The organism is Brevundimonas sp. GW821-FHT10A07, from assembly GCF_059415785.1.
Genome location: NZ_JBWKNX010000002.1, coordinates 1 through 54,403 on the forward strand (window position 1 = coordinate 1; position 54,403 = coordinate 54,403).

A 54,403-nucleotide genomic window follows, 5' to 3' on the forward strand; every position below is an offset into this window, starting at 1 on the left:
ACCTTGCGGTCCCGCCCTTCTGCATTCTCAGCCGGGTTGGCTTGGGCTTAGAAGTCCATGCCGCCCATGCCGCCCATTCCACCCATGTCGGGGGCCGAGGAGCCGCCCTTTTTGGGGGCGTCGGCGACGGCCGCTTCGGTCGTGATCAGGATCGAGGCCACCGAGGCGGCGTCGGTCAGGGCGGTGCGAACCACCTTGGCCGGGTCGATCACGCCCATGGCGACCAAGTCGCCGTACTCTTCCGTCTGGGCGTTGAAGCCGTAGGTGGCGGAGCTGTTTTCCAGCACCTTGCCCACGACGATCGAGCCTTCGACGCCGGCGTTTTCCACGATCTGGCGGATCGGGGCCTGGATGGCGCGACGGATGATGGCGATGCCGGCGGTCTGGTCGGCGTTGTCGCCGGTCAGGCCGTCAAGCGCCTTGGTCGCCTTCAGCAGGGCGATGCCGCCGCCGGGGACGATGCCTTCTTCAACGGCTGCACGCGTGGCGTTCAGGGCGTCGTCGACGCGGTCCTTCTTTTCCTTCACTTCGACTTCGGTCGAGCCGCCGACGCGGATGACGGCGACGCCGCCGGCCAGCTTGGCCAGACGTTCCTGCAGCTTTTCCTTGTCGTAGTCCGAGGTGGTGTCCTCGATCTGGCGCTTGATCTGGCCGATGCGGGCCTCGATCTCTTCCTTGCCGCCGACGCCGTCCACGATGGTGGTGTCGTCCTTGGTGATCGTGACCTTCTTGGCCTTGCCGAGCATGTCGATCGTGACGTTCTCAAGCTTGATGCCCAGGTCCTCCGAGATGACCTGGCCGCCGGTCAGGATGGCGATGTCTTCCAGCATGGCCTTGCGGCGATCGCCGAAGCCCGGAGCCTTGACGGCGGCGACGCGCAGGCCGCCCCGCAGCTTGTTGACCACCAGGGTGGCCAGGGCCTCGCCTTCGATGTCCTCGGCGATGATCACCAGCGGACGGCCCGATTGCACGACGGCTTCCAGGATCGGCAGCATGGCCTGCAGCGACGACAGCTTCTTCTCGAACAGCAGGATCAGGGGCTCTTCGAGTTGAACCTCCATCTTGTCGGCGTTGGTGATGAAGTAAGGGCTCAGGTAGCCGCGGTCGAACTGCATGCCTTCGACGACGTCCAGCTCGGTCTCGGCGGTCTTGGCTTCTTCAACCGTGATGACGCCTTCGTTGCCGACCTTGGCCATGGCCTTGGCGATCATTTCGCCGACTTCAGCGTCGCCGTTGGCCGAGATGGTGCCGACCTGGGCGATCTCGGAGTTGTTCTCGACCTTCTTGGCCGAGGCCTTGATGTCGGCGAGGACGGCGGTGACGGCCTTGTCGATGCCGCGCTTCAGATCCATCGGGTTCATGCCGGCGGCGACGGCCTTGAGGCCTTCCTGCACGATCGATTGCGCCAGGACGGTTGCGGTGGTGGTGCCGTCGCCCGCCTTGTCGTTCGTCTTCGAAGCGACTTCGCGGATCATCTGGGCGCCCATGTTCTCGAAGGCGTCTTCCAGCTCGATCTCTTTGGCGACCGACACGCCGTCCTTGGTCGAGCGCGGGGCGCCGAAGGACTTCTGGATCACGACGTTGCGGCCCTTGGGACCGAGCGTCACCTTGACGGCGTTGGCGAGCACGTTGACGCCGCGCAGCATCTTGTCGCGCGCGTCGGTGTTGAACTGTACGATTTTAGCGGCCATGCGGGCAGCTCCTTGAATGAGTGGTTAGTGACGAGTGGCGAGTGGCGAGTGAAGTGCAGAGTCGCGGGACAATGAGCCGGTATCGGCTCCTCTCGTCACTCGCCACTCGTCACTCGCCACTGGCGTTCTGAGCGTCAGCTCAGGACGCCGAGGACGTCCGACTCTTTCATGATGATCAGGTCGTCGCCGTCGATCTTCACTTCCGTGCCCGACCACTTGCCGAACAGGATGCGGTCGCCGGCCTTCAGTTCCAGAGCGTTGACCTTGCCGGATTCGTCACGAACGCCGGGGCCGACGGAGACGACTTCGCCTTCCTGCGGCTTTTCCTTGGCGGTGTCGGGGATGATGATCCCGCCCTTGGTCTTGGATTCTTCTTCAACGCGCTTGACCAGCACGCGGTCGCCGAGCGGACGAAACGCCATCGGTTCTCTCCTTGTGTTCCCCCAGACGGGGGCGACTTGAAAACGGTGGGCCAGCCTCCCCTCGATCACCGCTTTGGCAGCCGACCGATGAGAGTGCTAACGCGAGCGGGAGTTAGTCAGAGCCAAGGCCAGCGTCAAGGCGACCCGCCCCATCGGGCGTGCGAAACTTCCGCGACAGGTGAACCCCAAATGAACGGCCGGCTCCGGGCCTGTTCAAGCGGGGGCTGGCAGAACCGTCTCAACGCTGGAGCCCGTCCACATCCGGACGCGCGAAACCCGGCCCGAAAATAAAAGGAGACGACCATGTCCAAGATGCTGAAGATCACCGCCGTCGTCGCCGCTCCGGTCGTGACCATGACCCTGATGGCCGCCCCTGCCTCGGCCCAGTCCTACCGCGACCGTGATCGCGGGGAAGACAACTCCGCCCGCAACGCCTTGATCGGCGCCGCGGTGGGCGGCCTGGCCGGCGCCCTCTACGGCAACGGCGACGGCAGCTATATCGCCGGCGGCGCCCTGGCCGGCGCAGCCCTGGGCGCCGTGGCGTCCAATCGCGGCTCGGGCTGCGAATATTATCGCGGCGGCCAGTGCTACCGGAACCGGGGCCACTGGGAACGCGAGCACGGCATCAACAGCCGCGACCCGCGCTGGGAGCAGCGCCGCGACTATCGCGACTATCGTCGGGACCAGCGTTATGACCGCCGGGACGAACGCCGCGACTACCGCTACGACCGCCGCTGGTAGACGACGGATCGGATAAGGAAGGGGCGTCCTGAGGGGCGCCCTTTTTTGTTACGCCGCGTCCTGGCGGGGTCCCCAGTGTGGGAAGGGATCCTCCAGCTTGGCCCAGCCCTTCGGGCCGCGCTCCATCTCGAACCGGGTCAGCAGGGCGGCGTCGAACATCGAGGTCAGCAGATCGCGGTTCATGTCCTTGCCGATCAGGACGATCTCCTGGCGGCGGTCGCCGTACGGCTGACGCCAGACCGCCTCGATCGCCTTCAGCCATTCGAGATTGTCGTCCGGCCAGCGCTCGCGCGGGGCCGAGGCCCACCACAGCCCGCCCCACTCATGCTCCGTCACCGCCCCGGCCTGGCTCCAGGAGCCGACGTAATCCATCCGGCTGGCCAGCCAGAAGAAGCCCTTGGAGCGCCAGACGCCGGGCCATTCGCGGTTGAGCAGGTCGTAGAAGCGTCGGGGGTGGAAGGGTCGCCGCGCCCTGTAGACGAAGGTGGAGACACCGTATTCCTCGGTCTCGGGCGTCACCTCGCCGCGCAGGGCCTGGGACCAGCCGGCGGCCTGTTCCGCCCGCTCCATGTCGAACAGGCCCGTGCCGATGACCTGGTCCAGAGGCACGACGCCGCGCACCGCCTCGAGGATCCGGGCGCGGGGATTGAACTGGGTCATCATCGCCTTCAGCGTTCCGAGTTGCACAGCGTCGAGCAGGTCGCACTTGTTCAGCAGGATGACGTCGGCGAACTCGATCTGGTCGATCAGCAAATTGGCGACCGTGCGTTCGTCGTCCTCGCCCAGATGTTCACCGCGGGTCTTCAGCCGGTCGGTCGAGGGATAGTCGCGGTGGAAGTTGAAGGCGTCCACCACCGTGACCATGGTGTCGATCCGGGCCAGGTCCGACAGGCTGAAGCCGTCCTCGTCGCGGAAGTCGAAGGTGGCGGCGACCGGCATGGGTTCGGAGATCCCGGTGGATTCGATCAGCAGGCAGTCGAACCGACCCTCGCGCGCCAGCTTGCCGACCTCGGTCAGCAGATCCTCGCGCAGGGTGCAGCAGATACAGCCGTTGGACATCTCCACCAGCCGTTCCTCGGTCCGCGACAGGTCCGCCCCGCCGCCGTCCCGCACCAGGGCGGCGTCGATGTTCACCTCGCTCATGTCATTGACGATCACCGCCACCCGCAGACCGTCGCGATTGGCCAAGATGTGGTTGAGCAGGGTCGTCTTGCCGGCCCCGAGGAAGCCGGACAGGACGGTGACGGGCAGTTTCTTGAACTCGGACACGAAGGCGCTCCACGGATGCTGCGCCGAGCTTGACCACAGCCGGGCGATTGTGAGAGTTACGTTATAGTATAACATACACAGTCAGCAAGGTTCTCCATGGCGGTCGGCGCAGTCGTCCAAGGGCTTGCGCCCACGGTCTTCACCACATTGTTCGAGCCGCAGGTGCGGATGGCGATCTGGTCGCGGCCCAGCCCCATGCCGCCCGACGCCCCGCCCCCGGCCGACTTCACCGCCGAGTGCGACGGGCGCTGGATCGCCCTATCGGGTGCGGCGCCCGAGTGGTTTCTCCAGGATATCGAGAGATTGGCGGAGATCGTGGCGGCGATCAGCGGATGCGACGCCTGGCGCGCGCGGTGCGAGACCGTGACCCGGCGCGCCTGTCCGCGCTTCCACCAGGACGCCGTGCCGGTGCGCCTGATCGTCGCCTATGAGGGGCCGGGGCCGGAATGGGCCTTCGCCGGCGAGATCGGCGAGGATCTGGACGGGCGCAACATCAGCACGCGCCGCCGGGTCCGCACCCTTCACCCCGGCGATGTCGCCGTCATGAAGGGCACGGCGCCGGGCTGGGAGGCCTGGCCGGAGTTTCCGGTGGTTCTGCACCGCTCGCCGCCGGCCGGGAGACGATCCCCCCGGCGTGTCTTGACGATCGACGCCGCGCCGGCGTGAGCCTCAGCCCATCAACCGCGTCATCAGGCCCGCCGTCGAGGGGTCCAGATCGGCGGACGGGCCGCCGGCGTGGACATCCTTCAGGATCGCCTTGGCCAGGACCTTGCCCAGTTCGACGCCCCATTGGTCGAAGCTGTTGATGTCCCAGATCACGCCCTCGACGAAGGTCTTGTGCTCATAGAGGGCCAGCAGGGCACCGAGGGTCTCGGGCGTCAGACGGTCCATAACGATGGCGGTCGAGGGGCGGTTGCCGGTGAAGGTGCGATGGGTCGCCAGACGGGCGGCCTCTTCCTCCGACAGACCCTGGGCCAGGCCTTCCGCCTTCGCGGCTTCGGTCGTCTTGCCCAGCATCAGGGCCTGCCCCTGGGCCAGGGCGTTGGACCAGAGCGGCGATTCCGGCGCGTCGGCATGGGTTTTGGCGACGATCACGAACTCGGCCGGGACGATCTGCGGGCCCTGGTGGATCTGCTGGAAGAAGGCGTGCTGGCCGTTGGTGCCCGGCTCGCCGAACACCACCGGGCAGGTCTGGCGCGTGACGGGGGTTCCGTCGCGATGCACCCGCTTGCCGTTCGACTCCATCTCCAGCTGCTGCAGGAAGGACGGCAGGCGGCGCAGGGCGTGGGCGTAGGGGGCCACGGTGCGGGCGGGCCGGTTCAGACCGTCGACGTTAAACACCTGGGCCAGGGCCAGCAGGATCGGGGCGTTCTGCTCCAGCGGAGCCGAGACGAAATGGTCGTCCATGGCCGCCGCCCCGGCCAGCATGGCCTCGAAGGCGTCCCAGCCCAGGGCGATGCCACAGGACAGGCTGACGGCCGACCACAGCGAATAGCGGCCGCCGACCCAGTCGCGGAAGGCGAAGGTGCGGCCGCAGCCGAATTGGGCCGCCTTTTCAGGCGCGGCGGTGACCCCGATAAAGTGTTCGGTCATGCCCTCGGCCGGCAGGGCGGCGGCCAGCCAGGCCTTGGCGGCCTCGGCGTTGGCCAGGGTTTCCTGGGTGGTGAAGGTCTTGGACACGACCACGACCAGGGTGGTTTCGGGGTCGAGGCCGGTCAGGGCCTCGGCCATGTCGCGCGGGTCGATATTGGCGACGAAGCGCAGATCGATAGAGGGGTCCAGCGGGCGCAGGGCGTCCCAGACCACGCGCGGGCCCAGGTCCGACCCGCCGATGCCGACATGGACGATGGCCTCGAACCGCTTGCCCGTGGCCCCCGCCTCTGCGCCCGAGCGGACGGCGTCGGCATAGGTCTTCATGTCCGCTCGCACGGCGTCCACCTCAGCCGAGACCGGTTCGCCCAGGGCCTTGAAGTCGGCGCCGGCGGGGGCGCGCAGGGCGGGGTGCAGCACCGCCCGGCCCTCGGTCAGATTGACGGCCTCGCCCGCGAACAGGGCGGCGCGGCGGCCCTCGACGTCGCAGGCGCGGGCCAGATCCAGACAGGCTTCGAAGCCGGCCTTGGTCCAGCTCTGTTTCGACAGGTCCAGATAGAGCCCCGCCGCCTCGACCGACATCCGCGCCAGCCGGTCGGGATCGGCGGCGAACTGCTGGTCGATACGGGTCGCGCCGGCCTCGGCGGCCGTGCGGTCGAAGGTCGTCCAGGCGTCGTCACGGGTCATCGGTCGTCCTCTGGGAGAGAGAAGAAGGTAAACACTCGTTTACGGGTCGGGCGTATGTCGGTTCAACGTCCTAGCCGACGCTGAAACAGGAAGTCACCCTCATGTCCTGCGGCCTTGCTCTCACGATCGCCCTGGCCCTGTCCAATCCCGCCGTGGCCCTGGCGGCCGAACAGCCCCCTGCGGCGGTCGGGGCGCCGGTGTCGGTGGCGACCGAGCCCCTGTTCGCCGACATCGTCGCCCGGTCCGGCGCGCTGAAGGCTCTGGTCGACGGCTGGGCGGCGGCCAAGGCGGCGGATCAGGCGGACTTCTTCACCAGCCAGGCCTTCACCGGCTTCAAGGCCCAGGCCGAACAGCTGGCCGCGCTCGACATGCAGGGCCACCTGATCCTGAAGGAACGCGGCACGGACGGCGATCTGAAATGCATCCTGCGCGGCATTTCCGAGGACATGCCGAAAAAGGTCCAGGCGGTTCAGGCGGCGGCCACGCCCGCCGACCGCGCCGTCGCCCTGTCGGACCTGTCCTATCTGCTGAACGACAATGTCGAGGTCATCACCGCCCCGCCGCAGCCGGAGGTCTAGGCTTCCTCGTCACCCGGCGAAGGCCGTCACGTCCCCTTCAGAGCCTCGATGACCACGCCTTCGGTCAACAGTTGCGGCAGAATGCGCGGTTCGCCGCCGTTCGCCGGATAGAGCAGATACAGGGGCACGCCCGACCGGCCGTGACGCTCCAGTTCGCGGGTGATGGCGTCGTCACGGCGGGTCCAGTCGCCGACCAGATAGACGGCGTTCGTCGCCTTCAGGGCCTCGGCGACGCGGGGCGAAGACAGGGCGGCGCGCTCGTTGATCTTGCAGGTCACGCACCAGTCAGCCGTGAAATTGACCAGGACCGGACGGCCTTCGGCCTGGGCGGCGCGGACGGATTCGGCGGACCAGGGCGCGGAGGCCAGGGGACCGGACTCGGCGACCGAGGCCGCCCCCAGAACCGGCGCGCGACCGGCGATCACGGCCAGGATCAGGGCGGCCCCGAGCGCGATCAGGCTGGATGCGCCGGACAGGCGGGCGGATCGGCCCAGGGCGCGCTGGGCCTGGGTCAGGCCGAACAGCCACAGGGCGAAGGCGGTGGTCAGGGCGGCCGCCATCAGCAGGGCCAGTCCCTCCGCGCCGGTCTGACGCGAGAAGACCCAGACCAGCCACAGGGCCGCGCCGTACATGGGGAAGGCCAGCAGGCCCTTCAGCCGATCCATCCACGGGCCGGGCCGGGGCAGGCGCCGCAGCAGGCCGGGCGACAGGCTGACGGCCAGATAGGGCAGGCCCAGGCCCAGGCCCAGCATCAGGAAGATCAGCAACGCCGCCGGCCAGGGCATGAGCAGGGCCGCGCCCAGGGCGGCGGCCATGAAGGGGGCGGTGCAGGGGGCGGCGACGACCACGGCCAGAACCCCGGTGAAGAAGGCGCCCGCGCCGCCCGGCAGGCGCGACAGAGGACCGGCGCCCGCGCCCTGAAGTCCGGCGCCGACATGGAAGACACCCGACAGGTTCAGCCCCACCGCCAGCATCAGCAGGGCCAGGCCCGCGATCACCGCCGGCGACTGAAGCTGGAAGCCCCAGCCGACGGCCTCGCCCCCGGCGCGCAGGGCCAGCAGGACGCCGGCCAGGACCAGGAAGGTCGCCAGAACCCCGGCCAGGAACAACAGGCCGTCGCGCCGCGCCTCGCGCGGCTTATGGGCCGAGGCGGCCAGGGCGGCGGCCTTCATGGCCAGAATGGGAAAGACGCAGGGCATCAGGTTCAGGATCAGGCCGCCGACCAGGGCGAACAGGGCCGATTGCAGGATCAGGCCCAGGTTGAGCCGGGTTCCGGCGCTGGGGGTCTCGACCTCGCCGGACAGGGCCTTGCCGCCGGTGGTTCCGGCCAGGACCGCGCCGGGCTGGGCCGTGATCTCCCAGGCGCCGGCGTCGGTGGCCAGGACGCCCGAGATCGGACCGTTCAGACCCTTGGCCGTCAGGTCGCCGCCGGGGGTCAGGGTCAGGCTCAGCCCGTTCGGGCCGCTCTGGCCCGACTGGGGGGCGGCGTGGTCGATGATCCCGCCCTCGAACGGATAGAAATAGGCCCGGCTCAGGCCCGCGCCGGCCGTCAGGTCCGCCAGGGGGCCGCCCGTCGCCGACAGGGTCAGGACGCCGTTCTGCAGGGTGGCGCGGGCGTCCAGACCCGCCGGTCGCGGCGCGGCCTCCAGCACGGCCTGGATGGCGGCGCCGTGGTCGGGATCCAGCGGCGGGGCCCCTTCGCGGATCGGCAGGTCCAGACGCAGGCTCATCTGCACCGGCACGCACATCTGGTCGCTGCACACCAGGAACAGGGCGTCGACGGTCAGGGGCAGGGTGGTTCCCGGCCGGGCCGAGGCCGGAACCTCGATCGGGACGGGCAGATAGACCTCGCCGGAATAGCCGTAGTTGACCAGGCTCATCAGCCGCTGGCGCGTGGGCAGGGGCCAGACGATCTCGCCGGCCTTGACCCCGGCCGGCAGACGCCAGTCCAGGGTGGTCGGCCCTCCGGAATCGCCGGGATTGCGCCAATAGGTGTGCCAGCCGGGCGCGATGGTCTGATGCACCGCCACCACGACGGTCGACCCCGGCGCGGCCCAGCGCGACAGGGGAACCAGTTCCGCCTCGATATTGTCGGCCCGTCGCGGACCGGGCGGCACGGCCGCCGCCGCCTCGGCCGGACGGCTGACCGGCTGGGCTTCGGCGACGGACGGAACGCCCGGCAGGATGGACAGGCTGAGGCAAAACAGCAGGGCGTACAGGAAGGCGGTCGGGCGCATGACCTGCTTCTAGGCCCTGCGACCCGCTCTGTCAGCGTGTCCGATCAGCCGAGTTTTCAGCGGCGCGGGTGGGCGTCCACGACCACTTCGGTGCGCCGGCGCAGGGGCTCGGCCGCCCCGCCCGCCGTGGTCGCGCCCGCGTCCCCTGCGGCGCCCACATCGAACACCGGCGACGGTAGGCCCGCCGCGTTCAGGGCCTGGGCCACGGTCCGCGCGCGGCGCTGCGACAGGCTCAGATTGGCCTCGCTCGCTCCGGTCGCGTCCGCCAGACCCACCACCTGGATGCTGCGCACGTCGCAGGTGCGCAGCACGCCCGCCGCCGCATCGATGGCCTGATCGGCCGCGTCGGTCAGCCGCGCCTCGTTCTCGCGGAAATAGATGTCGAACCGCACCGGCATGCACAGGGAACCGCTGGTCACGATCTGATCCCGCCGCATCGGCGTCGCACAGGCCCCCACCGCCAGCAGCCCGCCAGCCAGAGCCAGAATTGTTATCGTTTTCATGACTATCCCCTGTGTCACACCATCGTCCTGCGCACGAAAAAGGCGGCCCGTCCACGACGAACCGCCCTTCCCGAAACTCAAACCGGTCTCGAACCGGACCAGGGCCCGGTTCGAAGTCACGGCTCAATAACGGCGTTGGCCGTTATCCCAGTAGCACTCGTCCTGGCGGTTGTCGTAGCAGTAGTAGGTGCGGCCTTGGCTGTCGCGGTAACGCTGCTGGTTGTTGCGGTCCTGGCTCGAACCGCGGATCGCGCCCGCTGCGCCGCCCAGGGCGCCGCCGATCAGGGCGCCGGTGGCTGCGTTGCCGCCGCCGACATTGTTGCCGATGACGGCGCCGGCGACAGCGCCGAGGCCGGCGCCGATGGCGCCCTGGCGCACGGTCTGGTTCGAGTTGCCGTAAGGGTCGCTCGCGCAGGCCGAAGCCAAAAGACCGGCGCCGGCGATCGCGATGATGGCCTTGTTCATGATGAAATCCTCTATCCTGGGTTCGCCCCGAAGGCGATAACGCTGGAGTACGGCTCCGGTTCCCCTGTCTATCGTCGTTCTACCGAAACGACTATGCTTAACCGGCGTGGGTCAGCCTGCGCAGTCCTTGGGGGGAAATGATGCGGTTTTCTGATGTGACGCGCGCCACGGCCGGCGCTGAAGGCCCGATCTGGGCGCGCAGCAAGAAGCGCAAGGCCTCGGCCGCGCCGCTGGTCAATCTGCTGGTGACCCTGCTGGCCCTGATCGGCGCCCTGACCCTGGTCTTGTCCATCAAGGAAGGATCGGTCCAGGCGGCGGGCCGGATGATGGACGGCTGGATCATGACCGGCTGGACCGGGGCGCAGAGACTGGCGGGACGCGCCCCGGAAGCGGCGGGGGTCGCGGCCGACAAGGCGGGGCAGGCGACCGAAAGGACCGGCGACGCCCTGAAGGCCGGCGCCTCGACCGCCCGCGACGAACTGAAGCAATAGTCACGCTTGTCGGGAACGGGCGGGCCGCCTGAACGTTCGGCGGCCATGACCGACACCCTGAGTTCAGAACCCGACGCCGACGCCGGCGAGCCGCGCGACGAGGCCCCGCGTCGTCTCACGCCCCATGCGTCGCTGGGCCGGGCGGTGATGCTGGTCAATCCCTTGTCCGGCAGCGTCGGCCCGCGCGCCGAGGCCGAGGCCGAGGCGATCCTGGCGGACTATGACCTGCAAACCCAGGTCGTGGTGCTGGAAGCCGGCAATTTCGACCAGGCCATCGCCGACGCCTTCGCCGCCGCGCCGGACGTGATCTTCGTCCTGGCCGGCGACGGCACGGCGCGGTCGGTGGCGGCGAAGGCCAAGCCGAATGGTCCGATGATCGCCCCCCTGCCGGGCGGCACGATGAACATGCTGCCCAGGGCCCTGTACGGCACGGCCGACTGGAAGCTGGCCCTGCGCCGCGCCCTGGAGGAGGGCGAGCCCCAATCGGTGTCCGGCGGCGAGGTGTCGGGGGAATATTTCTACTGCGCCGCCATCCTGGGCTCGCCGGCCCTGTGGGCGCCGGCGCGCGAGGCGATGCGGACCGGCAAGGTGAGACTGGCCTGGGCCTATGCGCGGCGGGCGTTGAAGCGGGCCTTCACCGGTCGGTTGAGGTTCAGTCTGGACGGCGGCCCCCGGCGTCGGGCCGAGGCCCTGGTGCTGATCAGCCCGATGATCTCCAAGGCCATGGAAGAGCCGGACGGGCTGGAAGCCGCGGCGATGGACCCGTCCGACGCCAGCCAGGCCTTCCGCCTGGCCGCCAACGCCCTGTTCAGCGACTGGCGCCATGATCCCGCCGTCTCGACTCGCCCGGCCAAGCGGATCGACGTCCGGGCGCGCTCCAAGATTCCCGCCGTGATAGACGGAGAGCCCGTCCTGTTGAAATCCGAGGCCACCGTGCGATTCATTCCCAAGGCGTTCCGCGCCCTTGCGCCCCGGCCCCCCGCGGCCGAGGACAGTCTCTGATGGGGCGTGTTCTCCAGTTTTCGGACGTTCATTTCGGATGCGAGCACAAGGGTGCGGTGGCGGCGGCGCTGGAATACGCCCACGCCACGCCCAATGATCTGGTTCTGATCACCGGCGACATCACCCAGAAGGGCTATCCGGTCGAGTTCCGGGCGGCGGGGGAATGGATGCGGGCAATGCCGGAGCCGCGCTTCGTCATCGTCGGCAATCACGACGTCCCCTACTGGAGCCCGGTCGCCCGCCTGTTCCATCCATGGCGCGCCTTCGAGACGGCGACGGGTTTTCCGGCTCACGACGGTCAGTTCTGCAACGACACGGTGATGGTGCGGGGCGTCGTCACGGCGCGCGGCTGGCAGGCGCGGCCCAACTGGTCCAAGGGGGTCATCGACCTGGACCAGACCCGGCGCGCGGCCGAGGCCCTGCGTCAGGCGCCCATTGGGGCGTTGCGCATCCTGGCCTGTCATCATCCCCTGGTCGAGATGATCGGCACGCCGATGACCGGCGACGTCAAGCGCGGCGACGAGGCGGCCCTGATCTTCGCCGAGGCCGGGGTGGATCTGATCATGACGGGCCATGTCCATGTGCCCTTCGCCTTGCCCATCGATCTGGCGGACCGCTGCTCCTACGCTGTCGGCTGTGGAACCCTGTCGCACCGCGAGCGGGGCTCGCCGCCGGGCTTCAATCAGGTGGACTGGGACGCCAGGACCATCACGGTCACGGCCCTGGCCTGGGACGGGCGGGACTACAGCCCGCATCAGGTCTGGCGGCTGCCGCGTCGTCAGGACACCCGCAAGGCCGCGACCGCGCCCAGCCCGAACAGGCCGGGCGAACTGGAGAAGGCGGCGGTCTGAGCCGTCGCGTCTCTATTCCCGGGCGACGCCGCCAATAGAAAAAGGGCCGGAACTCGCGTTCCGGCCCTTCTGCATTTCGCCGGAGCGGCAGCCCTATAATCGAGGGGCGCCGCGTCCGCGGAGTCCGCCGGCCACGAGGGCGATGACGAACAGGATGATGGCGATCACGGCGATGAATTTGGCGATCTCGAACGAGAAGTTCGCGATGCCGCCGAAGCCGAGAACGGCTGCGATCAAGGCCACGACCAGGAAGATAATTGCCCAGCGAATCATGGGTTTAGCTCTCCTGCGTTGATGTTTCCGACGGCGGCCTTGCAGCCGTTCGTCCCGTCGGAAGATCAACGGTCACGGACGCAGGGTGTTCCGTGGCCTTCGCAGAATCCTCAGCGCCGACGGCGCCTTTTGGCGTAGCCGCCCTGATCCATCTTCCGCTCGGCCACCATGCTGGCGACAATCGCGGCCAGGGCCGGATTGCGCAGCAACAGGAAGGCCGCGCCCAGTCCGCCGACCGCGCCGATGATCGGGCGTTCGCGAACGATATGGATCAGCTTGCCGATCAGACCGTCCGGCGCATCCTCCTCGTCCTCCTCGTCGTGACTTTTGCCCTTCAGGAAGACGAGTGCGACGACCAGGGCGACCAGGGCGAACAGGGCGAAGGTGATGGCCGAGGCGCCCAGGGGCGTCGTGACCAGGCTGATGGCGTGGAAGATGGCGACGCCGAGAAACACCACGGCCAGAAAGACGCTCGCGGCGGCCACGCTGGTCGCCACGATGCGTTTGACGATGCCCTTGAACATCAGCGGCGACGGCCGGCCAGAAGCAGGCCCAGAACCACGCCGACGCCGAGGGCGATGGCGGTCGACTGGACCGGACGTTCCTGCACCCGCTCGACGATATAGCGCTGGGCCTCGTCCAGGCGTTCGGCGGCGTCGTCGTAATATTCGCGGCCGCGCACCCGGGCGGTGTCGTAATAGCCGCGCGCCTGGTCGCGCACTTCCTCGCTCTTGGCCCGCAGCTTGGCCTCGGCCTCCTCGGCCTTTTCGCGCAGACGCTGGGTTTCTTCGCGGGCGCCGATCTTCAGATCCTCCTTGAGGGTCTTCAGGTCGGCCTTGATGTCTTCTCTAGCCTTGGTGGTGGCCATGGTGCGCGCTCCGGTTTCAAGCTTGGCAATAGAATAGGGGACCCCGTTTCGGAACGCTACACCCGGCGCGAGGTTCCCTTCGCCCACCCGTGATCCCCGGCCTCGTCAGGCGCGTTTCGCCGTTCTAGATTGGGGAAATGACCGACCTGCTGTTCGCCCCCCGCCCCGCCCCCACCCTGCCGATCACCGGCGACGCCCGGCGCTTCCCGGTTCGCCGCATCCTGTGCGTCGGCCAGAACTACGCCGCCCATGCGCGCGAAATGGGGTCGGACCCGGACAAGCAGTCCCCCTTCTTCTTCTCCAAGCCCGGCGACGCCCTGGTGTCGGACGGGGCCGACCCGGCCTATCCGTCGGCGACGGACAATCTGCATTTCGAGGCCGAACTGGTGGCGGCCATCGGCGAGGGCGGGCGGATCGTGGGCTGGGCGGTCGGCTGCGACCTGACCCGTCGCGATCTTCAGGCCGAGGCGAAGGCGGCCGGGCGGCCGTGGGATGCAGCCAAGGGGTTCGACCAGTCGGCCCCCTGCGGCGCCCTGACCCTGGGACCGCTTCCGGCCCCGGCGGGGGTGATCGCCCTGAGCGTAAACGGCGAGACGAAACAGTCCAGCACCCTGGACGACATGATCCTGAACCCCGATCAGATCGTCGAGGCGGCCGGGAAACTGTGGTCGCTCCAGGCGGGCGACCTGATCTTCACCGGCACCCCGTCGGGCGTCGGACCCCTGGCGCGCGGCGACGCGGTGGTCGTGACCATCGACGGCCTGGCGCCCCTGAGCTTCAAGATCGTCTGATGATCCTCCACGGCTATTGGCGCTCGGGCGCCAGCTACCGGGTCCGCATCGCCCTGGGCCTCAAGGGCCTGGCCTATGAGACGGCGACGCATGACCTGCGCAAGGGCGAGCAAAAGGCGGCCGATTATCTGGCCCTGAACCCCCAGGGCATGGTGCCGGCCCTGCAGGACGGGGATCAGGTCGTCACCCAGAGCCCGGCCATTCTGGAATGGCTGGAAGAGGTTCATCCCGAGCCGGCCCTGTTGCCGAAGGGATCGGCCGACCGGGCCCGTGTCCGGGCCATGGCCGCCCTGATCGGCTGCGACATTCATCCGCTGAACAATCTGCGCGTTCTCAGGTCGTTGCGCGAGGATTTCGGGGCGGACCAGGCCGCCGTGGACGCCTGGGCCGCGCGCTGGATCGCGCCGGGTTTCGACGCCCTGGAGATCCTGGTGGGCCGCCACGGCCAGGGGTGGAGTTTCGGCGACCGGCCGGGCCTAGTCGACTGCTATCTGATGCCGCAGCTCTATTCCGCGCGGCGGTTCAACATGGCGCTGGAAGCCTGGCCGGGGCTTCTGGCGGTGGAGGCGCGGGCGCTGGACCACCCCGCCTTCGGGGCGGCGCACCCGGATCGGCAGCCCGACGCCGACGCCTGATCCGCCATACCGACGATCTCCAGGTAAGACTCGCGTAACGTCTCGCTCAACCTCCTTTAAGCTTTGGAGGTGCAAGATGGGAATGTGACGCATTCCCCCGCCACCCCTTCGGCGCCTTCGCCCATAGATCGCCTGGCTCTCGCCGTGGTGACAGAGCCGGGACGCGCCCTGAATCCGTTCATGGCCGCGCCGTCGGGCGCGCGCGAGGACGCCATGCGCTTCCTGTTGCAGACGGGCGCGGACGCCGGCGTGAAAATGATCGCGACCAAACCGGGCGGCGACGGCGAACGGCTGCTGGGCCAGGCCTGGCCCTTCCCCTCGCCCTTCCGCGTGACGGTTCAAACCGTGGCCCTGAGCGAAGGCCTGGATCGGGTCGAGGCGCGGGCGCGCCGGTCGCTGGAACGCATGGGCCTGCCGCGCGGCGAGGCCCTGCTGGTCAATAACGCCGCCGACCTGGCCGGGGCCGAGGGCCGCGCCCTGTGGGACCGGCTGCAATCCCTGAAGACCCGCGGCCTGTTCCGCAGCATCGGCTTCTGCGCCACGGTCGAGGACGGCCCGGCCCTGCTGGCGCGCCGGCTGGAGGCCGACGTGGTTCAGATTTCCTGCAATCTGCTGGACCAGCGGGCCGCCGCCGAAGGCGTGCTGGACGAGATCAAGGCCGGCGGCGCCGAGGTGCACCTGGCCTCGGTCTTCGCCGGCGGGCTTCTGTTCGCGATCGGCGATGAATTGCCGACCCATCTGGCCAACTACGCCCAGGCCCTGTCGCGGACGCGCCGGCGTCTGGCCGAACGGCGCTGCGATCCGATGCAGGCGGCCCTGGCCTATGCGTTTTCGCTGAAGGCGGTGGACCGGGTGGTCGCCAGCGTGGCCTCGGCGGCCGAACTGCGCGCCATCCTGGCCGCCGCCCACGCGCCCGGCCCCGATCTGAGCTGGCCGGAACTGGCGCTCGAGGCGCCGGCGGCCTTCACCGCCGACGCCCGCGCGCGGATCAGTAGCGCAGCCTGACCCCGACATAGCCGGACCGCCCCGGCTCTCCGTAACCGAACACCTGCTGATAATGTTCGTCGGCCAGGTTCTCGATCCGGGCCGTCAGCGTGACCTTGTCCGTCAATTCGTAGGCGGCGTTCAGATTGGCCGTGACGAAGCCCTCGCGGGCCACGGTCGAGAAGCCGCCGGAATCGTCCTGGTCGCCTTCCGCCCGCACCGTCAGCGCGCCCGAGACCCGGTCGCCCGTCCAGCCCAGGGTCGCCGAACCGGCGTGCTCGGGCACGCGCAACAGGCGGGCGCCCGTCGTGCGGTCCTTGGCGTCGGTCCAGGCATAGGCCAGCGTCAGGTCGAAGCCGGCGCCCAACAGCGCACGGCCTTCCAGCTCGAACCCGTCCGAACGGGTCTTGGCCACATTGATGTAGCGACCGGCCGTATAGGTGATCTGGTCCTCGACGTTCAGGCGATACAGGGTCGCGCGACCGTCGAACCGACCATCGGCCGAGGTCCAGCCCAGGGCGATCTCGACGCTGTCGGCCGTTTCCGGCTTCAGTTCCGGCCAGGGCTGCGGCGCAAAGCAGAAGTCGCAGACCGCCTGGCTGACCGTCGGCGACTTGAAGCCCGTGCCATAGGCGCCCGACAGGATGAAGCCGCCGGCCAGATCATAGGCCGCCGAAACCCGACCCGTCGTCTTGGATCCGAAATCGTCGGTGTCGTCGTAACGCAGCCCCCCGGTCAGGTTCAGTGCGCCGACGTCATACTGGGCCACGCCGAACACCGAGGTGATCGACAGGTCGCGCGACAGGCCCGACGACAGGGCCGCCGACGCCTCGTTGCGTTCGACGCCGAACGCATAGTCGATATCCTGTGTCGCGCCATTGGCCTGCCAACGATAGGCTTGGCGGTCGCCGGTGAAGGTCGAGCCGAAGCCGTCGCTGACCGAGCTGCGATCCAGATCCGACGCCGAGACGCTGAACTGATGGTTCAGGCCGAACGCCTTGGCGGCCACCCGGCCAAACCCCGACCATTGCTCGCTTTCCTGCGTATCGTCGGTGTCGGCCAGCGCGTAGTTCGGCGCCGGGAAACCGTCCAGGTCGGCCTTTGACTTGTTCCAGCGCACCGAGCCGTCGACCTTGACCAGGTCCGAGAAGGCGTAGCGGCCCTTGGCGCCCAGGGTCGTGCTGCGGAAACCGTCGGCTTCGGGATTGCCGTCGGCCTCGTCTGCGGCGGAGATCCCGTCGGTGTCGAAGCGCGAAACATAGGCGCTGACGGCATAGGTCTCGTTGGCGACGCCGGCGGCCAGGCGGCCGCGCACGGTGTCGAAACTGCCGGCCTCGGCCTCGGCGCGCAGGCCCTCGATCTCCTTGGTGGTGAAGGCGATCACGCCGCCGATGGCGTCCGATCCCCACAGCGACGACTGCGGGCCGCTGAGCACTTCGATGCGCTCGATGTCGGCCAGCTCGAAGCTGGAGAAGTCATAGGCGCCGTTGGGCTCGGCCGCGTCGTTGACGGGCGCGCCGTCGACCAGGACCAGGGTCTTGCCGGGCGTCGCGCCACGCATGCGGACCTGAGCCACGCCGCCGAAGGCGCCGGAACGGGTCACCGACAGGCCGGGGACGTCCGACAGGATGTCGGCGGCGAAGATCGCGCCGCGCTGTTCGATGGTCTTGCCGTCGATGACGCGGGCGCCGGGCGTATCGGCGACGATGGCCGGGATGCGGGTGGCGGTGATGACGACGTCGTCCAGCTGGGTCGCCTCGTCAAAGGCGAAGGCGGGCGCGGCGAAGGCGGCGGACAGGGCCGCCGTGGAGAGAAGAATGGAGCGCTTCATTGAGCGAGAATCCCCGATGTCGGCTCCGCGAGTGCGCGCGAGGAACCGGTATGAGCGAGCCGATCCGCCGGGCCTGAAAGGTCCGGACGGCGCAAGATCGGGTCGCTGCGACGAGAATAGTCCCCGCGCCTCTGTCTGGTCCCGGACAGCGGACGAGCGACGTCAGGCGGCCAGATCTCCTGGCTTGCGGGTCATAAACCGCCGTCCTCGCCTTCCCAGTCACCCAGTGGCGCCGGGGTCGAGACCCCGGACGGACGACGCTCTCGCCGCCTACAGTTGCGGGCACAGCCACGGTGTCTCACCGTGTTCCCTTAACCGCCTGACACGGCCTATCGCAGGGGTGACAAGCCTGTGCAAGAGCCGTTAACGGGCTTGAGCGGTCGGCTGCGATCCGTCACCCTGACGGCACATGAACGCGCCCGCTTTTCCCTCCCCCGAACATTCGCCTGAAGTCGCCGCCTCGCTGGAAGGGGCGACGCCCTTCATGGCGCAGTATCTGACGGCCAAGGCCGGACAGCCGGACGCCATACTCTTCTTCCGCATGGGGGATTTCTACGAGCTGTTCTTCAAGGACGCCGAGGTGGCGGCCGCCGCCCTGGGCATCACCCTGACCAAGCGGGGCAAGCACCAGGGCGAGGACATCCCCATGGCCGGGGTGCCGGTCCATGCGATGGAAGGCTATCTGGCCCGGCTGATCCGCCTGGGCCACAAGGTCGCCATCTGCGAACAGCTGGAAGATCCCGCCGAGGCCAAGAAGCGCGGCGGCAAGGCCGTGGTCCATCGCGGCGTGGTGCGGGTGGTGACGCCGGGCACCCTGACCGAGGACAGTCTGCTGGATGCGCGGGGCGCCAATCGTCTGGCGGCCGTGGCGGTGCGCAAGGGGCGGGCGGCGGTGGCGGTGGTGGAGCTGTCGTCCGGCGCCGTGGACAGCGTCGCCTGTGCGCTGGAGGACCTGGGCGCGGCCCTGGCCGCCTTCCGGCCGTCCGAGGTTCTGGTCACGGACCGGATCTATTCGGACCCGGCGACGCGGGACGCCCTGGACGGGTCCGGCGGCGTGGTCCAGGCCCTGGCCAGCGCCATCGCCGAGCCCCAGGCGGCCCAGGCGCGGGTCGAGCGGCTGTACGGGGTGGCGGCCCTGGACGGGTTCGGCGCCTTCGAGGAGGCCGAGATATCGGCTCTGGGGCTGATCGCCGCCTATCTGGAGACGACCCAGGCGGGCAAGGTCCCGGCCCTGGCGCCGCCGCGTCGGCTGGGCGAGAGCGGCTTCCTGGCCATCGATCCGGCGACGCGGACCAGTCTGGAGATCGACCGGACCCAGAGGGGCGAGCGCGAAGGCTCGCTGCTGGCCTGTATCGACCGCACGGTCACCTCGGGCGGGGCCCGGGCCCTGGCGGAACGGATCGCCCGGCCGCTGCGCGATCCGCTGGCGATCAACGAACAGCTCGACGCGGTCGAATGGCTGCTGGAGCGGCGCGATCTGCGCCGCAACCTGCGCGAGGGGCTGAAGGCCTCCTCGGACATCGCCCGCGCGGTCGGGCGGCTGGCCTTGGGACGCGGCGGTCCGCGCGATCTGGCGGCGGTGCGTGTCGGCCTGACCATAGCGGAGGGGGTGGCCGGCCTGTTCATCGGCCAGGTGGATCCGATCACCGGTCAGCCGCGCCGCATCGCCCTGGCCCTGGATCGTCTCAGCCTGTCGCCCGAGGTGTCGCGGCTGAAGGCCGATCTGATCGACGGCCTGGTGGACGAGCCGTCCCACCTGGCGCGCGACGGCGGTTTCGTGCGCCCCGACTATCGCCCCGAACTGGACGCGGCCCGCACCCTGCGCGACGACAGCCGCCGGGTGGTGGCCGATCTGGAGGCGCGGGCCGTGGCGGAGTCGGGGGTGGCCTTCAAGGTCAAGCACAACGCCGTCCTGGGCTATTTCCTCGAGACCTCGGCCAAGGCGGCGGAAGGCCTGCTGCGGGCCGGGCCGGACAGCCCCTTCATCCATCGCCAGACCCTGGCCAGCCAGGTGCGGTTCACCACGGTCGAACTGTCGGAGCTGGACGCCAAGATCAGCCAGGCCGGCCACCGCGCCCTGGCCATCGAGGCCGAGACCTTCGAGACCTGGCGGCGCGAGGTCGCCGGTCTGGCCCAACCGCTGCAGGCGGTCGCCGAGGCCCTGGCCGAACTGGACGCCCACGCGGCCCTGGCGGAATGGGCGCAGGAGGTCGGGGCGACCCGGCCGGTAGTGGACGACAGCCTGGCCTTCTCCGTCGAGGCCGGGCGGCATCCGGTGGTCGAGGCGGCGGTCAAGGCGGCCGGCGATCCCTATACGCCCAACAATGCGCGGCTGGACGGCTCCGGGGCGGATTGCGCCCGCCTGGCCATCGTCACCGGGCCGAACATGGCCGGTAAATCCACCTTCCTGCGCCAGAACGCGCTGCTGGTGATCCTGGCCCAGGCCGGGGCCTTCGTGCCCGCCCGGTCGATGCGCCTGGGCGTGGTGGACCGGCTGTTCAGCCGCGTCGGGGCCGGCGACGACCTGGCGCGGGGGCGGTCCACCTTCATGATGGAGATGGTCGAGACCGCCGCCATCCTGACCCAGGCCACGCCGCGCAGTTTCGTCGTGCTGGACGAGATCGGGCGCGGCACGGCGACCTATGACGGCCTGGCCATCGCCTGGGCCACGGCCGAGGCCCTGCACGAGACCAATAGGGCGCGCACCCTGTTCGCCACCCACTATCACGAGCTGGCCCAGCTGGAGACGCGGCTGGACCATGTCTGCAACCTGTCCATGGTGGCCAAGGAGTGGAACGGCGATCTCGTCTTCCTGCACGAGGCGGCGCCGGGGGCGGCGGACCGGTCCTATGGGGTGCAGGTGGCCAAACTGGCGGGCGTGCCGGGCGCCGTGGTCGCCCGCGCGAGATCCGTGCTCGAACGGCTGGAAGGGGAGAAGGCGGCGACCGCCCGTCTGGACGACCTGCCGCTGTTCGCCCTGGCGGAACCGGCGCCGGTCCTTGCGCCCTCGCCGGTCGAGACGGCGCTCGGGGCCGTGGACCCCGACGCCCTGACCCCGCGCGAGGCGCTGGAGGCCCTCTACAGGCTCAAGGGAATGCTCACATCGAGATGAGATAGAGTATGCCGTCGGGGAAGGTTCTTAACCTTGCTCATGTCAGGGATGCTTGACTGAAGACCCGAAGCCTCCACTGGATACGGCGATGAAACCCAGCGCGCTTTCCCTTTCGGCCAAGATCGCCCTCATGGTGATCGGCGCCCTGGCCGCCCTGACCGCGATCCTGCTGGCGGTGGCCGTGGTGCTGCTGACCCGGGATGCAGAGGCCAGCGCCGCCGAACGCCAGGAGGCCAATATGCGCGTCGCCTGGGACGTGCTGGCCGACTACGGCGACGGGTTTTCGGCGCGGGACGGCCGACTGTATGTCGGCTCCACGCCGATGAACGACTTCGTCGAACCGGTCGATCGGATCAAGGCCCTGGTGGGGGGCACGGCGACGGTCTTCATGGACGACCTGCGGGTCACGACCAATGTGGTCAAGGACGACGGTTCGCGCGCTGTCGGCACCAAACTCAAGCCCGGCCCCGTCTATGACGCGGTGCTGAAGTCCGGCAAACCCTATCGTGGTCAGGCCGACATCCTGGGCAAGCCCTATTTCGTCGCCTACGACCCGATCAAGAACGCCACCGGCCAGACCATCGGCGTGCTGTATGTCGGCATTCCCAAGGCCGACTTCATGGCCTCGGTGAACCATATGATGGCCGGCCTGCTGATCTGCGGCGTCGTCGTCACCTTGCTGGTGGTGGGCGGCTGTCTGGTCGCCTCGCGCCGCATGTTCTCGCCGCTGCAGGCCCTGTGCGAGCGGATGGAGGCCCTGCGTCAGGGCCGCACCGACTTCGACGCCCCCTGGGTCTCGCGCGGTGACGACATCGGTCAGATCGCGCGCGCCGTCATCGCCTTCCGCGACGCCGCCGTGCGCCAGAAGGCGACCGAGACCGAGGCCGAGGCGATGCGCGAAACCGCCCGCGCCACCCACGCCGCCAGCGAGGCCGAGCGCGAACGCCTGGCCGAGGAAGACGCCGTCGTGGTCGGGGCCCTGGGCCAGGGTCTGGCGGCCCTGGCGCGCGGTGACCTGAACCACCGCATCACCGCCAGCTTCGCCGAGCGCAGCCGCAAGCTGAAGGACGACTACAACACCGCCGCCGACACCCTGGCCGCCACCATGGCCGATATCGTCGATCTGGTCGGGGCGATGCGCGCCGGAACCGCCGAGGTGTCGACGGCCACCGACGACCTGTCGCGCCGCACCGAACGCCAGGCCGCCGCCCTGGAACAGACCGCCGCCGCCCTGGATCAGATCACCGTCACTGTCCGCAAGACGGCCGAGGGCGCCCGGTCCGCCGCCGAGATCACCGCCCAGGCGCGCGGCGGGGCCGGAACGCGCGAGCGGATCATCGCCGACACCACCGCCGCCATGGGCGAGATCGAGGCGACCTCGGGCCGGATCGGCGAGATCATCGGCGTCATCGACGAGATCGCCTTCCAGACCAATCTTCTGGCCCTGAATGCGGGCGTCGAGGCGGCGCGGGCCGGCGAGGCCGGCCGCGGCTTTGCGGTCGTGGCGTCGGAAGTGCGCGCCCTGGCCCAGCGTTCCGCCGACGCCGCGCGCGAGATCAAGGGCCTGATCGCCGCCTCGGGCGCCAGTGTGGGCGAAGGCGCCCGGCTGGTGTCCCAGACCGGCGGCGCACTGACCGCCCTGATCAACCAGGTGGCCGAGATCAACCAGCTGGCGGGCGAAATCGCCGCCTCGGCCCAGGAACAGGCCGTGGGTCTGGCCGAGATCAATGTCGCCGTGAACCAGATGGACCAGACGACCCAGCAGAACGCCGCCATGGTCGAACAGACCACCGCCGCCAACCAGGCGCTGAGCCAGGAGGCGGAAAAACTGGCCGAGCTGGTGTCGCGCTTCCGCATCAGCGAGCCGGGTGTGGACAGCCAGTCTCAGGACGCCCGGACCGTCTGGGCCGCCTGAGCCCAAGCCGGACAAGATCAAAAAAGGCCCGCCCGGCGACTGCCGAGCGGGCCTTTTTCATGTCAGACGTCCGTCGGGGCGCGGCGGATCAGGCCTGCATCATCCAGCCTTCGACGTCCATGGCCGCCTGGCGGACGGCTTCCGAACGGGTCGGGTGGGCGTGGCAGGTGCGGGCGATGTCTTCCGAGGCGCCGCCGAAGCTCATGGTGATGGCGGCCTCGTGGATCATCTCGCCGGCCTGCGGACCCATGATGTGGACGCCCAGAACCTTGTCGGTGGCGGCGTCGGCCAGAACCTTCACGAAGCCGTCGGTCTCGTGGTTGATCTTGGCGCGGCTGTTGGCGGTGAAGGGGAATTTGCCCTTCTTGTAGGCGACGCCGGCGGCCTTCAGCTGGTCCTCGGTCTGGCCGACCCAGGCCACTTCGGGGAAGGTGTAGACCACGCTGGGCACCAGGGCGTAGTCGACGTGGCCGTATTTGCCGGCGATGGTGTCGATCACGGCGACCGCGTCTTCTTCCGCCTTGTGCGCCAGCATCGGGCCGTGGGTCACGTCGCCGATCACCCAGACGCCATCCGCCACCTTGAAGTGGTCATGGTCGATGAAGCCGCGCTTGTCCGGGGTGACGCCGACGCTCTCCAGACCCAGGCCCTCGGTGTAGGGGCGGCGGCCGATGGCGACCAGGACGACGTCGCCCTTGAGGGTTTCGGCCGCGCCGCCGGCCGACGGTTCGACCGTCAGTTCGACCCCGTCCTTGACCGGCTTGGCGCCCGTGACCTTGGCGCCCAGTTTGAAGACCATGCCCTGTTTGGTCAGGGTGCGCTGGAAGGCGGTGGCGACCTCGGTGTCCATGCCGGGGGTGATCCGGTCCAGGAATTCGACCACCGTCACCTCGGCGCCCAGGCGGCGCCAGACCGAACCCAGCTCCAGGCCGATGATGCCGGCGCCGATGACGATCAGCTTCTTCGGCACGGCCGGCAGCGACAGGGCGCCGGTGGAATCGATCACCTTGCCGTCTTCGAAGGCGACGCCCGGCAGGGGGGTGGGCTCCGAGCCGGTGGCGATGACGATGTTCCTGGCCTCAAGCGTCTGGACCGAACCGTCGGCGGCGGTCACCTCGACCTTGCCTTTGGCGACGATCTTGCCGCGGCCCTTGATCCAGTCGGCCTTGTTCTTCTTGAACAGGAACTCGATCCCCTTGGTCAGGGCGGTGACGCTGTCGTCCTTGGCCTTGTGCATCTGGCCCAGGTTCAGCTTGGGCTGGACCTCGATGCCGATCTTGGCGAATTCGCTGTTGGCGGCGTCGAACATTTCCGAGGCGTGGAGCAGGGCCTTGGACGGCATGCAGCCGACGTTCAGGCAGGTGCCCCCCAGGGTGGCGCGCATCTCGACACAGGCGACCTTCAGGCCCAACTGGCCGGCGCGGATCGCGGCGTTATAGCCGCCGGGCCCTCCGCCGATGATGACGACGTCGTAGGGAACGGGGGCTTCGGCCATGATATCCTCTGGTCTTCTGGCGCGTGGGGGCAGGCGGGCGGACACTAGCGCCGACCCCGCAGGGGTCAACCGCCGGGCGACATATGGGACGCCGGAATCGACCTTTGCAGGGGGAGGAAGCCGTCAGGAGGCGATTTCAGGCGCCGGTTCGTCCGTCTGGCCCGTATTTTCGCTCGCGTCCGCGTCCTGCTGCTCCGCGCGGGGCAGGGTGACGGAGACCTCCGCCCCTTCGCCCGGCGTGCTGTCGATCGCCAGGGCGCCCGAGGACTGGCGCGCAAAGGCGAAGGCCTGCGACAGGCCCAGGCCGGCCGCGTCCGGCCGGGTGGTGAAGAAGGGCTCGGCCGCGCGGCGCAGGGTGTCGGCGTCCATGCCGGGGCCGGAATCGCGCACGCTCAGTCTCAGGCTGTCGTCGGCCATCACCGCCAGCCGCACCGCGACCGACCCGACGCCGTTCGACGCCTCGACCGCGTTTCGCGTCAGGGCCAGCACCGCCGCCTCGAAGGCCGCCGGATCGATCCGGGCGAAGGCCGGTTGGGCCGGGGTTTCGATCATCAGGTCGATCGACGGCCCCGACAGCAGACGCAGCTTGGTCTCCAGGCCCGCCAGGAAGATCCCGACGTCCAGCCGCTGAAGATTGGTGCGGTCCTCGTCCTGCGAGAAGGCGCTGAGGCGGCGGGTCAGGCGTTCGCCGCGCTGACCGGCGGCCAGGGCCGCCTGGCCCAGGCGGCGGATGCGCTCGGGCTCGTCGGCATGGCGCAGCATCATGTCCAGGGCCGAGGTCATGACCCCCAGAAGGGCGTTGAAATCATGGGTCACGCCGCCGGCCAGACGGCCGACATTGGCCATGCGCCGTTCGGCCTCCAGCTCGGCGCGAACCGCCTGTTCGGCGCGCGCGGCCTCGGCGACCGTGTCCAGCAGGGCCTGATTATGGGCGGCCAGGATTTCGCTCTCGCGGCGCGCGAAGTCCGCCTGCGCCGTTTGAAGGGCCTCGGCGACGGGATCGCGCGGATCGTCCTGGCCGGCGTCGTCTTCCGGCGCATCGGAAAGAGGGGCCGGTTCTGCGGTTTCAGAGCCGGTCTCCGTCGGGGCGATGTCGGCCAAGGGGACACCGGCCAGCAGGACGGCGTCCGGACGATCCGTCTCGTCGGCCAGGGGCGTCAGGGTCCAGCGGATCCCCGCGCCGTCCGCGTCCACCGTCTCGATCGGCGCAGCCTCGCCGTCATCGGCGTTCAGGGCGGCGCGCAAGGCCTGGCGGCCCTCGGTGCGACGGTCCAGCGGCAGGAACAGGTCGGCGAAGTCGGAACCCGTCACCCCCTCGCCGCGCCCCAGCATGATCAGGGCGGTGCGGTTGGCCTGGCGGATGCGGCCGTCGGCGTCGACCACCACCAGGGCGCCGGAGGCGGCGTCGAACACCCGGTCGGCCAGGCTGGGCCGGGCGGCGGGCGGCGGCGGGGGCGGCGCCGGTTCGATGGCGGGGGTGGTCAGGACGTCGGTCTCGACGATGGCGGCGATGGAGCCGGTGATCTGGCCCCGTTCGTTCTCGATCGGCATGGCCGTGACCGAAACCAGCATCTTCTTGCGGGTCGCGGCGTTCATCATCAGATGCTGGAAGCCCCGCACCGTCTGGCCGCGCAGGGCCCGGGCGCTGGGCAGCAGGTCGGCGGGGATCGGCTTGCCGTCCGGGAAGGTAATGCCCCAGGTCGCGGAATGGAAACGCAGGCCCAGCAGTTCGGCGTCGCGACGGCCCAGCAGCTGATGGGCGGCGCGGTTGGCGAAGACGAACTTGCCCGTGCTGTCGGTCTCGACCATGGCCACGGGCACGGCGTTCATCGTCTCGAACAGGCGTCTGTCGGAGGATTCGGCCACCTTCTGGACGATGTCGAGCTGGTCGCTTGCGCTGGCGTGGCGGGCGCCGTGGGTCACGGCGAACCAGAGGGCGACGGCCGCGAGGGCGTAGCCGACGACGGCCGTGATGCCGAAGATCAGCGTCCAGTTGACCTCGCCTTCGAGAAACATTCGGTCGATCCGTTTCAATCTGGGGCGTCCGCCGCCCAGGTTCGCCAGGATCTGCAAGGGGCGAACCAGCGGAGCGGGGGTGGTCTCCGATACCCAGACCTCATGACGAGGCCCGTCGTCAAGCCGCCCGGAAGCGCGGCGCGCTTCGCCCATGAAAAAGGGCCGGACGTCGCCGTCCGGCCCTTTCTGCGTCAAGGTTTCGGGGGTCCTAGAGCTTGAAGCGGACGCCGACGAAGATGTTGTAGCCGAACTTCTCGTACTCGTAGGTGCGCTCGCGCGAGCCATAGTAGCGAACACCGGCCGAGTCGGTCAGGTTCTTGGCCTCGCCGAACAGTTCGACCCCGTTGCCGAAGTCATAGCTGGTGGTGAAGTCCAGCTGTTCGCGGCCCTCGACATAGAGGTCCAGATCGGCGTCATCCGCATTGATCTCGTCCAGATAATCGCCGCGCTTGGTGTAGGACAGCCGGGCGCTGAAGCCGGCCATTTCGTAGAAGAGGGCCGCATTGTAGTTGCTGTCCGACTGACCCGGCAGGGCGAAGGTGTCCCGGCCGCCGTAGGTCTGGGCCGTTTTGATCTCGGCGTCCGTGACCGTGTAGTTGGCGAAGACGCCGAAGCCCGACAGCAGACCCGGCAGGAAGCCGAACTTCTGCTGCCAGTTCAGCTCCAGACCGGCGATATGGCCGTCGGGAGCATTGATCGGTGTCTCGAATTTGGCCTTGCCGCCGCCCGCCAGATCCTCGGAGTACTTGAGGATGTATCGGTAGTCGGTCAGGTCCTTGTAGAAGGCGTTGGCGGATACCACGCCGAGAGAGGCGAAGTAGTATTCCAGGCCGAAGTCGATGTTGTTCGACAGGGTGGGATTCAGGTCAGGATTGCCGACTTCATAAGACGCGTTGCCGCTGGAGCTATCGGTTTCGTCGATCTGGCGCGGTACGATCTGGTTGAACTCGGGGCGCGAGATCGAGCGCGTCAGAGCAAACCGGCCGATCAGATTATCTGAGAAGTTATGGCGGACCGTTAGGCTGGGGAAGAAGTCGGTGTAGTCGCGGCTGACATTAGCGGCCGTGTAAATCTCTTTCTCCGTGGGCTTGTCTTCATCGATCAGGGCGTACTGAACCGCCGAACCGTCGAACTTGGTGTTCTCGACACGAAGACCGATGATGACGTTGGTCGCGCCCATGTCGAAGCGAGCCTGGGCGTAGCCGGCGAGGATGTCTTCCTGCGCCGTGTAGTCCGCAGTGGTGGATTCAGGCCCGCGGATCGGGGACGCGGCGCGCGCGCTGGCGAAATAGGCGTCGGCCAGGTCAGCGTCGAACTTGAAGCCGAGGTCATAGTCGTAGTTGCGCGATTCACGGTCGCTCAGCACCGACGCCAGCGTGCCCGGGCTCGCCGAAGAGGCGCGGTTACGGTAGCGCTGCTCGTCCGCATTGATCTCGCGGCTGTTGAACTTGGCGCCGAGCTTCCACGTCACGTCGCGTCCGGCGAACTGGCTGGGCAGCTCGAAGTTGGTCTTGAAGGCGACGTCTTCCTGCTGGGTCGTGTTCTCGCGGAAGGTGTTCTCGCGGAATTTGAACTTGGTGGGGTCCCGATAGAGGCCGGTCGGATCGCTGAACACCGAATAGGTCGGCATATAGTGATCGGCCGTGTTGTAACTCAATTCGGGGGCGTCGGCGCGATACAGCAGCTCGTTCCGGTTGGGATAGGACTGTTCGCTATCGGCCCAGGACAGGCTGGCGTCCCAGACGGCGCCGTTGTCGAAGGTCTTTTCGCCGCCGGCCACCAGGGTGGTGATGTCGTTCTTCTGGGTGCGGTGACGCAGCTGACGGGTGATGCGCGCGCCGGTATAGGTGGCGCTCGTGTCGGTAGCGCCGGCTTTCAGCTTGCCGTCCGAGTAGATCAGGCCCAGGGTGTTGCGGTATTCGTCGTCTTCGAACTGGGCGAACGATCCGCGCAGATAGGCGCGGAAGTCGTCGGTCGGGCGCCATTCGAGGGCGCCGGTCACGGCCTGGCGGGTGCGCTTGGTCTCGTAGTCCTTGAACAGGCTTTCTTCGAGCACGAAGATCTCGGCGTCGTTCTGCTCTTTCTTGACCCAGGCGTTCTCGACATTGTCAGGGCGGCGGTTGGTCTCGGAATAGCTGACCGACAGCAGGGCGCCGAAGGTCTCATTGGCGAAGACGTTGGACGCCGTGGCGGCGGCGCGGGTGTCGGAACCGCCGTAGTCGTTATAGCTGCCGCCGGCGTAGCCGCTGACGGCCAGGCGGCGCTTGTCGAAGGGCGAACGGGTCTTGATGTTGACGGCGCCGGCGATGGAATCGGCTTCCTGGCTGGGCAGGAGCGTCTTTGAGACCTCGACATTGGCGACGATGTCGCTGGGCAGGGTGTCCAGATCGACGGCGCGGGTGCCCGGATCGACGGCGGGAACCTGGACCCCGTCCACCGAGACGGCGGTGAAGGCCGAGGGCGCGCCGCGGACGTTGATGTAGCGGCCTTCGCCCTGGTCGCGCTGGATGGCGATGCCTTGCACGCGCTGCAGGGATTCGGCGACGTTGGGGTCGGGATAGCGGCCGATGGCGTCGGCGGACAGGACATTGACCGTGCCGTCGGCGTTCTTCTGCTGGTTCAGCGACCGCGCCACACCGTCGGTGATGACGCCGGTGACGATGACGTCGCTGACGGTCGCGGCCTCGCCTGCGCCCAGCATGATCGACACTTCGGTTCCGCCCTGGACCACGCTGACGGTCTGGGTCGCCGAGGGCTGGCCGATGTAGCGGACGTCCAGCACGGCCGTGCCGGTCGGCAGGACGAGATCGAACTCGCCCAGGGTGTTGGTCACGGCGCGTTGCCCGGTGGCTCGCACGATCACCTCGGCGCCCGGAAGCGCGTCCCCGGCGGCGTTGGTGACCCGGCCGTGAACGACTTCGCCGGCGACGGCGACCGAGGCGGCCAGGGCGGAGGCTTCATAGGCGTGGGCCGGCAGGGCGGCGGTCACAGCGGCGAGCGACGCGAGCGAGGCGCCCGCGAGGAGATGGAATTTCATGACGAGGTCCCCAATGTCGGGTTTGCTCCCGACGAATACAGCCGCGCTTACCCCCAGGCGGCGAAAGGATCGCGACGTTTTGGCGACGCTTGCCGCTCGTTTCCTTGTCAGTGAGATTGCGAATGATCCGACAACGGCTGAAATCATGCGATTTCGTCGTGCAAACGTCACAATATGTCCATTGACGCGCTGCGGAGCCTTGCCGATCAGGACGCAGCAGATTCTGTCGGGGGCCAGTCATGACGTTCAAGCCAGCCAAGATTCTAGCGGGCGTCTCGCTCGCGGCCCTGATGCTGACCGCCTGCGCGACCCGCGAGGTCGATTTCCAGGGCGAGGGCGAAGGCTTCGTCGGGCCGGGCGCGCCGGTCCAGGCCGTGCTGGAAACCCCCTCGGTCGGCACGGCCGGCCAGGACGCGGCGGACGATCCCGCCGTCTGGGCCTCGGCTGCGCCGGTCATGGTGATGGGCCAGGCCACTCAGGGCTTTGTGGCCGGGACGGACAAGAAGTCGGGCCTCTACATCTACGGTTTCGACGGCCGGATCCTTCAGTTCCTGCCGGAAGGCCTGCTGAACAATGTCGACCTGATCGAGGGGTTGAACATCGACGGCCGGCCGCAGCTGGTGCTGGGCGCCAGCGACCGAACGCCGGGCAAGACGGGAATCTCGCTGTATCTGTTCGATCCGGCCGGGACCGGCCAGAACGCCGTCCGCCCCTGGGGCGCGGTCGCCACCGACGTGATCGAACCCTATGGTTTCTGTTTCGCGCGGCGCGGGGCCGAGGTTCACGCCGTCCTGGTGGGGCATGAGGGCGAACTGCGACAGTTCGTGCTGAGCGTCGATGCGGCCGGTCAGCCGGTCTCGCGCGAGGTGCGTCGCGCCGAGATCGGAACCATTTCCGAAGGCTGCGCCGCCGACGAGGCCACGAACGCCCTCTATATCAACGAGGAGAATGTCGGCCTGTGGCGCTATGGCCTCGACCCGGCGTCGGGCGCGGCGCGGACCCTGGTCCAGCCCATCGCCAGGGACGTCCTGGTCGCCGACGCCGAGGGGCTGATCACGCTGACGGACGGCGACAAACGCTATCTGATCGCGTCCAGCCAGGGCGATTCGACCTTCCCGGTCTGGCGCATCGACGGCGCCGCCCCGCAGTACAAGGGCCGGTTCAAGATCGTGGACGGCGTCGTGGACGGGGTCACCGGCACGGACGGCCTGGCGGCCGCCAGCGGCGCGGTCGGCCCCTTCCCCGAGGGCCTGGTGGTGATCCAGGACGACGTGAACGACGTCGGAACCCAGAACTTCAAATATGTGGACTGGCGCGACATCCGCCGCGCTTTGGGGCTGTAAATCGACTGAAGTGAAGGCCCGTCATCGCGCATGACGGGCCTTCACCTTTGGTCAACAGGGGTAGTTCATCGTCTGAATTCGATAAGGGGTCTGAATCCCTTCCTTGTAGACTGTGCCAGCGCAAGTCTGGCCCCACATGCCGACATATTCTGAATATGTAGCGTCGGAATAATATTCCCATTCACGCCAATGACTGGGCAGGGCGAGTGCGGGTCCCGCCGCGGCTGCAGCCATGAGAGAGACCGCAGCAACCAACAACCTTTTGCGAGCTTTCATTTCGGTGTCCTCCGGGAGACTTCCTCCCGCGAGGAGGTTACTCCTGCATGCGTAAAACACAACCTAGACTGTGCGCGTGCGGAAGACGCCTACTGATCCTCGTCGAATTTGCGGGCGACGAGGTCCGTCAGGGCCTCGATCGCTTCCTCGGCGTCGGCGCCCTCGGCCGCCACGTCAATGCTGCAGCCGATGCCGGCGCCCAGCATCAGCAGGCCCATGATCGAACGGGCGTCCACCGAGACGCCGTCGCGGGTGACATGGATCTCGCTGTCGAAACTGGAGGCCAGTTTGACGAACTTGGCCGAGGCGCGGGCGTGCAGGCCGCGCGTATTGCAGATGTCGAGAGTCGTCTTCACGCTCATTTTTCGCCCGCGAGCACCCAGGACGCCACCGAGATGTATTTGCGCCCGGCGTCCTGGGCGTGGGCCACGCAGGCCTCCAGGGTTTCGCGCCCGCGCACGCTGGCCAGCTTGATCAGCATGGGCAGGTTCAGGCCGGCGATGACCTCGGCGTGGGTCTGTTCCATCACCGATATCGCCAGGTTGGACGGGGTGCCGCCGAACATGTCGGTCAACAGGATCACCCCGTCGCCGTCGTTCACGGCGGCGGCGGCGTCGACGATGTCGCGACGGCGCCGCTCCATGTCGTCATCCGGCCCGATGCATATGGCCGCGACGCCGCGCTGCGGCCCGACCACATGCTCCATCGCCGAAAGAAACTCCGAGGCCAGTCCCCCATGGGTGACGATAACCAGGCCAATCATGAGAACTTCACTCGCATCCCGCCCTGAACCGTCCCCGGACCTCCCCGCGCCCGCCAGGGAGGCCGGACGCATCCGTTTTGGACCGCAAGGGGCGTGTCATAGACCCGTTATGCGCGGGTTCAAAGCGTCTGAAGCGCGACTGCGACCATCTCGACGGCCGAGGCGGGGCGGGGGTCCAGCGCCAGCAGGGGCAGGTCGATCCCGCAGAAGCGCCGTGTCTGCGGCTCCGGAAGCCGTTCGACCGCCTCGGGAACACAGGCGACGGCCAGGACGACTCTGGCGACCAGCCGTGTCCTGACGGACACGATTCCGACCCCGCGCGCCTCGATCCGACCGGCGATGGCGGCCGGGGCGGTCGCATGAAGCGCGCCGCCGGACGCCCAGACCCGGGTATAGTCGTCGCTGACCAGTCGCCAGCCCCGCCCGATCAGCCGCAGGGCCAGATCGCTCTTGCCGGCGCCCGACGGACCCAGGATCATCACCGCCGTCCAGGCCCCGTCCCGGCGGATGGCGACCGTGGTGGCGTGAACGGGCGACGGGTCGGTCATGAGCGACGACCGGGCGACGCGGCGGACGGCAGGCCGATCTCGAACCGGGCGCCGATCACCTGGCCGTCTGCGCCGATCCGGTTGTCGGCCGTGACGCGGCCGCCATGCGCCTCGACGATCTGGCGGACGATGGACAGGCCCAGGCCCGAGTTGGAGCCGAAGGCCGCCCCCTTGGGCCGCGAGGTGTAGAAGCGCTCGAACACGGTCTCCAGGTTCTCGGGCGGAATCCCGGGCCCCTGGTCCTCGACGCGGATGCGGATGGGCAGGTCGCCCTCGACCTCTTCCAGCACGACCCGAACCTCGCCGCCGGCGGGGCTGAAGGAGCGGGCGTTGTCGATCAGGTTGCGGAACACCTGTCCCAGGGGACCGTCGCGGCCGGCGACCCGGAGGCCCTGGGGCGGAGGCTCGAACCGGACGGGAATATCGTCCGGCCGGGCGGTGGTCTCATAGACGCCGACGATATCGGCCAGCAAACGGTTCAGTTCGATGGCGCGGGGCCGGTCGCGCGACAGTTCGGCGTCCAGACGCGAGGCGTTGGAGATGTCGGTGATCAGCCGGTCCAGGCGGCGCACGTCCTGTTGCAGCAGACTGGTCAGCTTCTCCCTCTGGGCGTCGGTCTTGACCAGGGGCAGGGTCTCCAGCGCCGAACGGATCGAGGTCAGGGGGTTCTTGATCTCGTGCGACACGTCGGCGGCGAACCGTTCGATGGCGTCCATCCGTGTGGACAGGGTGTCGGTCATCGACTCCAGCGACCGGGCCAGGTCGCCGATCTCGTCCTTGCGCTCCTCCAGGTCGGGCAGGGAGATGGCGCGGGCGCGCTGAAGCCGGACCTGGTCCGCCGCCGCCGCCAGCCTCAAGACCGGCCGCGCCACGAACAGATGCAGCAAGAGGGAGGCCAGCAGGTTCACGGCCAGGGCCACCAGGGCGAAAGGCACCAGGGCGCGTCTCTGATCGTCCAGGATCTCATCGACATTGCCGGCTTCCAGGGTCAGGACGCCCAGCACCTGGCGGACATGCCGGATGGGGATGGAGACCGAGACGACGCGGTCGCCGGATTCGTTGCGCCGGACGGTCGTCTGCGGCTCTCCGGCCAGGGCGCGCTCGACCTCGGCGGCGACCTCGGCCTCGACGGCCTTCTTGTGTTCGGCGTCGCGAAGGGTCTTCTGGGCGATCTCCCCGGAGGGGGGCGTGCCGGCGGGACGCGCAGGCGGCAGGACCTGGCCGGGGATGTTCTCGGTCACCTCGTAGCTGTCGATGACCGGCAGGCCGTTGATGTCGTACAGGCGAACCCGCTGGCCGTTCGGGACGAAATTGTCGCGCAGCCATTTCGCCGCCTCGCCCACGTCCAGCTCCGGGGCCGGCACGCCCCGGCTGATGCCCAGTTCGCCCAGGACATTGCCCAGCAGTTCGGCCTGGACGGTCAGCGATTCCTGACGCGCCTGGATCAGCCCCTGACGCCATTCGTTCAGAACGAGGGCTCCGCCGAACAGGATCAGCAGGCTCAGAAGGTTGAGCGCCAGGATGAAGCCGCCCAGCCGCGAGCCGCCGAAGCGGAACCTCGGCCGGCGGACAGGCTCCTCGTCGGGCTCGCGCCCGACGGGAAGATCAGCTTTCGCGGTAGCGGTAGCCGACGCCATACAGGGTCTCGATCGCGTCGAACTCATTGTCCACGGCGCGGAATTTCTTGCGCATCCGCTTCACGTGGCTGTCGATGGTGCGGTCGTCGACATAGACCTGGTCGTCGTAGGCGGCGTCCATCAGGTTGTCGCGGCTCTTCACGAAGCCGGGGCGCTGGGCCAGGGCCTGGAGCAGCAGGAATTCGGTGACGGTCAGCTTCACCGGCTTGCCGTCCCAGGTCGATTCGTGACGGGCCGGGTCCATGCTCAGCTTGCCGCGCTTGATCGCCTTGCCGGAAACTTCGGCCGAGGGTTCGGGATCGACGCCGTCGGCGCCGGTGCGGCGCAGCAGGGCCTTGACCCGCTCGATCAGCAGCCGCTGGCTGAAGGGTTTGTGGATATAGTCGTCGGCGCCGAGGTTGAAGCCGAGGATTTCGTCGATCTCCTCGTCCTTGGAGGTCAGCATGATGACGGGAATCTGCGAGGTCTGACGCAGGCGGCGCAGCACCTCCATCCCGTCCATGCGCGGCATCTTCACGTCGAGGATGACGAGGTCGGGCGGCGCGCTTTCCAGCGCGGCGAGACCCGAGGCTCCGTCGTGGTAGGCCGTGATCTTGTGGCCATGGCTTTCCAGCGCCAGCGAGACGGAGGCCACGATGTTCTCGTCGTCATCGACCAGGGTGATGTTGGCCAAGGTTGTCTTCTCCTGAACTTCCCGTTCCCGCGAACGAGAACGCACGGCAAGCGTAACCGTTCGATCACGGTCACATTAGGGCTAAGGCAGATGGGCCGCCAACCCGGATGTTTCAACGATAGCCGGGTTCGTTTCCAACGGCGCGATGAAAATTCGTCGTGAAAACCCCCCTTTAAAGCCTTGGGCCTCAATGATCCCGGATGGCCGGTCCGATCCACTACGAAGTCTATGTCCGAAAGACCGCTCCGGCGGGCTGGACCCTGTTGATCGCCACCGAGGACCGCAAACACGCCCTGGAAACGGCCGAGGACCAGCTGCGCGACCGGCTGGCCGCCGCCGCCCGCGTCACCAAGGAGACGCTGGATCCGGACACGATGGAGTTCAACAGCCTCAACATCCTGACGATCGGCGCGCCCGAGGAGAAGAAGAAGCCCAGGACTGTCGAGGCCGTTCGCCCGGCGTGCAGCGCCCCGGCCGAACTCTATACGCCCCACGCCCGCGCCCTGATCGGCCGTGTTCTGGAGGACTGGCTGAAGCGCCAGGGGGCGACAGCGTTCGAACTCCTGCACCGGCCAGACCTGGCCGAGCGACTCGACGCCTCCGGCGTGGAGCTTCAGCACGCCGTCCAGAAGGTCGCCGTGCCGGAGAGCCAGGCCAGCGGCCAGGACCTGCACAGCGTCGTGCGCCACTACCAGCGGCTGTCGGAGGATGCGGTCGCACGGTTGCTGAAGGCGGGCCGCTCGGGCCTGTTTCCGTCGCTGGAAAAACGGTCGATCGCCGAGCTGGCGCAGGGGTTGAGCGGATCGGCGGACCGCGCCTTCGTCATGGGCGGCGTCGTCGCCCAGGCCCTGGCCGACCGCAAGGGCGCGCGGGACCGGTTGGACGGCCTGATGGACATGATCGACGCCGCGCCGCCGGCCGGGCCGGCGCGCGGGCTCGTCGTGGGCGCCGTCGAACAGATCGCGGCCGAAATGCTGGCGGTGCGCGCGAACCTGGCGGAAATCCTGGGCCCGTCTCTGGACCACGGCGCCAGCCTGGCCGCGGTGGTGCGCATGGTGGCCCCCCGAGAGGTCGAACGGCTGATCGGTCTGGATTCCCGTATGGCCCTGATGACGCCGGCGGTCGAAGGTCCCGCCGCGCGACTGGGCGCGCGTCTGGCGGGGGGCGAGCTCCCGCAGCTGTCGGCGTCCCTGGCGCGGATGGTGACGCGCGAACTGGCCAGCCCGCGGCGGCTGCGGCCCAACGACCCGGTGGGGGAGATCGACATCCTGCGCACCCTCGCCATGGCCCTGACGGCGGCGGCGGGCCGGCTTCTGACCCTGGAAGAGGTGCAGAACGCCTTCGTCGACCGATCCAAGAGTCTGGTCACGCCCGATTTCGTCGGCGCCTATGTCCGCCAATGCCCGACCGCCCTGTCCGAGGCCGAACTGCTGACGCGGCTGTGCGAGAACGTCACCGGAGGGGCCAACAAGCGGGCGGCGGCGCGCTGGCTCAGCGCCTGCGTGGCCTCCGTCCGGCTGGAAAGCGAGATGCGCCAGTCGGCGCCGGGCGGCCCCAGCGTGTCGCAGAAGCTGCTGGTCCTGGCGCGACTGCAGCGGTCGGTGCGGGCCGTACAACTGGGCGAACTGGATGAAAGACAGATTTCGACGGCCATCGGCGCCCTGGGCGGAACCCTGGAGGCGGACGCCGGGCTGCTGGCCCAGATCGGCCGGGCCCAGGCCACGCCGGTTCAGAAGCTGACGGCCCTGATGAAGATGACCAATGGCGAGACCGCGCCCCTGGGGCCGGCCGCGGATCGCGCCCGCGCCGAAGCGGTCAAGATGCTGCGGATCCCCGAAGTCCGCCAGGCGGCGGACGCCGATACCGAAGCGTCTGCGGCGCTGCAGAGCCTGATGCAGGCGGCCCGGCTGAAGGTCTGAGCCTCAGTCGAAGATGTCGAAGATGCTGTCGCGTTTCTTCTTCTTGTAGCGATAGTCGTCGTCCCGATGGCGATCATCGCCGCGCCGGTCGTCCCTGTAGCCCCGGTCGTCGGCATAGGGACGCCCTCCGCCCCAGGGTTGGGACTGGGGCTGGGACTGAGACGGGGGCGCGGCGGGCGTCGCAGAGGCGCGACCGTCCTCGGCCGCCGAAGCCATCAGCTTCTCCAGTTCGCCGCGGTCCAGCCAGACGCCCCGGCAGGCGGGGCACATGTCGAACTGCACGCCGTCCCGATCCAGCGTCTGCATGGCGGAATTGTCGTTCGGGCACATCAGAAGAGGCATCGGGGCTCCAGATCAGTCAGGAATCGGGTCGGTTCGGGCGTCGGCGAGACCGGCCGGGAGGGGGACAGACCTGTCGCGCCGACGCATCCGTGCGGTCCGACATCGCGTCGATACGATGCGGCGAAGGGATACGCCGGATCGCGAAGACGCCAGAGGGGCCCGTTCCGCAGGATCCAAGCTAGGCGCCCGGCCGGCTCGCCGCCATGCGTCGTGGCGCCACAGGCCGTTCCCCGCTCAGCAGACCTGACCGGCGGCCCAGCCGGAGGACCAGGCCCACTGGAAATTATAGCCGCCCAGCCAGCCGGTGACATCGACCGCCTCGCCGATGAAATAGAGGCCGGGAACCGTTTTGGCGACCAGGGTCTGCTGGTCCAGGGCGGCGGTGTCGATCCCGCCCAGGGTCACCTCGGCGGTGCGATAGCCTTCGGACCCGACCGGCTTGACGCTCCAGGCGTTGACCGCGTGGTCCAGCCGCCGCAGCGCCGCGTCGGACAGATCGGCCAGATTGCCCGCCGCGCCTTCCCGCTCGCACAGGCTTTCCGCCAGCCGCCGCGGCACGATATGGCCCAGGGCCGTGTGCACGGCCTGGCGGCCGTTGGCCGCCCTGGCGGCCTTGAGCTCATCGAAGACATTACGGCCCGGCGCCATGGCCGCGACGATGGCCTCGCCTTCGCGCCAGTAGGAGCTGATCTGCAGAATGGCCGGTCCGCTGAGGCCGCGATGGGTGAACAGCATGGCCTCGCTGAAACTGGCCTTGCGCGCCTTGGCCCCTTCGGGCGCCGAGGCCACAGTGGCGTCCACCGCCACGCCCGCCAGCGGGATCAGGGTTTCGAGCAGGCCGGCCTCGAACGTCAGGGGGACCAGGGCCGGTCGGGTTTCGGTGACGCGAATGTCGAACTGGCGCGCGACCTCGTAGGCCCAGCCGGTGGCGCCCATCTTGGGGATGGATTTACCGCCCGTCGCCACGACCAGGGCGGTCGCCGTGACCAGGGTTCCGTCGGACAGGACGACGCGCCAGCCGTCGCCGGACCGGTCCAGGCGGTCCACGCCCGTCTTCATCTTCAGGGTCACGCCCGCCGCCGCCATGTCGTCGGTGAGCATGCGGACGATCTGTTTGGCGCTGTCGTCGCAGAACAGCTGGCCAAGCGTCTTCTCGTGCCAGGCGATGCCGGCCCGGTCCACGCGCTTGACGAAGTCGTGCTGGGTGTAGCGACGCAGGGCCGAGGTGGCGAACCGGGGGTTCTCACCCAGGAAATTCGCCGGGCCGCAGCCCAGATTGGTGAAGTTGCACCGACCGCCGCCGGAGATGCGGATCTTCTCGCCGGGGTTGGCGGCGTGATCGACCACCAGAACCCGACGTCCGCGACGCCCGGCCTCGATCGCGGCCGTCATCCCGGCCGCGCCGGCCCCGACGACGAGGACGTCATAAGACGCCCTCGTCACTTGGAACCTCGCGGTTCCGGCCTCGGGGAGAGCTTAGTAACGGTAGTGGTCCGCCTTGAACGGGCCTTCGACAGGCACGTTGATATAATCGGCCTGGTCCTGGGTCAGGACGGTCAGCTTGGCGCCCAGCTTGGCCAGGTGCAGCAGGGCGACCTTTTCATCCAGGTGCTTGGGCAGGGTGTAGACCTGGTTCTGATAGGACTTGGCGTTGGTCCACAGCTCGATCTGGGCCAGGGTCTGGTTGGTGAAGGACGCCGACATCACGAAGGACGGGTGGCCCGTGGCGTTGCCCAGGTTCACCAGACGGCCTTCCGACAGCAGGATGATCTTCTTGCCGTCCGGGAATTCGATGTGGTGGACCTGAGGCTTGATCTCGTCCCACTTGAAGTTCTTCAGGCCGGCGACCTGAATCTCCGAGTCGAAGTGGCCGATGTTGCAGACGATGGCGTTGTTCTTCATCTGCCGCATGTGTTCGACCGTGATGACGTCCTTGTTGCCGGTCGTCGTCACATAGATGTCGGCGCGGCCGGCGCTGTCGTCCAGGGTCTGGACCTCATAGCCTTCCATCGCGGCCTGAAGCGCGCAGATCGGGTCGATCTCGGTCACGATCACGCGGGCGCCGCCCTGGCGCAGCGAGGCGGCCGAGCCCTTGCCCACGTCGCCGTAGCCGCAGACCACGGCGACCTTGCCCGACAGCATGACGTCGGTGCCGCGACGGATGGCGTCGACCAGGGACTCACGGCAGCCGTAAAGGTTGTCGAACTTGGACTTGGTGACGCTGTCGTTGACGTTGATGGCGGGGAAGGGCAGCTCGCCCTTTTCGGCCATCTGATACAGGCGGTGAACGCCCGTGGTCGTCTCTTCCGACACGCCGCCGATGGCGTCGCGGATGGCCGAGTAGAAGCCGGGCTTTTCGGCGATGTAGCGTTTCATCACCTTGAAGAGGGCTTCTTCCTCTTCGTTCTGGGGATTGGCCAGGACCGAGATGTCCTTCTCGGCCTTGGGACCGAGCACGCAGAGCAGGGTCGCGTCGCCGCCGTCGTCGAGGATCAGGTTCGGATAGCCGCCGTCAGCCCATTCGAAGATCTTGTGCGCGTAGTCCCAGTATTCCTCCAGGGTCTCGCCCTTGGTGGCGAACACCGGCGTGCCCGAGGCGGCGATGGCGGCGGCGGCGTGGTCCTGGGTCGAGAAGATGTTGCACGAGGCCCAGCGGACTTCGGCGCCCAGGGCTTCCAGCGTCTGGATCAGAACGGCCGTCTGGATGGTCATGTGCAGGCTGCCGGCGATCCGGGCGCCCTTCAGCGGCTGGCTGGCGCCGAACTCTTCGCGCAGGGCCATCAGGCCCGGCATTTCCGTTTCGGCGATCGCGATTTCCTTCTTGCCCCAATCGGCCAGAGAAATGTCGCGGATGATGTAGTCGGTCATGGGGGCTCCTGGCCGCAGGGGATTTTCCAGCCCTCATAGCCTGTGGAGCATGAAGGAGCAATAAACACATAAGGATATCCTTATATGCACTATGACCGATGTCGGGCTCAGCAGTTTCTTAAGCCATCCCCGTTAGGCAGGGCGGAATGGAACGCCGCGCCCTTCTCGGTCTCGCCCTCGTCGCGACGGCCGCCGCCTCGACCCCCACCCGCGCCTCATCGAGCGGCGGCGCCGCTCCGTCGGCCGACACCTATTTCCGCCTGCCGGTGGTCACGGGCTCGATCCCGCGTCCCGGCGGCCGGCGCGGCGTCCTGTCGGTCGAAGTCGGCGTGGATGTGCCCGACGCGGCCCTGCGCACCCGGGCCCAGCAGTCGGCGCCGCGTCTGCGCGCCGCCTACAACACCGCCGTCCAGCGGTTCGCCACCGGCCTGCGTCCGGGCGCCGCGCCGAACATCGACCAGCTGGCCGCAGATCTGCAGGCCGCCACCAACGCCACCCTGGGCCGGGCCGGGGCCCGGGTCCTGCTCGGCACGGTGATGGCGCTCTAGGCCGCGGCTGACCGGCCTCAGCCGACGCGCGGCGACTTCAGGCGGCGCTTGTTCGAATGGGTCGGCGGCGCCGCGCCCAGATCCTCGGGCACCTCGCCCTTGAAATAGTAGCGCTGCCAGGCCTCCTTGGCCGCGTCGGGGTCGCCGCCGGCCAGACGCTGGTTGAAGTCGGTGCGGGCGCGGTTCCAGGCCTCGAACTGGCCCTTCATGACCGGGTTGGACTCCAGCGTCCGGATAACCGGCTGGAACTGTTCCACCTTCTTGTGCTCGATCAGATTGATGAAGCAGAAGGGCTCGCCCTTCTCGAACTTCACCCGGCCCGGCCGCGTGAAGATCCAGTTCATGGTGAAGGGGAAGGGCAGCCAGTCGGTCTCGATCAGGCCGACCAGGGGCTGGATCCCGTCCTTCAGGTGATTGGGCGACCCCGAGCACATCATCCCCCAGCCCGGCGGCGTGCGGAACAGATACTGCGGGTGCATGGTCAGGACCCCGCGCGAGAAGTGCGAGGTGACGAAATGGTCCAGGTCGTGCTGGGGCCGGTCGGGGGTGATGACGATGTCCTCCTGGCGCGGCCCGCCGTTCCATTCGGCCGTGAAACCGAACGGGCACAGGATCTCCCACCCCGTGGTGTTGGCCATGTTCAGCGGCAGGCAGCGATAGGGGTGGCGGCTGATGAAGGCGTCCATCCAATTGCGCGACTGGCGGCCGGGCACCAGGTCCGGCGGCCGGGCCGTCATCGGATAGCATTCCAGTTCCAGCGGGCGCGTCTGCACGGTATCGACCATGGAACCGTTCCTAACGCCGCAAACGCGACTGCTCAACCATGACCCCAGACCTTGCGCCTGAACCCGCTTTCGACCGCGAGACCCTGACCGCCTGGCTGGCCGAACACGGCGTGGCCCACACGACCCACGACCACCCGGCCGTCTTCCGCGTCGAGGAAGGCCTGGACCTCAAGGCCGACCTGCCCGGCGCTCACACCAAGAACCTGTTTCTCAAGGATCACAAAGGCCGGCTCTGGCTGATCTCGGCCCGCCAGGACACGGTCATCGACCTGAAGCGCGCTGCGGCCGCGATGGGGGCGGGCCGGCTGTCGTTCGACAATGAGGCCCTGATGTGGGAGACGCTGGGCGTCCGCCCGGGTTCGGTCACGGCCCTGGGTCTGATCAACGACGTCGAGCGCCGCGTGACCTTCGTCCTGGACCGGCGGCTGTGGGACGCCGACATCGTCAACTTCCACCCCCTGACCAATACGGCGACCACGTCTCTGGAACAGGCGGCCTTCCGCCGGGTGCTGGCGGTCTGGGAGCGAGAGCCGATCGTGGTGGATTTCGGCGCCCTGGCGGGTTGAAGCCCGGTTCCGGGGCGGAGCGTGCGTCGAAAGGCGGGAACCGACGTTCGATGACCCGTCTCTCTTCCTGACCGGCTCGAAGTCCGCTACCGGCACAGAGGATCGCACGGCGATACTGTGCGTCCTGAGGCATGCGTATGTTTGGACCCAAGCCCGTTTCTCAACCGGACCGACGCGGCGAACCCCGTCGGGCGGTCAATGCGCGGGGCGTCGTCTGTGCGCCGGGTGTGGAGACGGCCTGCGTGATCGTCGATCTGTCGGACGGCGGCCTGAAGCTCAGGCTCGACCGGGGCGCGGCCTTGCCGCCCGAGGTGGTGGTGGTGGATATTGCGGAGGCGGTGGCCTATCCGGCGACGGTGGTCTGGCAGAAGGGGCAGGAGGCGGGGCTGAGGCAGACCGGCGCCAAGTCCCTGCGCGGCCTGGCTCCCGCGCGGCTGATCGGGGCCCGCGACGCCTGGATCAGGGCCGGCGGGCGCTGAGGATCGCTACAGACCCGCCGGCATGGAGCCGGCGTTGATGGCGATGCGGCCGACCAGGCCCTTGACGATCAGGTCCAGGGCCGAACCCTCGCTATAATCGGCGGCGGCGACGAAATTGACCCGGTCCTCGGAAATCAGGGAATAGACCTTCTTCTGGTCCTTCTCGTTCGAGCGGGGGTCATAGACGGCGATTGAGAAGCCGCCCTTGGTGTGCATCATCTTCATGGTCGGCACGTCGGTGTCGCCGTCGCCGATGAAGATCATCCGCTCGAACGGCACCGGCCGCTGGTCGTCGGGGATGAAGTGGTTGATCCGCTCGTGCTCCCAGTGGTTCTTCACCCCCTTGTTGATGCGGAACAGATACTGGGTCTTGGTGGTGTAGTTGACGCCGACCGCGGGCCAGGCCGCCTCGCCCTTGTCGTCGTAGACATAGTGGGAGGCGAAGACATGGGTCAGGGCGGGGCGGATCGGCGTGCCGTCGATCATCTCCTCCAGGCCGGCCGAGACGATATAGTGTTCGATCTCAAGCCCGTAGCGCGCGCCGAAGGCGTTCATCCGGTCGAACCAGCTGAGGTCCTTCAGACCTTCGAACAGGGCCACCGCCTCGCCGTGCCGGCGCAGGGTCTCGCGCGTCACCGGCGAACCGTTCTGGCGCGCGTGATGCAGCATCAGCTGCATGTACATCAGGATGCCGTCGGCGTCGGCCTCCTTGGTCAGGCGTTCGGCCTCTTCCCAGAAGGCTTCTTTCTCCATCTTGAGCGACGGAATGAAGCTGACCTCCTGCATATTGCCGCGCGCCAGGGTGCCGTCGAAATCATAGATCAGGGCGGTCTTCAGCAAGGGCTTGTCGCCGGAAGGGGCGTCGGACATCGGGCGGGCTCCAGAGCGTCGGTCGGACCCCGCCCTCTATATCAGCCCGCCGTCGGCGTCGATTGTCGCCTCTGGCCGAAGCGGGGCGCCGCCGTCTTCTGCTCGGCCCAGTAGTCGGCGCCCGTGGTCGGCTTGAACATGGTGCGGGGCGTGCCGTCGCGCGCCACCACGGCGAAGGTGTTGGTCGAGGCCTGATAGATCAGGGTGTCGCCGTTCGGCCGTTTCACCGTCTCGGCGTCGCGCGGGGGCTTGGCCGTAAAGGCGGTGACCTTGTCCAGATAGTCTTCGGCCGACCCCGCGCCGAAGTCGGCGCCGTTGCGCTGGTACAGGCGGGCGATCTTGTCATCCACCGTCTCGCGACGGCTGGCTGTCAGCACCGGCTTGGGCTGGGCGGCGGCGGGGGCGTCGTCGCCGCCCGTCCCGGTCGCCGCCAGGGCCAGCGGCGTCGCCTCGGCCGTTCGGTCGCGCGTCTGCACCGCCGAGGCGTTGTCGCACCCCGCCAGCGCCGTCACCGCCAAACCGACCATCATCAGCCCCAGTCCTGTGGCCGCACCCTGTCGCTTGTCAGACGTCATCCTCGCCTCCCCCTTCGGACACCCGCTCGCCGCGAGATAAGCACAACCTTCATGTTCCCGCAATGTTCTTTTCGGCCGTCTCGACGGCGTCGCCTTGGGCGGCTAGACGAAGGCCATGGACAGCCGCCCTCTCGCAAATCGCAAAATCCTGCTGATCGTCGGCGGCGGCATAGCGGCCTACAAGGCGCTGGAGCTGGTGCGGCTGATCGCCAAGGCGGGGGGCCAGACGCGGGTGATCCTGACCGAATCCGGGGCCGAGTTCGTGACGCCCCTGTCGCTGGCGGCGCTGAGCGACCATCCGGTGCGGTCGGGCCTGTTCCATCCGGACGACGAGACCAGCATGGGCCATATCGAGCTGTCGCGCTGGGCCGATCTGGTGGTCGTGGCGCCGGCGACGGCGGGGCTGATCGCCAAGGCGGCCAACGGTTTAGCCGACGACCTGGCCTCGACCACCTTGATCGCCACGGACAAACGGGTGCTGCTGGCGCCGGCGATGAATGTGCGGATGTGGGAGCATCCGGCGGTCCAGGCCAATATGGAGCGGCTGAAGGCCTTCCCCGGCTTCCACGGCGTGGCCGTGGTGGGGCCGGACGACGGCGAGATGGCCTGCGGCGAATACGGACCCGGCCGGATGGCCGAGCCGGCGGCGATCCTGGACGCGATCCTGGGTCTGCTGGCGGGCGCGGCCGGGCGGCCCCTTGCGGGTCGCAAGGCGGTGGTTACGGCCGGGCCGACCTTCGAGCCGATCGATCCGGTGCGGGGTCTGACCAACCGCTCCAGCGGCAAACAGGGCTACGCCATCGCCGCCGCCCTGGTCGAACTGGGGGCGGAGGTGACCCTGGTGTCGGGGCCGACCGCCCTGGGCGCGCCTGTCGGGGTGACGCGGATCGACGTGGAGAGCGCGCTGGAGATGCAGGCGGCGACGCAAGCCGCCCTGCCCGCAGACATCGCCGTGCTGTCGGCGGCCGTGGCCGACTGGCGCGTGGACACCATCGCCGGCGGCAAGATCAAGAAGGGGCCGGGCGGGCCGCCGACCCTGGCCCTGATCGAGAACCCCGACATCCTGGCCGGGATCGCCGCGCCGGGCCCGAACCGGCCGACCCTGGTCATCGGCTTCGCCGCCGAGACCACGGACCTGGAGGCCAATGCGCGCGCCAAGCTGTCGCGCAAGGGCTGCGACTGGATCATCGGCAACGACGTGTCCGACGACGTCTTCGGCTCGGACGGCAACGCCGTGCTGCTGGTCACCGCCGACAAGACCGAAACCTGGCCCCGCCAATCTAAGACCGCGATCGCCCAGGCTGTCGCGGCCCGTATCGCCGACCATTTCAAGGCCCCCGAATGACCGAGACCGCCATCCAGATTTTGCGCCTGCCCCATGCCGAGGGCCTGCCCCTGCCGGCCTATGAGACGGCGGGATCGGCCGGGATGGACCTGCGCGCGGCCGTGCCGGAGGATCAGCCGATGACCCTGGCGCCGGGCGCCCGCGCCCTGGTGCCCACGGGCCTGAAGATCGCCCTGCCGCTGGGGTTCGAGGCCCAGGTGCGGGCGCGCTCGGGTCTGGCGCTGAAGCACGGGATCATCTGCCCCAATGCGCCGGGCACGATCGATAGCGACTATCGCGGCGAGTGCGGCGTGATCCTGGCCAATATCGGCGCCGAGCCCTTCGTCATCCGGCGGGGGGAGCGGATCGCCCAGCTGGTGATCGCCAAGCACGAACGTGCGGACTGGGTCGAGGTCGAGACGCTGGACGAGACCGCACGCGGGGCCGGCGGGTTCGGGTCGACGGGGCGGTAAGAGGGGCGTTTCGCCAGAGGGTGGCGGAGCAGCTGTCGGTCGCCTAGGCTCGCCCCATCGAGAGAGGGTGGCGATGGACGAGGCGCTGCGGTCCCTGAGTGAGCGGGAGAAGGAGGCCCTGCGGCTTCTGGCCCGAGGCCATGACGCCAAGTCCGTCGCCCGCCACCTGGATCTGTCCGTCCATACGGTGAACGAACGGCTGCGTTCGGCGCGGAACAAGCTGGGGCTGTCGAGCAGCCGGGCCGCAGCGAGGCGTCTTGTGGAGGCCGAGGCGGGCGGCGCGTCGGAGGCCTACATGGAGCGACCCGAATTTCTTGGAGACAAGGAATTTGGGGGAGACCCGACAGCCGAGGGTGTCAGAGTCGCCGCTTCATCGCAAAGCCGTCGGGTCACCTCATCGACCCGATGGATCATCGGAGGACTCGCCGTCATGTTGTCGCTCGCCGTCGCCGCCCTGATCTTCACCTATGCCGCCGGCCCCGCTGCCGCGCCGACGAATTCGCCGCCTAGTCCCGTAGCGTCTGTCGAAGCGGCTGCGCCCGGCGAGGGGGCCGAGGCGGCCCTGGCCTGGATCGCCCTGCTGGACCGGGAACAGTGGGTCGACAGCTGGGATGCGGCCGGGAGCCTTTTCCAGGCCCAGGTGACGCAGGCGGACTGGGCCTCGACCGTGGCTTCGGTACGCGCGACGGTGGGGGCCGTCGTCGCCCGGGCCCAGATCAGCGTGGCTCCGTCCACCACTCTTCCGGGACTGCCCGCCGGGGAATATCAGGTCATTCAGTACCGGACGGCCTTCCGCGACAAGGCGGAGTCCGTAGAGACCGCAGTCCTGATGCGCGAGCGTGGGACCTGGAAGGTGATCGGCTACTTCATTCGCTGATGACCACGAACCACCTTCACACCGGCGGCGCGGTCGTCTGGATCAGGGCGGCCTTGCGGCGGACGTGTTCGCGCCAGGCGGTGTAGAGGCCGCTGGCGGCGATCAGGGCGCCGCCGGCCAGGGTGTTGGCGGTGGGCGTGGCGTGCATCAGCCACCAGCCGAAGATTACAGCGCCGACGATCTGGAGATAGTCGAAGGGCGCGACCACGGCGACCGGGGCCTTTTGCAGCGAGGCGGTCATGAACAATTGGGCCAGGCCGCCGGCGACGCCTGAGCTGATCAGCAGGGCGAAGGTCAGGGGCGAATGCCAATGGCCGACGAAGGGCAGCAGGATCGCCCCCACCCCGGATGAACCGACGAAGAACCAGAAGACGATGGCGGCGACATGCTCGGTGTCGCGCAACTGGCGAAGGGTGATGGTGACGCTGGCCGTCAGCAGGGCCGCCATCAGGCCGAAACCTATGCCCTCGAGCGGCATGGCGTGACCGCCCCCCGAGACGAACGAAAGGGGACGCATGACGATGACGACGCCGATGAAGCCCACCCCCACGGCGGCCCAGCGGCGCGGCCCCACCGCCTCCTTCAGGATGAAGAAGGACAGGATGGTGGCGAAGATGGGTGCGGTGAAGCTGAGGGTGGTGGCGTCGGCCAGGGGCAGCAGGGTCAGGGTCTGGAAGAGGCACAGGATGGAGACGACGCCCAGGGCGCTGCGTCCCGCATGGGCCCAGGGCCGGCGCGTGGTCAGACCGGCGAGGCCGCCCGGCTGGGTCAGCACCCAGGCCAGGACCACGGGCAGGCCGAAGAAGGCGCGGTAGAACAGCATCTCGGGGGCGACCACGCCGTCCAGAGAGGCCAGTTTCAGCACCGCCGACATGACGGAAAAGGCGCCTGCCGCCGCGATCCTGAGCGCGATGCCGCGGGCGATGTCCTCGCCGCCGATCCGTCCCGTCATGACGTCCTTTCGATGTTGCGGCGCACTCATAGGCCCGCGTCGCCTTCACGCCCACCCCCGAGGGAGCCTTTCCGCGCGAGCGGCGTTAACCGTGTCGAACCGGCCAAGCTTGACCGGCGCCTTATTGTTTTTGACCTTTCAGGAGAGACGACGTGGAAAATCTGATCGATCAGATCGGCGATTTCCTGAGTGGAATCGCGGGTCTGGCCAGCGCCGGCTTCGACGGCGTCAACCAGGTGATGGGGCTGATCATCGCCATCATCGCCGCCCTGCTGATGGTGGACTGGCGGTCGCTGGCCTCGACCGCCCTGGGCGCGACCCTGGTGCATCTGATCGTGCTGGCGGTCTTGCCGGTGCTGAACGGCGGCGAATTCGTCCTGCCGGCGCTTCTGACCGTCGGCTTCTGGATGACGGCCCTGGCCCTGTTCCTGGGCTACGCCATCGTCATCGCCATCTTCTTCTTCATCAAGACCCTGCTGACCGGGACCGCGTTCCGTGGGCGGCGCAGGGTCGTGCACTGATTTTTGCGGGCCTGCCACCCCCAGGTTTCGTCACCCTCTGACTGGGTAATGGCTTCCGCGCTCAAGCCGTGAGCGACCGCGTCGCGAGCGTAGCGTGGCGCGAAGCGCCCTAGACGTCAGGCTTGGCGAAAGCCAAGCACGTCCTGCATGTCGTACAGGCCGGGCCCGCGCGTACGGACCCAGGCGGCGGCGGCGACGGCGCCCTTGGCGAACAGGGACCGGTCGATGGCCGAGTGGCTGAGGGTCAGGACCTCGTCTTCCGAGGCGAACAGGACCGTATGTTCGCCGATGATGCCGCCGGCGCGGATCGAGGAGAAGCCGATCTTGCCGCTCTCGCGCTCGCCTTGGACGCCGTCATAGGGGGCGGAGCGGATGTCGGCCAGGTCGGTGAACCGGCCCTCCGCCGCCGCTTCGCCCAGCATCAGGGCGGTGCCGGAGGGGGAGTCCACCTTGCGGCGGTGGTGGGCCTCGGTGATCTCGATGTCCCAGTCCTGGGCGTCCAGCCGCTGGGCCGCGTGCTGGACCAGGCCGATCAGGATGTTCACGCCCAGAGAGAAGTTGCCGCTCTTGACGATGGCGATCTTCTCGGCGGCCTTCATCAGCTCGGCCTCCTGCTCCGGCGTGAAGCCGGTGGAGCCGATGACCAGGCTGGGGCCGCCGCGCTCGGCCGCGCCCTGCGCCAGGGCGACCGAGGCGTCCGGAGTCGAAAAATCGATGATCACGTCGCACAGGGAGATGTCGGCGGTTTCGCCCCAGTCGAACCGGGCGGCGACGACCACGTCCTCGCGCGCATCGAGAACCTGGGACACGGCGCGACCCATCCGGCCGCGATAGCCGGAAATGCCGGCGTGGAAGATTGCGCTCAAACCACGTTTTCTTTCGACCCGTCCGCATCCTGATTGCCCAGGATGTCAGCCCAGAAGCGCTTCGCCTTGCCCGCGAAGCTGGAGTTGCGGGGGTTCTGCCCCTCTCCGAACGACAGGGCAAGCTCTTGCAGCAGTTCCTTCTGGCGGGCGGTCAGGTCTGTGGGGGTCTCGACGAACAGCTCGACCACCAGGTCGCCGCGCGCGCGGCCGTTCAGATGGGGCATGCCCTTGCCCTTGATCCGGACGGTCTTGCCGGTCTGGGCCCCCGCCGGCACGGCGACGGCGGCCTTGCACTTGCCGTCGCAGGCGTCGGACACCAGGCAGGGGGCGTCGATCTCGCCGCCCAGGGCCGCGACGGTCATGGGAACCGGCACCGTGACCAGCAGGTCCAGGTTGTCGCGCTCGAACAGGTCGTGCGGCGTCACCGACAGGAAGACGTACAGGTCGCCGCGCGGGCCGCCACGCTGACCGGCGTCGCCCTCGCCCGACAGGCGGATGCGCGAGCCGTCGTCGACGCCGGCGGGGATCTTCAGGTTCAGGGTGCGGGTCTTGCGCACCTGGCCGTGGCCGTGACAGGTCGTGCAGGGGTCGGCGATCATCTGGCCCGCGCCGTGGCAGCGGGGGCAGGTCCGCTCGACCTGGAAGAAGCCGTTGGCCTGGCGCACGCGGCCGGCGCCGTTGCAGGTGGTGCAGGTGACGGGCTTGGTGCCGGGCTTGGCCCCCGAACCTTCGCAGGTCTCGCAGGTCATGGTGGCGGGGATGTCGATCTCGACCTCGGCGCCCTTGTAGGCCTGTTCCAGGCTGATCTCGAGATCATAGCGCAGGTCCGAGCCGCGACGCGGTCCGCCCTGCTGGCCCCGGCCGGCCTGGCGACCGCCGAAGGCGTCCCCGAAGGCGTCGCCGAAGACCTGGGAGAAGATGTCGTTGATGTCGGAGAAGCCCTGCTGGCCCTGGCCGAAGCCGCCGCTCCCGCCGCCGTTCACGCCGGCGTGGCCGAACCGGTCGTAGGCCGCACGCTTCTGATCGTCCGACAGGACCGTATAGGCCTCGGAAATTTCCTTGAACTGCGCCATCGACTCTTCCGAGCCGCCGTTGCGATCCGGGTGATGGATCATGGCCAGCTTGCGATAGGCCGATTTCAGACCGGGCGCGTCGATTGTCCGTTCGACGCCCAAAACCTCATAATAGTCACGCGCCATAGGGCGTTGGTCCTCATACTTCCCCTGCGGCTCCGTCACGCCTCTGCGGGCGTCAGCGAAGCTGTGGTGTCCCGGCTGACATGGGGGCCGGAACGACTGATGCAAGTTTCATGAAAAGGCCCCGCCTATCGCAAGACAAGCGGGGCCCTATCATTTCGCCGACCTGTTGCCGATCAGGCGCTCTTCTTCTCGTCCGTGTCCGAGACGTCCTCGAACTCGGCGTCGACCACGCCGTCGTCGGCCGGGGCCGCATCGCCTTCGCCGGCGCCCTGCTGCTGGGCGTACATGGCCTCGCCCAGCTTCATCGAGGCCTGGACCAGGCTGTTGGTCTTGGTGCGGATGTCCTCGGCGTCCGTGCCTTCACGGGCGGTCTTCAGCTCGGTCAGACCGGTCTCGATCGCCGTCTTGACGTCGGCCTCGACCTTGTCGCCGTGTTCGGCCAGGGCCTTCTCGGTCGAGTTGATCAGGCTGTCGGCGGCGTTCTGGGCCTCGACCAGATCCTTGCGGACCTTGTCGGCGGCGGCGTTGGCCTCGGCTTCCTTGACCATCTTGTCGATGTCGGCGTCCGACAGGCCGCCGTTGGCCTGGATGCGGATCGACTGTTCCTTGTTGGTCGCCTTGTCCTTGGCCGAGACGTTGACGATGCCGTTGGCGTCGATGTCGAAGGCGACCTCGATCTGCGGCATGCCGCGCGGCGCCGGCGGGATGCCCATCAGGTCGAACTGACCCAGCATCTTGTTGTCCGACGCCATCGGACGCTCGCCCTGGAAGACCCGGATCGTCACGGCCGACTGGTTGTCGTCGGCGGTCGAGAAGGTCTGGCTCTTCTTGGTCGGGATGGTCGTGTTGCGCTCGATCAGGGGCGTGAAGACGCCGCCCAGGGTCTCGATGCCCAGGGTCAGGGGCGTCACGTCCAGCAGCAGCACGTCCTTGACGTCGCCTTGCAGAACCCCGGCCTGAACCGCGGCGCCCAGGGCCACGACTTCGTCAGGGTTGACGCCCTTGTGCGGCTCCTTGCCGAAGAAGGCCTTCACGGCCTCCTGCACCTTGGGCATGCGGGTCATGCCGCCGACCAGGACGACTTCGTCGATGTCCGAGGCCTTCAGGCCGGCGTCGGCCAGGGCCTTCTTGCACGGCTCGATCGTGCGGGCGACCAGGTCGTCGACCAGGGCTTCCAGCTTGGCGCGCGACAGTTTGATGTTCAGGTGCAGCGGGCCTGAGGCGTTCATGGTGATGAACGGCAGGTTGACCTCGTACTGGGTCGTGGAGCTGAGTTCCTTCTTGGCCTTTTCGGCTTCTTCGCGCAGGCGCTGCAGGGCCAGCTTGTCCTGACGCAGGTCGACGCCCTGTTCCTTCTTGAACTCGTCGGCCAGATAGTCGGCCAGGCGCACGTCGAAGTCCTCGCCGCCCAGGAAGGTGTCGCCGTTGGTCGACTTCACCTCGAAGACGCCGTCGCCGATCTCCAGGATCGAGACGTCGAAGGTGCCGCCGCCCAGGTCATAGACGGCGATCTTCTGGCCATCGTTCTTTTCCAGGCCATAGGCGAGCGCGGCCGCGGTCGGCTCATTGATGATGCGCAGGACTTCCAGCCCGGCGATCTTGCCGGCGTCCTTGGTGGCCTGGCGCTGGCTGTCGTTGAAATAGGCCGGGACGGTGATGACGGCCTGCGTCACCTTCTCGCCCAGATAGGCCTCTGCGGCCTCCTTCATCTTGATGAGGGTGAAGGCCGAGATTTGTTGGGGCGAATAATCCTTGCCGTGGGCGCGGACCCAGGCGTCGCCGTTCGGGCCCTTGACGATCTCATAGGGCACCATGCCCTTGTCCTTCGCCACGACGGGATCGTCGAAGTTGCGGCCGATCAGGCGCTTGATGGCGAAGAAGGTGTTGGCGGGGTTGGTGACGGCCTGACGCTTGGCGGGCTGACCCACCAGGGTCTCGCCGCCGTCCTGAAGGGCGACCACCGACGGGGTGGTGCGGGCGCCTTCGGCGTTTTCGATGACCTTGGGGTTCTTGCCGTCCATGACGGCCACGCACGAGTTGGTGGTGCCGAGGTCGATGCCGATGATCTTGGCCATGGGCGTTCTATTTCTCTCCGTATCGGCGGGCGATGCGGCGGCCTTCGACGAAGCGCCGCGCGTGACCGCCCCCTGTGGGTTGGCGTGGTTGGTGTCGGATAGCCCCAAACTTCGCGGGGTTTCTCCGAAGCTGGCCCCGATATGGGAAAGTCCCATACGGCTGCAAGGGCGTTCTGCGATTCAGCGATGCGGCGGAACCGGTTTTCGCGCAGGATGAGGCCATGTCCGCGATTTTAGAGGTCAAAACCGCCGTTGAAGGCTTTCGCCTGTGGCCGGGGGCCCTGGACGCATCGGCCCAGGCCGATCTGGTCGATGCGGTGTTCACGCGGCTGGAAGCAGCGCCCCTGTACCGGCCGCAGACGCCGGGCGGACGGCCGTTCTCGGTGCGGATGAGCAATTTCGGGCCGCTGGGCTGGGTCTCGGACCGGGGCGGCTATCGCTATCAGGCGACCCACCCGGAGACGGGGCGGGCCTGGCCGGATATTCCGCCGGTGCTGCTGGACCTGTGGGAGGCGACGGTCGGCGGGCCCCGGCGGCCGGACGCCTGTCTGGTCAACCTGTATCGCGAGGGGGCCAAAATGGGCCTGCACCAGGATAAGGACGAGGCCGACCTGGGCGCGCCCGTCCTGTCGGTGTCGCTGGGCGATGCGGCCATGTTCCGTATCGGCGCCGCCGAGGGCGGGCGCACCACGACGCTGCGGCTGGACAGCGGCGACGTCTGCGCCCTGACGGGCCCGGCGCGACTGGCCCGGCACGGGATCGACCGCGTGCTGGAGGGGTCGTCGCGCCTGATCCCCGGCGGCGGGCGGCTGAACCTGACGCTGCGCGCCGCGGGGGTCAGCCTTCGATGACCTCGTGGGCGCCCGGGTCGCCGAGGCGCCAGTAGCCGGCGGCTTTCATCGCCTTGGGCGAGAAGCCAAGTCCTAGCGCCTTTGTCCGCAGGGCCTTGGCCACGGCGGATTCGGCGGCGATCCAGACATAGGCGTCTTTCGGGCTGACCCCGGTCAGGGCCGTGTCGAGCGCCGCCAGCAGGGTCTCGGTCCCGCCGCGCGGGGCGCCGTCGCGGACGGCCCAGGTGACGGCGACATCGGCGGCGCTGTCGAAGGTCCATGTCGAATCCAGGTCCGCGACCTCGACCACCACATGGGCGCGGACGCGGGCGGGCAGTTCCTCCAGACGACGGGCGATGGCCGGCAGGGCGGTCTCGTCGCCGATCAGCACATGGTCAGCGAAGGCCGTGGGGACGATGAACGACCCGCGCGGACCCCCGACGCCCAGGACCGACCCCACCTTGGCCGCCATGGCCCATTCGGTCGCCGGACCGCCGTGGCCGGTGATGAAATCCAGCGTCAGCCGACGCGCAGCGGCGTCATAGGCGCGGGGCGTGTAGTCGCGCGCCACGGGGCGGGGTTCAGGGAAGACCGGACCCTCCGGCCCCAGCGTCGGCATGACCGGCGCCTGGCCCTCGGCGACCGGGAAGATCTTCACATGGTCGTCGAAGCCCAGGGAGACGAAGCCCTCCAGGTCCGCGCCTTCCAGAACGATGCGGCGATAGGCCGGCGTCAGGTCCTGGACCGAGGCCACGGTCAGGGTGCGGAACTTCAGCTCGTGCCGCACGCGCCGGGGAATGCGCAGGAGCCCGGTCATGCCTGTTCCACCTTGTCGGCGGCCTCGGCCAGGATGGCGGCGATGGCCTGGACCTGGGCCTCGGTCAGGGCGGTCTCGCCCGTCAGACGGTCGTGGATCGTGTGGCGCAGGCGGCCGATGGCGTCCTGGATGGCGGTCGGCCGCAGGGCGCGGGCGGCGAACTTGTCCATCGTCGCCTCGGCGGCGCGCAGGATCGCCTCGTTCTCGGCCAGCAGGGCGCGGCCGGCCTCTGTGATCGAATACAGTTTCTTGCCGCCTTCGGTCTGGGACTCCAGCGCGCCCATCTCCTCAAGCAGGGTCAGGCTGGGGTAGATGACGCCGGGGCTGGGCGAATAGGCGCCGCCCAGCCGGGTCTCGACCGCCTTGATCAGCTCGTAGCCGTGGCTGGGTTTCTCCGCGATCAGCGACAGCAGGACCCAGCGCAAGGTGCCGTGGTCGAACAGGCGGCCGCCGCCGCGCCGGCCATGGCCGTGACCACGTCCGCGCGCCTCGCCGCCGTCCCAGCCAGGACCGAAGTCCGCGCCGCGTCCGCCGCGCATCCCGCGCCCGAAGGCGTGACCGAACCCATGCCCGAAGCCAAAGCCGCCGGGACGACCGTGTTTTTCGCCGCATCCGTTGCTGCGGCCTTGGAAAATCCCCTTGGACCTCATGATCGATTCCTTTTAGATATATCTATTCACGAGCGGTTAGATATATCTGAATGACGAAATGCGCAAGAGGGGCTGGCGTTGGGGCGAAAGCTGCGGCGTAGATCGCGGATGGACGATCTGAAGCGCCGCTGGGCCCGCCTCGA

General features: G+C 68.4%; 54 protein-coding genes and 1 riboswitch (1 of these 55 cut by a window edge). Of the genes, 22 read left to right on the top strand and 32 right to left on the bottom strand.

Translation table 11 applies throughout. From position 1 onward, the window contains the following. Positions 1-47: 47 nt before the first annotated feature. Together groL and groES are read right to left on the bottom strand one after the other, a co-directional pair. Positions 48-1,691: a chaperonin GroEL gene (groL, locus tag AC07NC_RS01450; RefSeq protein ID WP_008264422.1), complete on the bottom strand. Its 1,644-nt coding sequence runs from the start codon at positions 1,689-1,691 to the stop codon at positions 48-50. A 134-nt stretch (positions 1,692-1,825) separates the two neighbouring features. Beyond that, entirely contained in the window at positions 1,826-2,113 is a 288-nt protein-coding gene (groES, locus tag AC07NC_RS01455) for a co-chaperone GroES (protein ID WP_008259448.1), read from the bottom strand. Between the two features lie 303 nt (positions 2,114-2,416). Between groES and AC07NC_RS01460 the strand changes: the two genes are divergently transcribed. Beyond that, positions 2,417-2,854 carry a hypothetical protein gene (locus AC07NC_RS01460; RefSeq protein WP_494568382.1) on the top strand — a complete coding sequence of 146 codons (438 nt, stop codon included), beginning with the start codon at positions 2,417-2,419 and terminating at the stop codon, positions 2,852-2,854. Between the two features lie 48 nt (positions 2,855-2,902). Here the strand turns inward: AC07NC_RS01460 and zigA are convergent, their stop codons facing one another. Further along, on the bottom strand, positions 2,903-4,123 hold the full coding sequence (gene zigA / locus AC07NC_RS01465; protein WP_494568383.1) for a zinc metallochaperone GTPase ZigA: 1,221 nt from the start codon (positions 4,121-4,123) through the stop codon (positions 2,903-2,905). Positions 4,124-4,219: 96 nt separating this feature from the next. On the opposite strand from zigA, the gene AC07NC_RS01470 reads away from it, so the two are divergent. Beyond that, the gene (locus AC07NC_RS01470) at positions 4,220-4,789 is read left to right on the top strand and encodes a DUF1826 domain-containing protein (protein ID WP_494568384.1); all 570 of its coding nucleotides are present in this window, start codon (positions 4,220-4,222) and stop codon (positions 4,787-4,789) included. Between the two features lie 3 nt (positions 4,790-4,792). Here the strand turns inward: AC07NC_RS01470 and pgi are convergent, their stop codons facing one another. Beyond that, on the bottom strand, positions 4,793-6,400 hold the full coding sequence (gene pgi, locus AC07NC_RS01475; protein ID WP_494568385.1) for a glucose-6-phosphate isomerase: 1,608 nt from the start codon (positions 6,398-6,400) through the stop codon (positions 4,793-4,795). 101 nt (positions 6,401-6,501) lie between these two features. Between pgi and AC07NC_RS01480 the strand changes: the two genes are divergently transcribed. Then, positions 6,502-6,978 (top strand): hypothetical protein, encoded by a 477-nt coding sequence (locus tag AC07NC_RS01480; RefSeq protein WP_008259604.1) that lies wholly within the window; start codon positions 6,502-6,504, stop codon positions 6,976-6,978. Between the two features lie 26 nt (positions 6,979-7,004). Here AC07NC_RS01480 and AC07NC_RS01485 read toward each other — a convergent pair whose 3' ends face one another. From AC07NC_RS01485 to AC07NC_RS01495, 3 genes are all read right to left on the bottom strand, one after another. Next, positions 7,005-9,215 (bottom strand): protein-disulfide reductase DsbD family protein, encoded by a 2,211-nt coding sequence (locus AC07NC_RS01485; RefSeq protein WP_494568386.1) that lies wholly within the window; start codon positions 9,213-9,215, stop codon positions 7,005-7,007. Positions 9,216-9,271: 56 nt separating this feature from the next. Then, positions 9,272-9,718: an OmpA family protein gene (locus AC07NC_RS01490; RefSeq protein WP_490334240.1), complete on the bottom strand. Its 447-nt coding sequence runs from the start codon at positions 9,716-9,718 to the stop codon at positions 9,272-9,274. Positions 9,719-9,841: 123 nt separating this feature from the next. Next, complete coding sequence (locus tag AC07NC_RS01495) at positions 9,842-10,183, bottom strand: YMGG-like glycine zipper-containing protein (RefSeq protein WP_008263428.1); 342 nt, start codon at positions 10,181-10,183, stop codon at positions 9,842-9,844. Positions 10,184-10,323: 140 nt separating this feature from the next. On the opposite strand from AC07NC_RS01495, the gene AC07NC_RS01500 reads away from it, so the two are divergent. Genes AC07NC_RS01500 through AC07NC_RS01510 form a run of 3 tightly spaced genes read left to right on the top strand, consistent with a single transcriptional unit; the run spans position 10,324 to position 12,527 of the window. Continuing rightward, on the top strand, positions 10,324-10,674 hold the full coding sequence (locus AC07NC_RS01500; RefSeq protein WP_492072032.1) for a hypothetical protein: 351 nt from the start codon (positions 10,324-10,326) through the stop codon (positions 10,672-10,674). A 45-nt stretch (positions 10,675-10,719) separates the two neighbouring features. Continuing rightward, entirely contained in the window at positions 10,720-11,676 is a 957-nt protein-coding gene (locus tag AC07NC_RS01505) for a diacylglycerol/lipid kinase family protein (protein WP_494568387.1), read from the top strand. Next, positions 11,676-12,527 (top strand): metallophosphoesterase family protein, encoded by an 852-nt coding sequence (locus AC07NC_RS01510; protein WP_292150606.1) that lies wholly within the window; start codon positions 11,676-11,678, stop codon positions 12,525-12,527. The genes AC07NC_RS01505 and AC07NC_RS01510 overlap by 1 nt, the downstream gene beginning before the upstream one ends. A gap of 93 nt (positions 12,528-12,620) precedes the next feature. Here AC07NC_RS01510 and AC07NC_RS01515 read toward each other — a convergent pair whose 3' ends face one another. From AC07NC_RS01515 to AC07NC_RS01525, 3 genes are all read right to left on the bottom strand, one after another. Next, positions 12,621-12,800 (bottom strand): DUF1328 domain-containing protein, encoded by a 180-nt coding sequence (locus tag AC07NC_RS01515; protein WP_008262305.1) that lies wholly within the window; start codon positions 12,798-12,800, stop codon positions 12,621-12,623. A gap of 110 nt (positions 12,801-12,910) precedes the next feature. After that, a complete protein-coding gene (locus tag AC07NC_RS01520) occupies positions 12,911-13,324 on the bottom strand; it encodes a hypothetical protein (protein WP_494568388.1) in 414 nt (137 codons plus the stop codon). Beyond that, entirely contained in the window at positions 13,324-13,668 is a 345-nt protein-coding gene (locus AC07NC_RS01525) for a glycine zipper domain-containing protein (RefSeq protein ID WP_008260669.1), read from the bottom strand. The genes AC07NC_RS01520 and AC07NC_RS01525 overlap by 1 nt, the downstream gene beginning before the upstream one ends. A 137-nt stretch (positions 13,669-13,805) precedes the next feature. Between AC07NC_RS01525 and AC07NC_RS01530 the strand changes: the two genes are divergently transcribed. The 3 genes from AC07NC_RS01530 (at position 13,806) to AC07NC_RS01540 (ending at position 16,099) form a co-directional block, all read left to right on the top strand. After that, positions 13,806-14,459: a fumarylacetoacetate hydrolase family protein gene (locus AC07NC_RS01530; protein ID WP_494568389.1), complete on the top strand. Its 654-nt coding sequence runs from the start codon at positions 13,806-13,808 to the stop codon at positions 14,457-14,459. Next, positions 14,459-15,094: a maleylacetoacetate isomerase gene (gene maiA / locus AC07NC_RS01535; RefSeq protein WP_494568390.1), complete on the top strand. Its 636-nt coding sequence runs from the start codon at positions 14,459-14,461 to the stop codon at positions 15,092-15,094. Before AC07NC_RS01530 ends, maiA begins: the two co-directional genes overlap by 1 nt. Positions 15,095-15,178: 84 nt before the next feature. Next, positions 15,179-16,099 (top strand): aldo/keto reductase, encoded by a 921-nt coding sequence (locus AC07NC_RS01540; RefSeq protein WP_494568391.1) that lies wholly within the window; start codon positions 15,179-15,181, stop codon positions 16,097-16,099. On the opposite strand, the gene AC07NC_RS01545 is transcribed toward AC07NC_RS01540, so the two are convergent. Continuing rightward, on the bottom strand, positions 16,083-17,909 hold the full coding sequence (locus AC07NC_RS01545; protein WP_494568392.1) for a TonB-dependent receptor plug domain-containing protein: 1,827 nt from the start codon (positions 17,907-17,909) through the stop codon (positions 16,083-16,085). The genes AC07NC_RS01540 and AC07NC_RS01545 overlap by 17 nt on opposite strands. 151 nt (positions 17,910-18,060) lie before the next feature. Further along, a riboswitch (cobalamin riboswitch) is annotated at positions 18,061-18,244 on the bottom strand. 74 nt (positions 18,245-18,318) lie between these two features. Here AC07NC_RS01545 and mutS point away from each other — a divergent pair. Together mutS and AC07NC_RS01555 are read left to right on the top strand one after the other, a co-directional pair. Then, positions 18,319-21,021: a DNA mismatch repair protein MutS gene (gene mutS, locus AC07NC_RS01550; protein ID WP_494568393.1), complete on the top strand. Its 2,703-nt coding sequence runs from the start codon at positions 18,319-18,321 to the stop codon at positions 21,019-21,021. Positions 21,022-21,109: 88 nt separating this feature from the next. Next, on the top strand, positions 21,110-22,936 hold the full coding sequence (locus tag AC07NC_RS01555; protein WP_494568394.1) for a methyl-accepting chemotaxis protein: 1,827 nt from the start codon (positions 21,110-21,112) through the stop codon (positions 22,934-22,936). An 88-nt stretch (positions 22,937-23,024) separates the two neighbouring features. On the opposite strand, the gene lpdA is transcribed toward AC07NC_RS01555, so the two are convergent. From lpdA to AC07NC_RS01570, 3 genes are all read right to left on the bottom strand, one after another. After that, positions 23,025-24,431, bottom strand: a complete 1,407-nt coding sequence (gene lpdA, locus AC07NC_RS01560; protein ID WP_494568395.1) for a dihydrolipoyl dehydrogenase — start codon at positions 24,429-24,431, stop codon at positions 23,025-23,027. A gap of 123 nt (positions 24,432-24,554) precedes the next feature. Next, positions 24,555-26,447: a PAS domain-containing sensor histidine kinase gene (locus AC07NC_RS01565; RefSeq protein WP_494568396.1), complete on the bottom strand. Its 1,893-nt coding sequence runs from the start codon at positions 26,445-26,447 to the stop codon at positions 24,555-24,557. Positions 26,448-26,655: 208 nt separating this feature from the next. Continuing rightward, the gene (locus AC07NC_RS01570; RefSeq protein ID WP_494568397.1) at positions 26,656-29,484 is read right to left on the bottom strand and encodes a TonB-dependent receptor; all 2,829 of its coding nucleotides are present in this window, start codon (positions 29,482-29,484) and stop codon (positions 26,656-26,658) included. Positions 29,485-29,723: 239 nt separating this feature from the next. On the opposite strand from AC07NC_RS01570, the gene AC07NC_RS01575 reads away from it, so the two are divergent. Continuing rightward, entirely contained in the window at positions 29,724-30,827 is a 1,104-nt protein-coding gene (locus tag AC07NC_RS01575) for a phytase (RefSeq protein WP_494568398.1), read from the top strand. A gap of 51 nt (positions 30,828-30,878) precedes the next feature. Here AC07NC_RS01575 and AC07NC_RS01580 read toward each other — a convergent pair whose 3' ends face one another. The 6 genes from AC07NC_RS01580 to chvI form a co-directional block, all read right to left on the bottom strand. Then, positions 30,879-31,103: a DUF6289 family protein gene (locus AC07NC_RS01580; RefSeq protein WP_492088469.1), complete on the bottom strand. Its 225-nt coding sequence runs from the start codon at positions 31,101-31,103 to the stop codon at positions 30,879-30,881. 89 nt (positions 31,104-31,192) lie between these two features. Continuing rightward, on the bottom strand, positions 31,193-31,465 hold the full coding sequence (locus tag AC07NC_RS01585) for an HPr family phosphocarrier protein (RefSeq protein WP_494568399.1): 273 nt from the start codon (positions 31,463-31,465) through the stop codon (positions 31,193-31,195). After that, positions 31,462-31,866, bottom strand: coding sequence for a PTS sugar transporter subunit IIA (locus tag AC07NC_RS01590; RefSeq protein WP_008262883.1), 405 nt, complete (start codon positions 31,864-31,866; stop codon positions 31,462-31,464). The genes AC07NC_RS01585 and AC07NC_RS01590 overlap by 4 nt, the downstream gene beginning before the upstream one ends. Positions 31,867-31,985: 119 nt before the next feature. Next, positions 31,986-32,414, bottom strand: coding sequence for an HPr kinase/phosphorylase (locus AC07NC_RS01595; RefSeq protein WP_447941271.1), 429 nt, complete (start codon positions 32,412-32,414; stop codon positions 31,986-31,988). Then, the gene (gene chvG / locus AC07NC_RS01600; protein ID WP_494568400.1) at positions 32,411-34,051 is read right to left on the bottom strand and encodes a two-component sensor histidine kinase ChvG; all 1,641 of its coding nucleotides are present in this window, start codon (positions 34,049-34,051) and stop codon (positions 32,411-32,413) included. Before chvG ends, AC07NC_RS01595 begins: the two co-directional genes overlap by 4 nt. Continuing rightward, a complete protein-coding gene (gene chvI / locus AC07NC_RS01605) occupies positions 34,020-34,724 on the bottom strand; it encodes a two-component response regulator ChvI (protein WP_008261186.1) in 705 nt (234 codons plus the stop codon). Before chvI ends, chvG begins: the two co-directional genes overlap by 32 nt. 200 nt (positions 34,725-34,924) lie before the next feature. Here chvI and AC07NC_RS01610 point away from each other — a divergent pair, with 200 nt between their 5' ends. Next, positions 34,925-36,643: a hypothetical protein gene (locus AC07NC_RS01610; RefSeq protein ID WP_494568401.1), complete on the top strand. Its 1,719-nt coding sequence runs from the start codon at positions 34,925-34,927 to the stop codon at positions 36,641-36,643. A gap of 3 nt (positions 36,644-36,646) precedes the next feature. Here AC07NC_RS01610 and AC07NC_RS01615 read toward each other — a convergent pair whose 3' ends face one another. The 3 genes from AC07NC_RS01615 to ahcY all read right to left on the bottom strand — a co-directional run bounded on the left by AC07NC_RS01615 (position 36,647) and on the right by ahcY (position 39,853). Further along, positions 36,647-36,985: a TFIIB-type zinc ribbon-containing protein gene (locus AC07NC_RS01615; RefSeq protein ID WP_494568402.1), complete on the bottom strand. Its 339-nt coding sequence runs from the start codon at positions 36,983-36,985 to the stop codon at positions 36,647-36,649. A gap of 234 nt (positions 36,986-37,219) precedes the next feature. After that, a complete protein-coding gene (locus AC07NC_RS01620; RefSeq protein ID WP_494568403.1) occupies positions 37,220-38,428 on the bottom strand; it encodes a BaiN/RdsA family NAD(P)/FAD-dependent oxidoreductase in 1,209 nt (402 codons plus the stop codon). Positions 38,429-38,461: 33 nt separating this feature from the next. Next, a complete protein-coding gene (gene ahcY, locus AC07NC_RS01625; protein WP_008261797.1) occupies positions 38,462-39,853 on the bottom strand; it encodes an adenosylhomocysteinase in 1,392 nt (463 codons plus the stop codon). Positions 39,854-39,999: 146 nt separating this feature from the next. Here ahcY and AC07NC_RS01630 point away from each other — a divergent pair, with 146 nt between their 5' ends. Beyond that, a complete protein-coding gene (locus AC07NC_RS01630) occupies positions 40,000-40,401 on the top strand; it encodes a Tat pathway signal protein (protein WP_494568404.1) in 402 nt (133 codons plus the stop codon). A gap of 17 nt (positions 40,402-40,418) precedes the next feature. Here the strand turns inward: AC07NC_RS01630 and AC07NC_RS01635 are convergent, their stop codons facing one another. Continuing rightward, positions 40,419-41,186, bottom strand: coding sequence for a DUF6065 family protein (locus tag AC07NC_RS01635; RefSeq protein ID WP_008263111.1), 768 nt, complete (start codon positions 41,184-41,186; stop codon positions 40,419-40,421). Between the two features lie 38 nt (positions 41,187-41,224). On the opposite strand from AC07NC_RS01635, the gene AC07NC_RS01640 reads away from it, so the two are divergent. Both AC07NC_RS01640 and AC07NC_RS01645 read left to right on the top strand, forming a co-directional pair. Beyond that, on the top strand, positions 41,225-41,752 hold the full coding sequence (locus tag AC07NC_RS01640) for a prolyl-tRNA synthetase associated domain-containing protein (RefSeq protein WP_494568405.1): 528 nt from the start codon (positions 41,225-41,227) through the stop codon (positions 41,750-41,752). Between the two features lie 131 nt (positions 41,753-41,883). Beyond that, positions 41,884-42,231: a PilZ domain-containing protein gene (locus tag AC07NC_RS01645; RefSeq protein WP_052005148.1), complete on the top strand. Its 348-nt coding sequence runs from the start codon at positions 41,884-41,886 to the stop codon at positions 42,229-42,231. 6 nt (positions 42,232-42,237) lie between these two features. On the opposite strand, the gene AC07NC_RS01650 is transcribed toward AC07NC_RS01645, so the two are convergent. Continuing rightward, positions 42,238-43,101: a haloacid dehalogenase-like hydrolase gene (locus AC07NC_RS01650; protein WP_494568406.1), complete on the bottom strand. Its 864-nt coding sequence runs from the start codon at positions 43,099-43,101 to the stop codon at positions 42,238-42,240. Positions 43,102-43,142: 41 nt separating this feature from the next. After that, positions 43,143-43,676 carry an S-type pyocin family protein gene (locus tag AC07NC_RS01655; RefSeq protein WP_494568407.1) on the bottom strand — a complete coding sequence of 178 codons (534 nt, stop codon included), beginning with the start codon at positions 43,674-43,676 and terminating at the stop codon, positions 43,143-43,145. A 115-nt stretch (positions 43,677-43,791) separates the two neighbouring features. Between AC07NC_RS01655 and coaBC the strand changes: the two genes are divergently transcribed. The 3 genes from coaBC (at position 43,792) to AC07NC_RS01670 (ending at position 46,350) form a co-directional block, all read left to right on the top strand. Then, the gene (coaBC, locus tag AC07NC_RS01660) at positions 43,792-45,021 is read left to right on the top strand and encodes a bifunctional phosphopantothenoylcysteine decarboxylase/phosphopantothenate--cysteine ligase CoaBC (RefSeq protein WP_494568408.1); all 1,230 of its coding nucleotides are present in this window, start codon (positions 43,792-43,794) and stop codon (positions 45,019-45,021) included. Beyond that, complete coding sequence (gene dut / locus AC07NC_RS01665; protein ID WP_494568409.1) at positions 45,018-45,473, top strand: dUTP diphosphatase; 456 nt, start codon at positions 45,018-45,020, stop codon at positions 45,471-45,473. Before coaBC ends, dut begins: the two co-directional genes overlap by 4 nt. A gap of 73 nt (positions 45,474-45,546) precedes the next feature. Next, a complete protein-coding gene (locus tag AC07NC_RS01670) occupies positions 45,547-46,350 on the top strand; it encodes a DUF4019 domain-containing protein (RefSeq protein WP_492072004.1) in 804 nt (267 codons plus the stop codon). Between the two features lie 16 nt (positions 46,351-46,366). Here AC07NC_RS01670 and AC07NC_RS01675 read toward each other — a convergent pair whose 3' ends face one another. Next, positions 46,367-47,302 (bottom strand): DMT family transporter, encoded by a 936-nt coding sequence (locus AC07NC_RS01675; protein WP_372704966.1) that lies wholly within the window; start codon positions 47,300-47,302, stop codon positions 46,367-46,369. Between the two features lie 152 nt (positions 47,303-47,454). Between AC07NC_RS01675 and AC07NC_RS01680 the strand changes: the two genes are divergently transcribed. After that, positions 47,455-47,823, top strand: coding sequence for a hypothetical protein (locus AC07NC_RS01680; protein WP_292150368.1), 369 nt, complete (start codon positions 47,455-47,457; stop codon positions 47,821-47,823). 116 nt (positions 47,824-47,939) lie between these two features. Here the strand turns inward: AC07NC_RS01680 and dapB are convergent, their stop codons facing one another. The 3 genes from dapB to dnaK form a co-directional block, all read right to left on the bottom strand. Continuing rightward, positions 47,940-48,689: a 4-hydroxy-tetrahydrodipicolinate reductase gene (gene dapB, locus AC07NC_RS01685; RefSeq protein WP_494568410.1), complete on the bottom strand. Its 750-nt coding sequence runs from the start codon at positions 48,687-48,689 to the stop codon at positions 47,940-47,942. After that, positions 48,686-49,888 carry a molecular chaperone DnaJ gene (gene dnaJ / locus AC07NC_RS01690; protein WP_494568411.1) on the bottom strand — a complete coding sequence of 401 codons (1,203 nt, stop codon included), beginning with the start codon at positions 49,886-49,888 and terminating at the stop codon, positions 48,686-48,688. The genes dapB and dnaJ overlap by 4 nt, the downstream gene beginning before the upstream one ends. 173 nt (positions 49,889-50,061) lie before the next feature. Then, complete coding sequence (gene dnaK, locus AC07NC_RS01695; RefSeq protein WP_494568412.1) at positions 50,062-51,963, bottom strand: molecular chaperone DnaK; 1,902 nt, start codon at positions 51,961-51,963, stop codon at positions 50,062-50,064. A gap of 221 nt (positions 51,964-52,184) precedes the next feature. Here dnaK and AC07NC_RS01700 point away from each other — a divergent pair, with 221 nt between their 5' ends. Beyond that, a complete protein-coding gene (locus AC07NC_RS01700; protein WP_494568413.1) occupies positions 52,185-52,814 on the top strand; it encodes an alpha-ketoglutarate-dependent dioxygenase AlkB in 630 nt (209 codons plus the stop codon). On the opposite strand, the gene AC07NC_RS01705 is transcribed toward AC07NC_RS01700, so the two are convergent. Next, the gene (locus AC07NC_RS01705; RefSeq protein ID WP_494568414.1) at positions 52,801-53,610 is read right to left on the bottom strand and encodes a siderophore-interacting protein; all 810 of its coding nucleotides are present in this window, start codon (positions 53,608-53,610) and stop codon (positions 52,801-52,803) included. The genes AC07NC_RS01700 and AC07NC_RS01705 overlap by 14 nt on opposite strands. After that, complete coding sequence (locus tag AC07NC_RS01710) at positions 53,607-54,260, bottom strand: PadR family transcriptional regulator (protein ID WP_154726349.1); 654 nt, start codon at positions 54,258-54,260, stop codon at positions 53,607-53,609. The genes AC07NC_RS01705 and AC07NC_RS01710 overlap by 4 nt, the downstream gene beginning before the upstream one ends. A gap of 108 nt (positions 54,261-54,368) precedes the next feature. Here AC07NC_RS01710 and AC07NC_RS01715 point away from each other — a divergent pair, with 108 nt between their 5' ends. Further along, on the top strand, positions 54,369-54,403 hold the beginning of the coding sequence (locus tag AC07NC_RS01715) for a dienelactone hydrolase family protein (RefSeq protein ID WP_494568415.1). The gene runs 715 nt beyond the window's last position; only the first 35 of its 750 coding nucleotides appear in the window; it begins with the start codon at positions 54,369-54,371; the stop codon falls past the right edge of the window.

Excerpts from the sequence above, each read along its gene's own strand:
- groL (WP_008264422.1), bottom strand. The coding sequence starts at position 1,691 with ATGGCCGCTAAAATCGTACAGTTCAACACCGACGCGCGCGACAAGATG.
- AC07NC_RS01505 (WP_494568387.1), top strand. The coding sequence starts at position 10,720 with ATGACCGACACCCTGAGTTCAGAACCCGACGCCGACGCCGGCGAGCCG.
- AC07NC_RS01640 (WP_494568405.1), top strand. The coding sequence starts at position 41,225 with ATGACCCCAGACCTTGCGCCTGAACCCGCTTTCGACCGCGAGACCCTG.
- AC07NC_RS01480 (WP_008259604.1), top strand. The coding sequence starts at position 6,502 with ATGTCCTGCGGCCTTGCTCTCACGATCGCCCTGGCCCTGTCCAATCCC.
- AC07NC_RS01555 (WP_494568394.1), top strand. The coding sequence starts at position 21,110 with ATGAAACCCAGCGCGCTTTCCCTTTCGGCCAAGATCGCCCTCATGGTG.
- AC07NC_RS01610 (WP_494568401.1), top strand. The coding sequence starts at position 34,925 with ATGGCCGGTCCGATCCACTACGAAGTCTATGTCCGAAAGACCGCTCCG.
- AC07NC_RS01490 (WP_490334240.1), bottom strand. The coding sequence starts at position 9,718 with ATGAAAACGATAACAATTCTGGCTCTGGCTGGCGGGCTGCTGGCGGTG.
- AC07NC_RS01460 (WP_494568382.1), top strand. The coding sequence starts at position 2,417 with ATGTCCAAGATGCTGAAGATCACCGCCGTCGTCGCCGCTCCGGTCGTG.
- AC07NC_RS01500 (WP_492072032.1), top strand. The coding sequence starts at position 10,324 with ATGCGGTTTTCTGATGTGACGCGCGCCACGGCCGGCGCTGAAGGCCCG.
- chvG (WP_494568400.1), bottom strand. The coding sequence starts at position 34,051 with ATGGCGTCGGCTACCGCTACCGCGAAAGCTGATCTTCCCGTCGGGCGC.
- AC07NC_RS01525 (WP_008260669.1), bottom strand. The coding sequence starts at position 13,668 with ATGGCCACCACCAAGGCTAGAGAAGACATCAAGGCCGACCTGAAGACC.
- AC07NC_RS01595 (WP_447941271.1), bottom strand. The coding sequence starts at position 32,414 with ATGACCGACCCGTCGCCCGTTCACGCCACCACGGTCGCCATCCGCCGG.
- coaBC (WP_494568408.1), top strand. The coding sequence starts at position 43,792 with ATGGACAGCCGCCCTCTCGCAAATCGCAAAATCCTGCTGATCGTCGGC.
- AC07NC_RS01495 (WP_008263428.1), bottom strand. The coding sequence starts at position 10,183 with ATGAACAAGGCCATCATCGCGATCGCCGGCGCCGGTCTTTTGGCTTCG.
- AC07NC_RS01655 (WP_494568407.1), bottom strand. The coding sequence starts at position 43,676 with ATGACGTCTGACAAGCGACAGGGTGCGGCCACAGGACTGGGGCTGATG.
- AC07NC_RS01485 (WP_494568386.1), bottom strand. The coding sequence starts at position 9,215 with ATGCGCCCGACCGCCTTCCTGTACGCCCTGCTGTTTTGCCTCAGCCTG.
- dnaJ (WP_494568411.1), bottom strand. The coding sequence starts at position 49,888 with ATGGCGCGTGACTATTATGAGGTTTTGGGCGTCGAACGGACAATCGAC.
- dnaK (WP_494568412.1), bottom strand. The coding sequence starts at position 51,963 with ATGGCCAAGATCATCGGCATCGACCTCGGCACCACCAACTCGTGCGTG.
- maiA (WP_494568390.1), top strand. The coding sequence starts at position 14,459 with ATGATCCTCCACGGCTATTGGCGCTCGGGCGCCAGCTACCGGGTCCGC.
- AC07NC_RS01590 (WP_008262883.1), bottom strand. The coding sequence starts at position 31,866 with ATGATTGGCCTGGTTATCGTCACCCATGGGGGACTGGCCTCGGAGTTT.
- pgi (WP_494568385.1), bottom strand. The coding sequence starts at position 6,400 with ATGACCCGTGACGACGCCTGGACGACCTTCGACCGCACGGCCGCCGAG.
- lpdA (WP_494568395.1), bottom strand. The coding sequence starts at position 24,431 with ATGGCCGAAGCCCCCGTTCCCTACGACGTCGTCATCATCGGCGGAGGG.
- AC07NC_RS01530 (WP_494568389.1), top strand. The coding sequence starts at position 13,806 with ATGACCGACCTGCTGTTCGCCCCCCGCCCCGCCCCCACCCTGCCGATC.
- AC07NC_RS01470 (WP_494568384.1), top strand. The coding sequence starts at position 4,220 with ATGGCGGTCGGCGCAGTCGTCCAAGGGCTTGCGCCCACGGTCTTCACC.
- AC07NC_RS01710 (WP_154726349.1), bottom strand. The coding sequence starts at position 54,260 with ATGAGGTCCAAGGGGATTTTCCAAGGCCGCAGCAACGGATGCGGCGAA.
- ahcY (WP_008261797.1), bottom strand. The coding sequence starts at position 39,853 with ATGACCGACTACATCATCCGCGACATTTCTCTGGCCGATTGGGGCAAG.
- AC07NC_RS01705 (WP_494568414.1), bottom strand. The coding sequence starts at position 53,610 with ATGACCGGGCTCCTGCGCATTCCCCGGCGCGTGCGGCACGAGCTGAAG.
- dut (WP_494568409.1), top strand. The coding sequence starts at position 45,018 with ATGACCGAGACCGCCATCCAGATTTTGCGCCTGCCCCATGCCGAGGGC.
- AC07NC_RS01545 (WP_494568392.1), bottom strand. The coding sequence starts at position 17,909 with ATGAAGCGCTCCATTCTTCTCTCCACGGCGGCCCTGTCCGCCGCCTTC.
- AC07NC_RS01565 (WP_494568396.1), bottom strand. The coding sequence starts at position 26,447 with ATGTTTCTCGAAGGCGAGGTCAACTGGACGCTGATCTTCGGCATCACG.
- AC07NC_RS01580 (WP_492088469.1), bottom strand. The coding sequence starts at position 31,103 with ATGAAAGCTCGCAAAAGGTTGTTGGTTGCTGCGGTCTCTCTCATGGCT.
- AC07NC_RS01510 (WP_292150606.1), top strand. The coding sequence starts at position 11,676 with ATGGGGCGTGTTCTCCAGTTTTCGGACGTTCATTTCGGATGCGAGCAC.
- AC07NC_RS01635 (WP_008263111.1), bottom strand. The coding sequence starts at position 41,186 with ATGGTCGATACCGTGCAGACGCGCCCGCTGGAACTGGAATGCTATCCG.
- mutS (WP_494568393.1), top strand. The coding sequence starts at position 18,319 with ATGAACGCGCCCGCTTTTCCCTCCCCCGAACATTCGCCTGAAGTCGCC.
- AC07NC_RS01515 (WP_008262305.1), bottom strand. The coding sequence starts at position 12,800 with ATGATTCGCTGGGCAATTATCTTCCTGGTCGTGGCCTTGATCGCAGCC.
- AC07NC_RS01670 (WP_492072004.1), top strand. The coding sequence starts at position 45,547 with ATGGACGAGGCGCTGCGGTCCCTGAGTGAGCGGGAGAAGGAGGCCCTG.
- AC07NC_RS01520 (WP_494568388.1), bottom strand. The coding sequence starts at position 13,324 with ATGTTCAAGGGCATCGTCAAACGCATCGTGGCGACCAGCGTGGCCGCC.
- groES (WP_008259448.1), bottom strand. The coding sequence starts at position 2,113 with ATGGCGTTTCGTCCGCTCGGCGACCGCGTGCTGGTCAAGCGCGTTGAA.
- AC07NC_RS01630 (WP_494568404.1), top strand. The coding sequence starts at position 40,000 with ATGGAACGCCGCGCCCTTCTCGGTCTCGCCCTCGTCGCGACGGCCGCC.
- AC07NC_RS01645 (WP_052005148.1), top strand. The coding sequence starts at position 41,884 with ATGCGTATGTTTGGACCCAAGCCCGTTTCTCAACCGGACCGACGCGGC.
- AC07NC_RS01575 (WP_494568398.1), top strand. The coding sequence starts at position 29,724 with ATGACGTTCAAGCCAGCCAAGATTCTAGCGGGCGTCTCGCTCGCGGCC.
- AC07NC_RS01585 (WP_494568399.1), bottom strand. The coding sequence starts at position 31,465 with ATGAGCGTGAAGACGACTCTCGACATCTGCAATACGCGCGGCCTGCAC.
- AC07NC_RS01570 (WP_494568397.1), bottom strand. The coding sequence starts at position 29,484 with ATGAAATTCCATCTCCTCGCGGGCGCCTCGCTCGCGTCGCTCGCCGCT.
- AC07NC_RS01615 (WP_494568402.1), bottom strand. The coding sequence starts at position 36,985 with ATGCCTCTTCTGATGTGCCCGAACGACAATTCCGCCATGCAGACGCTG.
- AC07NC_RS01700 (WP_494568413.1), top strand. The coding sequence starts at position 52,185 with ATGTCCGCGATTTTAGAGGTCAAAACCGCCGTTGAAGGCTTTCGCCTG.
- AC07NC_RS01650 (WP_494568406.1), bottom strand. The coding sequence starts at position 43,101 with ATGTCCGACGCCCCTTCCGGCGACAAGCCCTTGCTGAAGACCGCCCTG.
- AC07NC_RS01675 (WP_372704966.1), bottom strand. The coding sequence starts at position 47,302 with ATGACGGGACGGATCGGCGGCGAGGACATCGCCCGCGGCATCGCGCTC.